Source organism: Alishewanella jeotgali KCTC 22429 (genome assembly GCF_000245735.1).
Classification (GTDB): Bacteria; Pseudomonadota; Gammaproteobacteria; order Enterobacterales; family Alteromonadaceae; genus Alishewanella; species Alishewanella jeotgali.
In genome coordinates this window covers 1-57,284 of record NZ_AHTH01000049.1, presented here as the reverse complement: position 1 = coordinate 57,284, position 57,284 = coordinate 1, and the positions used below count along the sequence as shown (strand labels likewise).

Annotated in this window: 55 protein-coding genes (1 of these 55 running past the window's edge); 33 read left to right on the top strand and 22 right to left on the bottom strand. The window is 52.6% G+C overall.

Features of this window, described 5'->3' with window-relative positions; translation table 11 throughout:
- From AJE_RS15415 to AJE_RS15390, 7 genes are all read left to right on the top strand, one after another.
- On the top strand, positions 1–257 hold the 3' end of the coding sequence (locus AJE_RS15415) for an IS4 family transposase (RefSeq protein WP_083216315.1). 931 nt of this gene lie to the left of the window's left edge; the window shows 257 of its 1,188 coding nt (coding positions 932–1,188); the start codon falls outside the window, past its left edge; the stop codon is at positions 255–257.
- A 1-nt stretch (position 258) separates the two neighbouring features.
- Complete coding sequence (locus AJE_RS18495; RefSeq protein ID WP_237709377.1) at positions 259–423, top strand: hypothetical protein; 165 nt, start codon at positions 259–261, stop codon at positions 421–423.
- Between the two features lie 176 nt (positions 424–599).
- Positions 600–1,313, top strand: a complete 714-nt coding sequence (locus tag AJE_RS15410; protein ID WP_008951620.1) for a thermostable hemolysin — start codon at positions 600–602, stop codon at positions 1,311–1,313.
- Positions 1,306–2,859 (top strand): AMP-binding protein, encoded by a 1,554-nt coding sequence (locus AJE_RS15405; protein WP_008951619.1) that lies wholly within the window; start codon positions 1,306–1,308, stop codon positions 2,857–2,859. Before AJE_RS15410 ends, AJE_RS15405 begins: the two co-directional genes overlap by 8 nt.
- The gene (locus tag AJE_RS15400; protein ID WP_008951618.1) at positions 2,834–3,508 is read left to right on the top strand and encodes an iron-containing redox enzyme family protein; all 675 of its coding nucleotides are present in this window, start codon (positions 2,834–2,836) and stop codon (positions 3,506–3,508) included. Before AJE_RS15405 ends, AJE_RS15400 begins: the two co-directional genes overlap by 26 nt.
- Positions 3,505–4,365, top strand: a complete 861-nt coding sequence (locus AJE_RS15395) for an SDR family oxidoreductase (RefSeq protein WP_008951617.1) — start codon at positions 3,505–3,507, stop codon at positions 4,363–4,365. The genes AJE_RS15400 and AJE_RS15395 overlap by 4 nt, the downstream gene beginning before the upstream one ends.
- Positions 4,362–5,030 (top strand): tetratricopeptide repeat protein, encoded by a 669-nt coding sequence (locus AJE_RS15390; protein WP_008951616.1) that lies wholly within the window; start codon positions 4,362–4,364, stop codon positions 5,028–5,030. The genes AJE_RS15395 and AJE_RS15390 overlap by 4 nt, the downstream gene beginning before the upstream one ends.
- Positions 5,031–5,124: 94 nt before the next feature.
- Here the strand turns inward: AJE_RS15390 and AJE_RS15385 are convergent, their stop codons facing one another.
- Positions 5,125–7,101 carry an LTA synthase family protein gene (locus tag AJE_RS15385; protein ID WP_008951615.1) on the bottom strand — a complete coding sequence of 659 codons (1,977 nt, stop codon included), beginning with the start codon at positions 7,099–7,101 and terminating at the stop codon, positions 5,125–5,127.
- A gap of 117 nt (positions 7,102–7,218) precedes the next feature.
- On the opposite strand from AJE_RS15385, the gene AJE_RS15380 reads away from it, so the two are divergent.
- From AJE_RS15380 to AJE_RS15370, 3 genes are all read left to right on the top strand, one after another.
- Positions 7,219–7,881: a response regulator gene (locus tag AJE_RS15380; RefSeq protein ID WP_008951614.1), complete on the top strand. Its 663-nt coding sequence runs from the start codon at positions 7,219–7,221 to the stop codon at positions 7,879–7,881.
- Positions 7,878–9,290 carry a sensor histidine kinase gene (locus AJE_RS15375; protein ID WP_008951613.1) on the top strand — a complete coding sequence of 471 codons (1,413 nt, stop codon included), beginning with the start codon at positions 7,878–7,880 and terminating at the stop codon, positions 9,288–9,290. The genes AJE_RS15380 and AJE_RS15375 overlap by 4 nt, the downstream gene beginning before the upstream one ends.
- Before the next feature lie 145 nt (positions 9,291–9,435).
- Entirely contained in the window at positions 9,436–11,391 is a 1,956-nt protein-coding gene (locus AJE_RS15370) for a methyl-accepting chemotaxis protein (RefSeq protein ID WP_008951612.1), read from the top strand.
- A gap of 85 nt (positions 11,392–11,476) precedes the next feature.
- Here the strand turns inward: AJE_RS15370 and AJE_RS15365 are convergent, their stop codons facing one another.
- Entirely contained in the window at positions 11,477–12,985 is a 1,509-nt protein-coding gene (locus AJE_RS15365) for an NADP-dependent isocitrate dehydrogenase (RefSeq protein ID WP_008951611.1), read from the bottom strand.
- Between the two features lie 128 nt (positions 12,986–13,113).
- Here AJE_RS15365 and AJE_RS15360 point away from each other — a divergent pair, with 128 nt between their 5' ends.
- Together AJE_RS15360 and AJE_RS15355 are read left to right on the top strand one after the other, a co-directional pair.
- Positions 13,114–14,037, top strand: a complete 924-nt coding sequence (locus AJE_RS15360) for a LysR family transcriptional regulator (RefSeq protein ID WP_008607764.1) — start codon at positions 13,114–13,116, stop codon at positions 14,035–14,037.
- Positions 14,038–14,142: 105 nt separating this feature from the next.
- Positions 14,143–15,027: a hypothetical protein gene (locus tag AJE_RS15355; protein ID WP_008951610.1), complete on the top strand. Its 885-nt coding sequence runs from the start codon at positions 14,143–14,145 to the stop codon at positions 15,025–15,027.
- Here the strand turns inward: AJE_RS15355 and AJE_RS15350 are convergent.
- Complete coding sequence (locus AJE_RS15350) at positions 15,024–15,482, bottom strand: GNAT family N-acetyltransferase (protein ID WP_008607761.1); 459 nt, start codon at positions 15,480–15,482, stop codon at positions 15,024–15,026. The two genes, AJE_RS15355 and AJE_RS15350, sit on opposite strands and share 4 nt — an antisense overlap.
- A gap of 107 nt (positions 15,483–15,589) precedes the next feature.
- On the bottom strand, positions 15,590–17,863 hold the full coding sequence (metE, locus tag AJE_RS15345; protein ID WP_008951609.1) for a 5-methyltetrahydropteroyltriglutamate--homocysteine S-methyltransferase: 2,274 nt from the start codon (positions 17,861–17,863) through the stop codon (positions 15,590–15,592).
- A 106-nt stretch (positions 17,864–17,969) separates the two neighbouring features.
- On the opposite strand from metE, the gene AJE_RS15340 reads away from it, so the two are divergent.
- On the top strand, positions 17,970–18,887 hold the full coding sequence (locus AJE_RS15340) for a LysR family transcriptional regulator (RefSeq protein ID WP_008951608.1): 918 nt from the start codon (positions 17,970–17,972) through the stop codon (positions 18,885–18,887).
- On the opposite strand, the gene AJE_RS15335 is transcribed toward AJE_RS15340, so the two are convergent.
- From AJE_RS15335 to AJE_RS15315, 5 genes are all read right to left on the bottom strand, one after another.
- Positions 18,826–19,923 (bottom strand): winged helix-turn-helix domain-containing protein, encoded by a 1,098-nt coding sequence (locus AJE_RS15335; RefSeq protein WP_008951607.1) that lies wholly within the window; start codon positions 19,921–19,923, stop codon positions 18,826–18,828. The two genes, AJE_RS15340 and AJE_RS15335, sit on opposite strands and share 62 nt — an antisense overlap.
- A 35-nt stretch (positions 19,924–19,958) precedes the next feature.
- Positions 19,959–20,516 carry a hypothetical protein gene (locus AJE_RS15330; protein WP_008951606.1) on the bottom strand — a complete coding sequence of 186 codons (558 nt, stop codon included), beginning with the start codon at positions 20,514–20,516 and terminating at the stop codon, positions 19,959–19,961.
- A 139-nt stretch (positions 20,517–20,655) separates the two neighbouring features.
- The gene (locus AJE_RS15325) at positions 20,656–21,669 is read right to left on the bottom strand and encodes a hypothetical protein (RefSeq protein ID WP_008951605.1); all 1,014 of its coding nucleotides are present in this window, start codon (positions 21,667–21,669) and stop codon (positions 20,656–20,658) included.
- 61 nt (positions 21,670–21,730) lie between these two features.
- Positions 21,731–22,660: an AEC family transporter gene (locus AJE_RS15320; protein WP_008951604.1), complete on the bottom strand. Its 930-nt coding sequence runs from the start codon at positions 22,658–22,660 to the stop codon at positions 21,731–21,733.
- A gap of 293 nt (positions 22,661–22,953) precedes the next feature.
- Positions 22,954–23,970 carry an IS110 family RNA-guided transposase gene (locus AJE_RS15315; protein WP_008951603.1) on the bottom strand — a complete coding sequence of 339 codons (1,017 nt, stop codon included), beginning with the start codon at positions 23,968–23,970 and terminating at the stop codon, positions 22,954–22,956.
- Positions 23,971–24,158: 188 nt separating this feature from the next.
- Here AJE_RS15315 and AJE_RS15310 point away from each other — a divergent pair, with 188 nt between their 5' ends.
- From AJE_RS15310 to AJE_RS15300, 3 genes are all read left to right on the top strand, one after another.
- Positions 24,159–24,980, top strand: coding sequence for a class I SAM-dependent DNA methyltransferase (locus tag AJE_RS15310; RefSeq protein ID WP_008951602.1), 822 nt, complete (start codon positions 24,159–24,161; stop codon positions 24,978–24,980).
- Between the two features lie 253 nt (positions 24,981–25,233).
- The gene (locus AJE_RS15305) at positions 25,234–25,719 is read left to right on the top strand and encodes a fasciclin domain-containing protein (RefSeq protein ID WP_008951601.1); all 486 of its coding nucleotides are present in this window, start codon (positions 25,234–25,236) and stop codon (positions 25,717–25,719) included.
- Positions 25,720–25,896: 177 nt separating this feature from the next.
- Positions 25,897–26,742, top strand: a complete 846-nt coding sequence (locus AJE_RS15300; protein WP_237709376.1) for an alpha/beta fold hydrolase — start codon at positions 25,897–25,899, stop codon at positions 26,740–26,742.
- Positions 26,743–26,748: 6 nt separating this feature from the next.
- On the opposite strand, the gene AJE_RS15295 is transcribed toward AJE_RS15300, so the two are convergent.
- Positions 26,749–27,078, bottom strand: a complete 330-nt coding sequence (locus AJE_RS15295) for an ArsR/SmtB family transcription factor (protein WP_008951599.1) — start codon at positions 27,076–27,078, stop codon at positions 26,749–26,751.
- A gap of 165 nt (positions 27,079–27,243) precedes the next feature.
- Here AJE_RS15295 and AJE_RS15290 point away from each other — a divergent pair, with 165 nt between their 5' ends.
- Positions 27,244–28,158, top strand: coding sequence for a permease (locus AJE_RS15290; RefSeq protein WP_008951598.1), 915 nt, complete (start codon positions 27,244–27,246; stop codon positions 28,156–28,158).
- Positions 28,158–29,522, top strand: coding sequence for a glutathione synthase (locus AJE_RS15285; protein ID WP_008951597.1), 1,365 nt, complete (start codon positions 28,158–28,160; stop codon positions 29,520–29,522). The genes AJE_RS15290 and AJE_RS15285 overlap by 1 nt, the downstream gene beginning before the upstream one ends.
- 9 nt (positions 29,523–29,531) lie before the next feature.
- Here AJE_RS15285 and AJE_RS15280 read toward each other — a convergent pair whose 3' ends face one another.
- The 3 genes from AJE_RS15280 to AJE_RS15270 form a co-directional block, all read right to left on the bottom strand.
- The gene (locus tag AJE_RS15280; RefSeq protein ID WP_008951596.1) at positions 29,532–30,560 is read right to left on the bottom strand and encodes a CNNM domain-containing protein; all 1,029 of its coding nucleotides are present in this window, start codon (positions 30,558–30,560) and stop codon (positions 29,532–29,534) included.
- Between the two features lie 106 nt (positions 30,561–30,666).
- Positions 30,667–33,819 carry an efflux RND transporter permease subunit gene (locus AJE_RS15275; protein ID WP_008951595.1) on the bottom strand — a complete coding sequence of 1,051 codons (3,153 nt, stop codon included), beginning with the start codon at positions 33,817–33,819 and terminating at the stop codon, positions 30,667–30,669.
- Positions 33,819–34,916: an efflux RND transporter periplasmic adaptor subunit gene (locus AJE_RS15270; protein WP_008951594.1), complete on the bottom strand. Its 1,098-nt coding sequence runs from the start codon at positions 34,914–34,916 to the stop codon at positions 33,819–33,821. The genes AJE_RS15275 and AJE_RS15270 overlap by 1 nt, the downstream gene beginning before the upstream one ends.
- A 169-nt stretch (positions 34,917–35,085) precedes the next feature.
- Here AJE_RS15270 and AJE_RS15265 point away from each other — a divergent pair, with 169 nt between their 5' ends.
- From AJE_RS15265 to AJE_RS15240, 6 genes are all read left to right on the top strand, one after another.
- Entirely contained in the window at positions 35,086–35,469 is a 384-nt protein-coding gene (locus AJE_RS15265) for a hypothetical protein (protein WP_008951593.1), read from the top strand.
- 48 nt (positions 35,470–35,517) lie between these two features.
- Positions 35,518–36,126 carry a hypothetical protein gene (locus AJE_RS15260; RefSeq protein ID WP_008951592.1) on the top strand — a complete coding sequence of 203 codons (609 nt, stop codon included), beginning with the start codon at positions 35,518–35,520 and terminating at the stop codon, positions 36,124–36,126.
- A complete protein-coding gene (locus AJE_RS15255; RefSeq protein ID WP_008951591.1) occupies positions 36,126–37,238 on the top strand; it encodes an efflux RND transporter periplasmic adaptor subunit in 1,113 nt (370 codons plus the stop codon). Before AJE_RS15260 ends, AJE_RS15255 begins: the two co-directional genes overlap by 1 nt.
- Positions 37,239–37,250: 12 nt before the next feature.
- Complete coding sequence (locus AJE_RS15250) at positions 37,251–40,349, top strand: efflux RND transporter permease subunit (RefSeq protein ID WP_008951590.1); 3,099 nt, start codon at positions 37,251–37,253, stop codon at positions 40,347–40,349.
- Positions 40,350–40,352: 3 nt separating this feature from the next.
- Positions 40,353–40,748 (top strand): hypothetical protein, encoded by a 396-nt coding sequence (locus AJE_RS15245; protein WP_008951589.1) that lies wholly within the window; start codon positions 40,353–40,355, stop codon positions 40,746–40,748.
- Positions 40,749–41,007: 259 nt separating this feature from the next.
- Positions 41,008–42,807, top strand: a complete 1,800-nt coding sequence (locus tag AJE_RS15240) for a sensor domain-containing diguanylate cyclase (protein ID WP_008951588.1) — start codon at positions 41,008–41,010, stop codon at positions 42,805–42,807.
- A gap of 57 nt (positions 42,808–42,864) precedes the next feature.
- Here AJE_RS15240 and AJE_RS15235 read toward each other — a convergent pair whose 3' ends face one another.
- Entirely contained in the window at positions 42,865–43,185 is a 321-nt protein-coding gene (locus AJE_RS15235; protein WP_008951587.1) for a DMT family transporter, read from the bottom strand.
- Between the two features lie 88 nt (positions 43,186–43,273).
- Here AJE_RS15235 and AJE_RS15230 point away from each other — a divergent pair, with 88 nt between their 5' ends.
- The gene (locus AJE_RS15230; RefSeq protein ID WP_008951586.1) at positions 43,274–44,167 is read left to right on the top strand and encodes a LysR family transcriptional regulator; all 894 of its coding nucleotides are present in this window, start codon (positions 43,274–43,276) and stop codon (positions 44,165–44,167) included.
- Between the two features lie 23 nt (positions 44,168–44,190).
- On the opposite strand, the gene AJE_RS15225 is transcribed toward AJE_RS15230, so the two are convergent.
- The 3 genes from AJE_RS15225 to AJE_RS15215 are packed head-to-tail and all read right to left on the bottom strand — an operon-like array spanning position 44,191 to position 46,265.
- Entirely contained in the window at positions 44,191–44,595 is a 405-nt protein-coding gene (locus AJE_RS15225; RefSeq protein WP_008951585.1) for a VOC family protein, read from the bottom strand.
- Between the two features lie 39 nt (positions 44,596–44,634).
- On the bottom strand, positions 44,635–45,201 hold the full coding sequence (locus AJE_RS15220; protein ID WP_008951584.1) for a GNAT family N-acetyltransferase: 567 nt from the start codon (positions 45,199–45,201) through the stop codon (positions 44,635–44,637).
- A 53-nt stretch (positions 45,202–45,254) separates the two neighbouring features.
- Positions 45,255–46,265, bottom strand: a complete 1,011-nt coding sequence (locus tag AJE_RS15215) for a GlxA family transcriptional regulator (RefSeq protein ID WP_008951583.1) — start codon at positions 46,263–46,265, stop codon at positions 45,255–45,257.
- Positions 46,266–46,377: 112 nt separating this feature from the next.
- Between AJE_RS15215 and AJE_RS15210 the strand changes: the two genes are divergently transcribed.
- Both AJE_RS15210 and AJE_RS15205 read left to right on the top strand, forming a co-directional pair.
- On the top strand, positions 46,378–46,644 hold the full coding sequence (locus AJE_RS15210) for a hypothetical protein (RefSeq protein WP_008951582.1): 267 nt from the start codon (positions 46,378–46,380) through the stop codon (positions 46,642–46,644).
- 126 nt (positions 46,645–46,770) lie between these two features.
- Entirely contained in the window at positions 46,771–47,985 is a 1,215-nt protein-coding gene (locus AJE_RS15205) for a GGDEF domain-containing protein (RefSeq protein ID WP_237709375.1), read from the top strand.
- A 20-nt stretch (positions 47,986–48,005) separates the two neighbouring features.
- Here the strand turns inward: AJE_RS15205 and AJE_RS15200 are convergent, their stop codons facing one another.
- The gene (locus AJE_RS15200; RefSeq protein ID WP_008951580.1) at positions 48,006–48,869 is read right to left on the bottom strand and encodes a LysR family transcriptional regulator; all 864 of its coding nucleotides are present in this window, start codon (positions 48,867–48,869) and stop codon (positions 48,006–48,008) included.
- A 259-nt stretch (positions 48,870–49,128) separates the two neighbouring features.
- On the opposite strand from AJE_RS15200, the gene AJE_RS15195 reads away from it, so the two are divergent.
- The 6 genes from AJE_RS15195 (at position 49,129) to AJE_RS15170 (ending at position 52,828) form a co-directional block, all read left to right on the top strand.
- A complete protein-coding gene (locus tag AJE_RS15195; protein WP_008951579.1) occupies positions 49,129–49,989 on the top strand; it encodes an EamA family transporter in 861 nt (286 codons plus the stop codon).
- A 150-nt stretch (positions 49,990–50,139) separates the two neighbouring features.
- The gene (locus tag AJE_RS15190; protein WP_039928889.1) at positions 50,140–50,559 is read left to right on the top strand and encodes an AtaL-like protein; all 420 of its coding nucleotides are present in this window, start codon (positions 50,140–50,142) and stop codon (positions 50,557–50,559) included.
- Positions 50,560–50,710: 151 nt separating this feature from the next.
- Entirely contained in the window at positions 50,711–51,307 is a 597-nt protein-coding gene (gene wrbA / locus AJE_RS15185; RefSeq protein WP_008951577.1) for an NAD(P)H:quinone oxidoreductase, read from the top strand.
- A gap of 104 nt (positions 51,308–51,411) precedes the next feature.
- Positions 51,412–52,170, top strand: coding sequence for a LiaF domain-containing protein (locus tag AJE_RS15180; protein WP_008951576.1), 759 nt, complete (start codon positions 51,412–51,414; stop codon positions 52,168–52,170).
- Positions 52,171–52,267: 97 nt separating this feature from the next.
- The gene (locus AJE_RS15175; protein WP_008951575.1) at positions 52,268–52,513 is read left to right on the top strand and encodes a type II toxin-antitoxin system Phd/YefM family antitoxin; all 246 of its coding nucleotides are present in this window, start codon (positions 52,268–52,270) and stop codon (positions 52,511–52,513) included.
- Positions 52,514–52,828 (top strand): type II toxin-antitoxin system RelE/ParE family toxin, encoded by a 315-nt coding sequence (locus AJE_RS15170; protein WP_008951574.1) that lies wholly within the window; start codon positions 52,514–52,516, stop codon positions 52,826–52,828.
- Between the two features lie 49 nt (positions 52,829–52,877).
- Here AJE_RS15170 and AJE_RS15165 read toward each other — a convergent pair whose 3' ends face one another.
- The 4 genes from AJE_RS15165 to AJE_RS15150 form a co-directional block, all read right to left on the bottom strand.
- Complete coding sequence (locus AJE_RS15165; RefSeq protein WP_008951573.1) at positions 52,878–54,125, bottom strand: MFS transporter; 1,248 nt, start codon at positions 54,123–54,125, stop codon at positions 52,878–52,880.
- A 285-nt stretch (positions 54,126–54,410) separates the two neighbouring features.
- Complete coding sequence (locus AJE_RS15160) at positions 54,411–55,385, bottom strand: serine hydrolase (RefSeq protein ID WP_008951572.1); 975 nt, start codon at positions 55,383–55,385, stop codon at positions 54,411–54,413.
- Positions 55,386–55,436: 51 nt separating this feature from the next.
- The gene (locus AJE_RS15155; RefSeq protein WP_008951571.1) at positions 55,437–56,702 is read right to left on the bottom strand and encodes a DEAD/DEAH box helicase; all 1,266 of its coding nucleotides are present in this window, start codon (positions 56,700–56,702) and stop codon (positions 55,437–55,439) included.
- Positions 56,703–56,743: 41 nt separating this feature from the next.
- Positions 56,744–57,046 carry a DUF6172 family protein gene (locus AJE_RS15150; protein WP_008951570.1) on the bottom strand — a complete coding sequence of 101 codons (303 nt, stop codon included), beginning with the start codon at positions 57,044–57,046 and terminating at the stop codon, positions 56,744–56,746.
- Between the last annotated feature and the right edge of the window lie 238 nt (positions 57,047–57,284).

Below are 57,284 nucleotides of genomic sequence, written 5' to 3'. Positions count from 1 at the left end.
TGCTCTTGGCAGCCCTGGCTAACTGGTTTCATTACCTGCTTGGCAGTGCGGGTGAGAAGGCTGGCTTACAACGACGTTATCAGGCAAATACCGTTAAGCATAGACGAGTGCTCGCTCTTTGTTCCCTTGGGATACTGCTCTGTAAAGAGCAAAAGCTTAATATAAGTAGGCGATATTATCAGCAAGGGCTAAAGCAAATTTTGCAGTGGATAGCTCAGTGGTGCTGGACACCGGACGATCTGATAGAGTGTGGATAATATGGGGGAGCAATTTGTGGGGATCCCTCAGGCTGTTTACGGTATCACCAGTAATGATGACAATGCCGCCTTCCGCATCTCTGGCGGCGGCCGCGGCACTCAGTTACCGGCGATCGCCGGTGAAGATAGCACCGGCTTATCGCTGGGGATTATCTACCGCTTCTAAGCTCAGTGCGGGTAGTCTGCTACCCGCTTGCTTTGCCGACACAACCTATATCTCGCCACACCTACTCCCCTGATCTTCATCAACACCGAAATAATTTTTCAGCATTTTTGCTGCTTAATGTTTTCTTAAGCTTCGCCACCTAACCTGCCAGCATCGAGGTTAAACCGGAGCGTCTTATGTCTGAACCCTTATTACTGGCACCACCCGCTACCGCTATACCGCTGCTGTGTAGCCTGGGAAATATGACCAGTAAACTGACTTTGCTGGCAAGACAAGCCGATGGCCGCGCTGAAGTAGAAACCCTTATCGCCCGCGAGTTTCAGCGCAAGCATCAGGCCGAAATCCGCTACTTTCTGCCACAATTGCTAAGTTTACGCTGCGCCGGAACCCTGACCGCAGCGGTCGGGGTACAGGCCGCAACGCAGGGCCCGCTGTTTCTGGAGCAATATCTGCCACAGCCGATTGAACAGCTGCTGTCAGAACAATCCGGGCAAGAGGTAAAACGCGGGCAAATTCTGGAAATCGGCAATCTGGTATCGGCACGCGCCGGTAGCAGTTTGTTACTGATGGTTGCCTTAAGTGAACTGATTGCCGCTAGCCGCTTTCGCTGGGTAACCTTTACCGCAACTGATGAAGTGCAATCGCTGTTAAGCAAGCTACATTATCAACCGATACTGTTAGCCGCAGCCAATGCCGATAAGCTGCAGCATCCCCAAGTCTGGGGCGCGTACTACCAAAAACACCCGCAAGTGATGGCAGGTATGGCCTTACCGGCCATTACCAGCGCCCGGCGTTTGCCGCGCTATCAGTTGTTACAGCAGTTATTGGCTCCACAGCTGACTGAGCTGCAACCGCAATTGGCGCGGCTAACGGAGGCTGGTCATGGCTAAGTCAGTACCTTTGGATTTTCCTAGCCTGCGCCAGTTTGCCGACCGCCCGGCGTTAACTGACGGTCAACACAGCCTGAGTTATCAGCAACTCGCTGCACAGGTATCACAACTGGCCAACTGGCTACAACAACTGCCGGCACAGCGCTTTGCCATTAGCGGCCCGAACAGCATCAGCTGGATTATTGCCGATTTAGCGCTGGCCGTGAGCGACAAAATTTGTGTTCCACTACCACGTTTTTTCTCAGCCGCGCAGCAAGCCTATATCCTTGATACCGCCGCGATCGAGATCGTACTGGAGACCGAGCCACTTGCCGGCAGCATAGCCAGCGCAGTGCCGGGTTTATGGTATCGGCAGATGCCGCCAGCAGGCACTCACTCAATACCAAGCTTTCCGTTCTTGAGCGGTAAAGTCACCTTTACCTCTGGCACTACCGGCAGCCCGAAAGGCGTATGTTTAAGCTGGGCACAGCAGGCGGCGACCTTAGCCGGCTTAGTTAAAGCACTAGGCGCAGAATTTAGTGCTGAGGCACAACAGCAACAACTGCGACATTACTCTCTGCTGCCCTTATCTACCCTGTTGGAAAATCAGGCCGGTGTGTATTTACCACTGGCTCTGGGGCAGCAAATTATTGTGCTGAACGAATCGCAAAGCGGTTTGAGCGGAAGTTCAAAGCTCGATTTAGCGCAATTGGCACAAAGCCTGGCGCATTACCAGCCGCACAGCCTGATCCTTACACCACAGTTGCTGCAAGCGCTGCTGTTGATTTGCCAGCAGCAACCGGCACTGGCAGCCAGCTTTCGTTTTATTGCCGTTGGTGGTGCTCATTGCGCTCCGGCATTACTGGCACAGGCCGCACAGCTGGGGCTACCTGTCTATCAGGGCTACGGTTTATCCGAAGCTGGCTCAGTGGTGGCTTTAAACTTACCTGCGGCGAATCAGCCCGGTAGCGTCGGCAAAGCGCTACCTCATATACAACTGCGGATTAACGCGGGCCAGATTGAAGTAAAAGGTCAGCTCTATGCCGGCTATTTAGGCGAAGCCGCACGCGACGCCGACTCTTGGTTAGCGACCGGCGATTTGGGGCAACAGGACGGTGACGGCTATCTGAACATTGACGGGCGCAGCAAACAACTGTTGATCAGCAGCTTTGGCCGAAATATCTCGCCAGAATGGCTGGAAGCTGAGCTACAACTTTGCCCGTCGATCGCTCAGGCCATGGTATGCGGTGATGCCAAGCCCTGGCTAAGTGCACTGATAGTGCCGAGATCGGCCAGGCAGTTGACCGAGCTTAGCGCCCAGCTACAGGCACTTAACGCCCGGCTCCCGGATTATGCGCAAATTCGTACCGTCTTGCTGCTAAATGAACCCTTTAGCAGTCAAAACCAGCAACTTACCGATAACAGCCGGCTGCGCCGCCAACATATTCTGGCGCGGTACCAACAACCTATTGAGCAACTTTACCACCTTACCCCAACAACGGCAGAGCCAGTGCTTGTGCCGCTAAACCAGGAGCATCGCGATGAGCTTTTATCAGCAATTAATTGAGCAAACCCAGGCCGAACGCGAGTATTTGTTAAGTGCACCGCTGATCCAGCGCTGCCTTAAGCAACAAAGCTTTACGCTCGCCGAGTATCAGGCGTTTCTAACGGAAGCTTACCATCATGTTAAGCACACAGTGCCATTGCTGATGGCTGTTGGCAGCAGGCTAAGCAGTGCCCAGGAATATTACCGCGAAGCCATTGCTGAATATATCGAAGAAGAGCTGGGTCATCAGGAATGGGTGCTGAATGATCTTGCAGCGACCGGCGCCGACAAAGAGCAAGTACGCCACGGCACACCGCGCCTTGCTACCGAACTGATGGTTGCCTACGCCTATGACACTGTGCTGCGAGGCAACCCGCTGGCGTTCTTTGGCATGGTGTTGGTACTGGAAGGCACCAGCGTTAACCTCGCCACCGGTGCCGCTGAGATTATTCAGCAGCAGCTACAGTTACCCAACAAAGCCTTTAGTTATTTACGCTCGCACGGCAGTTTGGATATTGAACATCTGAGCTTTTTTGAAAAACTAATGGACACCATTAGCGATGCAACCGATCAGCAAGCGATTGAGCATGCCGCTAAAGTGTTCTATCAGCTGTATGGCAATATCTTCCGCAGTATTGAAGCCGCACCTGCGGCTAAGGTGGCGGCATGAGCGCCGCTGCCCTACAGGGCCAAACACTACTGCTACTCGGTGCCAGTGGCGGTATTGGTGCCGCACTGGCGAAGCAACTCGCGGCACAGGGCGCGAACCTGATTATTAGCGGGCGCAATCTCGTCCCCCTGCAGCGGTTAGCAACGCAACTGGCCACTAAAACCCAGTGTGTGGCCGCCGATCTTAGTGATGCTTCGGGTCGCGAGCATTTACTGCTGGCACTACCCGACAAGCTGGATGGCGTGATCTTCGCTGCAGGTTATAACGATTTTGCGTTGTTTGAACAGCAGGATCCAACAGCGATACACCGGCTATTTGCACTAAACACGCTGCTGCCTATACTACTCACCCGCGCCCTGCTACCCCGGCTGACACCACAGGGGCGCTTAGTTTATGTTGGCTCGACACTGGGTGCTATCGGCTATCCGGGCTATGCCGCCTATGGTGCCAGCAAAGCCGCGCTAAAGCATTTTGTGCAGGCGCTGCGCCGGGAAATGGCCGATACCGCCCTGCAATTTTGCTATATCGCACCCCGGGCTACCCAAACCAGTATGAACACCCTGGCAGCACAGCAGCTGAATCAGGCGCTGGGTAGCAAAACCGATCAGCCTGAGTGGGTTGCATCCCAAATTCTAAACCAGTTAATCGCAAAACAGATGCAGGATCAGAACCTTGGTATGCCGGAGCGACTGTTTATCCGGCTCAATGCGCTGCTGCCAGCCTTACTGGATAAAGCACTACGCAAACAACTGACGACCATCAAACAATTTGCCCGACGGCAAGCCGCAGGGTTAACCCACAATGCGCTGGCTGAAGTGAAAAACGTCCCTGCCAGCGATAAAGGAGCATACAAATGAAAAAAATCTCTTCACTTATTGCCCTAAGTTTACTCAGCGCCAGCTTACTGCTGGGGTCAGTACAGGCCGAAAGCTCGCTCTCCGCGATACCGGGCGAACTAAGTCAGATTCAACAACAATGGGCGACCGTTAAATATCAGCAAAGCGGTAAAACCCAGGAACAGGCTTTCGCCGAACTGGTTAGCGCCGCCCAAGCTGCCGTAAAAGCTCACCCGGAGGATGCCCGCTACCTGATTTGGGAAGGTATTATCCGCGCCACCTATGCCGGCAGTGTCGGCGGTTTGGATGCGCTTAGCGAAGTTAAAACCGCGAAAAAGCTGTTTGAACAGGCGCTAAAGCAGGATGAGAAAGCGCTGGATGGCTCGGCCTATACCAGCCTGGGTTCGCTGTATTATCAGGTACCAGGTTGGCCTGTCGGCTTTGGTAGCGATAAAAAAGCCCGCGAATATTTGCTAAAAGGCCTGGAGGTTAACCCTGACGGTATCGACAGTAACTATTTTTACGGTGATTTTTTACTGCAACAAAAAGAATATAAGGCCGCCGTGGCGGTACTGGAAAAAGCCTTACTGGCGCCACCACGCCCTGGCCGTGAGGATGCCGATGCCGGACGCCGGCAGGAGATTGAGCAAGCGCTGACTAAAGCGCGTAGCAAAATTAAAAGTTAACTCCATGCAGACGCAATCTTCGTAGTAAAGATCAGCTTTAGTATAAAACGTAAAATGCCGGTTTAGCCGGCATTTTTATTTGGGTTCATCACCATCACTCTGCTACTGAGCGATAGCGCTGCTCCCGATATAACCAGGACGGTAGTAACACCTGCGCCAGTGCCCGGCGCTGTGCTGCCGGCTCGGCAGCAGCATCTGTTAGCACCAGTTGTTTATCATTCAGCAAATAGCGCGCGACAACACTGCTACCATCTGGTTTTAATATCGTCACTGCCGCTTCGCGGGTGTTTTGCTGCTCTAACAGGGCAAAGTACTGATCAAACTGCAGCAGCGCCCGCCCCGGCGACTCAGCATCACGGCTAAAATCCCGCCCCAGTAGCGGCGTTTGTGCACTGATGCCCATTAAAGATAAGATCGTAGGTGCTAAATCAATCTGGCTGGCCAGGCTGCTAATAGTTTTTGGCTTCAGATCCGCACCTAACATCAGCGCCGGGATCTGAAATTTATGTACCGGTACCAAACTATTACCATACACCCGGTTATCGTGGTCGGCGACGATAACAAACAGCGTATTGTGCCAGTACAGTTGCTGTTTCGCCTGTGCAATAAATTTACCCAGCGCATAATCGGCGTACTTAACTGCATTATTTACCGTCGCCTTTTCACTGTCGTACAGCGCGATTTTACTGTCAGGAAACTCAAAGGGCTCGTGATTGGACGAGGTAAAAATCAAACTAAAAAATGGCTTTTGCTGAGCGGACATTTCCGCTAAATGTTTAGCCGCCGCGTTAAATAAATCTTCATCACTGGCGCCCCAGCTGCCAACAAACTCCGGCTTCGTCATTTTCGGTAAATCGATCACTTCGCTAAAACCATTACCGGTAAAAAAGCCGCGCATATTGTCAAAATGCGCTTCGCCACCATAGACAAAGCTGGTATGAAAGCCTTGCTGCTGCAGGGTGCTGGCCAGAGTATAGAAGCCTTGCTGCGCGCCGGAGAGTTTTACCACACTTTGCGCCGGCGTCGGCGGAAAACCAGACACCACAGCTTCAATACCACGCACCGAACGGGTGCCGGTGGCATACATATTTTCAAACCACCAGCCTTCGTTTTTGAGCTGTTCCAGCTCCGGCGTTACCGGCAAGCCACCCAGACTTTTCACAAAGGTTGCGCCCAGGCTTTCTTCCAGAATAATCACCAGGTTAAGCGGCTGCACACGTTCCTTTGCCGGCTGGCGCAGTGCCAGAGTAGGTAATTGTGGATCATCAAATTCCAGGTGTTTTAACCACGGCCAATCCAGCGCCAACTCAAGCATGTCCTGCTGCGGCAACGTGCCATAGATCTCACTGGAGCGAGCTTCATGTTTCAGGCTATAGATGGCGTATAGCACTGAGTATGGCGAGTTGATAATCAGCGAGTTCACCATCGCATCGCCGGTAATGGCAAACAGCGCCGGATTGGCTGGGCGGTGCTCCGTGGTGGAGCGAATAGCTGCAAAGGCAAGCAATACCAAAAGCGGCCAGCTAATTAGCAAAGTACGATAACGGGCAAAAGGTCGAGTTTGCGCCAGTACCTGCCGCAGCGCTAGATTGCCCAGCCACAATAACGCTATCGAGGCCAGCACACCGCCAAGCAGCATACCGCGATAACCTTGCCATAGGGTACCAAACACCTCTTTCGGATACTTTAAATATTCGATATAGAGCCGGTTCGGTCTGACATCGTATTGCAAAATAAATTGCGGCGTCGAGACTTCCAGTAAAATCACCAGCGCCAGCCCCAGTAACAACCAGAGATGATTTAGCTGTAGCCAGACCTTAAAACTACTCTGTCGCGCCAGTAAGGGGGCAAGTAATAAAGGTATTGCCAGCCACAGGCCAATAAAAATCAGATCGGCTCTTACCCCCTGTAGCAGCAGAATGCCAATATCAGCTGCAGCCGTTACCCGGTCGAATTGCCAAAGTACTAAGCCAAGCCGGCTAGCGCTTAACAGCAGTAGCGTCACCACACAAAAAACCAATAACGGCAAATAAGGGCCGGCGCGTTTTATCGGCTGCAGTACGCTAGTCATAATCTAAGCTCCACCAAGAAGTTGGCGCTAGCTTAGGGTGAAAAACTTAAGATTTTCTTAAGTAAATGAGGTTAATCTGGTTATAGTTAACAGACTGACCGTAAACGGATAAATGGCATGCGGATCTTACTGGTAGAAGACGATAACTTACTGGCACAGGGCATAGTTACAGCCTTGGCGCGGGCCAGTTATCAAACCGAACATTGCCGCACTGGTAAGCAAGCACTGCAGGCGCTGGATAATGCGGAGTTTGATTTAATGATCCTGGATTTAGGCCTACCCGATGGCTTTGCCGGTAAAATCTTACAACAGCTGCGCGCGCAGCAACATCAACTGCCGGTACTGGTACTGACGGCGCTGGATCAAATTGAAACCAAGCTCCAACTGTTAAACGATGGTGCTGATGACTATATGGTAAAGCCCTTTGATGTGCGCGAGCTGGAAGCGCGCATTCGGGTACTGCTACGCCGTAAAGCCGAGCGGCGGCATGATGTGCTACAGCATGGTGAACTGCTGCTCGATTTAGTGAAACATAGCTGCGAATATGCCGGGAAAACGGTGAATTTAACCCGGCGCGAATTTTTACTGTTAAAAGACTTTCTGCAGCATAAAGATAAGATTTTAAGCCGCCAGCATCTGGAAGAGCTAAGTGTTGGCTGGGATGGCGATACCGAAAGTAATGCTATTGAAGTGCATATTCATAACCTGCGCAGAAAACTACACCCGGATCTGATTAAAACCGTGCGCGGTATCGGCTACCTGTTACCGGGGCAAGTATGAAGCCACTCAGTATTCAAAGCCGCTTAGTACTATTACTGAATTTACTGGTGATAGCCGTCCTGAGTTTGACCGGTTATATCAGCTATCAGCAAAGCCTGCATGAAATAGACGAAGTATTTGATGCGCAGTTGGCGCAAAGCGCCCGCTTAACCGCAGGAGTACTAAAGGCTAATCCGACATTATTACAGCAGGAAACACCAGTGCTGATACCAGTGGCGCATCTGGACGAGCTGGTTAAAGGCCAGGCTGAACTAAGTGAGCGTTTTCTTACCGGCTACAAATATGAGAGCAATATCGCGATCCAGATCTGGCGTGACGAGCAGCAGTTGATTCTGCATACCGCTAATCTGCAACAGCCAATGCGGCCGGTTCGTAAAACCGGTTTTAGCGAATATCACACTGAGAACGGTGATCTATGGATCAACTTTACCCTGCGTCTGGATGAGCTGGGGGTACAAATCGTTAGCAGTCAGCGCGAAGCGGTGCGCGAGGAGCTGAGCTATAGCATCGCCCTAACCCAGATCCGGCCGGTTCTGTTTTTAATCTTACCACTGAGTCTGCTAACCCTTTACCTGGTCCGGCGCGGTTTAAAGCCGCTAAAACAACTGCAACAGCAACTCACTCATACCAAACCTGAGCAACTAAAACCTATCGTCAGTCCAATGCCGGCTGAACTGACTCAGGTTGTCACTGCTATTAATCAGTTGTTAGAGGCGATTGAGCAACACATGCAGCGCGAGAAACGTTTTATTGCTGATGCCTCGCATGAACTGCGCACGCCCCTGAGTATTATCAGTTTGCATGCCCAAAATCTGGCACAAACAGCACTTAATGCGGAACAGGATGCGGCGGTGACCGCCATTAAACAAGGCAGTGAACGGATGAGCCATCTGACCAATCAACTGCTGGCGCTGGCGCGATTAGAACACCCGAAACTGGCGTTACGTTCACAACCGCTGGCGGATTTACTGGAAGCCAGCCTGCACCAGGTTGCACCTGCCCTGCTGCAAAAAGTGATCTGGCAATTAGCCGACCTTGATGCTTGCCGGGCTGCGGGTTATCAGGTGCAGGCTGACACGACACTGTTACAGGTAGCGCTGCGTAACCTGTTTGAAAATGCGGCCAAGTATGCGCCAGCAGATACAGAGGTAGTCCTGCGCCTTGAGCCGGGTTTAAATAATAAGATTGTACTGACAATACAGAATCAATGCTTAGTCGCAGTGGATAATGATGTCCTGGGACAACGCTTTTACCGCGCTCCCGTGCATCAGGATCTGACAGGCTCAGGTTTGGGTCTGTCAATCGTAAAACGCATTACGGAGCTACATCATCTGGGGTTTAACTGCGCCTTTTCAGGGCATACGTTTAGGGCACAGATCATTATCACGCTTGCCAACAACCAGAGTTAAATATCATTTAGCGATATCGTTTTCCCGCGACATCTGGCTGCGCACCTTCCTGCTTTAAAAATTAAATTTTTATGCATCATTGTTATTTTAAAGAAACAATGCTTTATTCTTCTGGTATCTAAAACGTATCATCAGGGAGTTGAAAATGGGTTTTAGTCAGAAGATAAAGATCATCAGTCTAAGTATCGTCCTGTTACCCCTACTCGTTGCCACTACCGTGATTACCCTGCTGGGTCGCACTGAACTGTTTCGCGAAGCGGAATCGCGTTTAGTCGCAGTGCGGGAAATTAAAGAGCAAAATATCGCTGCCATGCTGCATGATTTTCGTGCCGGATTAGAAGTTGCGGCCAGTGCAGTGGCCGAGTTACCGCAGTTGGAGCAAACTGAGAGTCTAACGCCATTTTTTAGCGCTATTAATCAGCAGCTTGGATTTTATGATCTGTTTGTCATAAACAATGCTGGTGACATTATTTACACTGTGGCGCGAGAGTCCGATCTGCACACCAATCTGCAACATGGGCCCTACCGCGACTCTGGTCTTGGCCGGTTGTTTCAGCAACTGCGGGCTCGGGATAATCAGGTGCTGATGGAAGATTTCTCGCCCTATGCCCCCTCGAATAATGAAGCCGCTGCCTTTCTCGGCAAAGCCATTACGCTTAATCAGGAGCGGGTTTATGTTGCCGCTCAGCTGTCGATCGATAAGATTAATAGCGTGATGCAAATCCGCGCCGGTATGGGTGATAGTGGCGAAACCTATCTGGTTGGCAGCGATTTCAGAATGCGCTCAGATTCCTATCTCGATCCGCAACAACGCAATATTCAGGCCTCATTTCGTGGTACCGTCGCCGCAAACGGCGTGGATACCAAGGCGGTACGAGAGGCGCTAGCCGGGCAGAATGGCGTTATGCAAGTTATCGATTACAACAACAATGCCGTGTTATCGGCCTTTGCCCCGCTGAATGTGTTCGGTGTACGCTGGGCGCTGCTGGCGGAAATTGACGTGGCCGAAATCGCAGCACCAGCCCGCCGCATGCTATTTACCGGCATTGGTATTAGCCTGGCCGCTTTACTGCTGGAGATTCTGGCCGCCGAGCTGGTGTGTCGTTTAGTGATCAGGCCGCTTGGCGGTGAGCCGGAGCAAATGTGCCAGCTTACCAGTGTCATCGCGTCCGGTGACTTTACCACTGAGTTAATGGTACCCGAACAACCCGGCCATGTGATGGGTTGGCTGGCAAAAATGCAACATACGCTTAAAGGTTTGATTTCGCAGCTGCTAGGTATCAGCCGGGAGCTGGAAAATACTGCGACCCAAAATTCAGCAGCCATTACCCAGGCGGATGGCAGTATCCAACTGCAGGCCCGCGAGACTGATATGCTGGCCACAGCAGTTGAAGAAATGAGCTATGCCGCCGCCGAAATCGGTAAAAATACGGCCTATGCCGCCGATGAAGTAAAAGGCTGCAACAATTCCAGCCTACAGCTTACCGCCGCCCTCAACGCTACCAGTGAAAGTTTACAACAAACCTTAGCCCGCTTTGCCCACATTCATCACGAAGTCGGTGAGCTGGACCAGGATAGTCGCAAAATTGGTCAGGTGTTTAGCGTCATCAACAGCATCGCCGAACAAACCAATTTGCTGGCATTAAATGCGGCTATTGAAGCGGCGCGTGCCGGCGAACATGGTCGAGGTTTTGCCGTCGTGGCTGATGAAGTCAGGCAGCTGGCCTTTCGGGTGCAGGAAGCGATTAAAGAGATATCTTCAGTACTCAACGGCATAACTGGTAAAGCGGCGTCTCTGGCGACACATAGTGGCTTTTGCAGCGAAGCCGCTCAACAAACACTACAACAATCTCAGGCGATGGCAAAGGCCGTAAATGACATTTATCAGCGTCTGGCCGTGCTAAAAGATTTAATGACCCAAACCGCAACAGCGGCGGAAGAACAAACTACGGTATCCGCTACTCTGGCAAATAGCATCTCCAGACTTAGCGCCGCCGCCGAGGAAAACAGTACCGCCATTTCCCAGGTCGCCAGTAGTACCCGCCAGTTACTTGGTATGGCACAGAGTTTGGGGCAGTCGGCCGGACAATTCAGAGTCTAGTGAGGGTGTGGCAAAGCATTACTGATTAAAGCCTGCGGCAACGCAGGCTTTAACATCTTGCCCCGGATTAACCATCTTACCGTGGCTACTGCCCCTGTCCCAGTGCGAAACCGCGCTCACCATTAAAACTATACAGGTTCTCGGTTTTCATCACATCCAGCCCGGCCTGGGTTAATGTTTGCAGCAGTTGCACAATATCCTGCTGTTTAACCTCCTGTGGCAGTTGCGTGAATTGTGTCGATTGGGCCGGCATAAAACGGCAGCGCCAGTGGTCGGTACAGAAGGTTTCCGGAAAGCCTTCCGGCCACACCTTAACACCACGATTAGTGATCATCTGTAGATGCAAGATACCTTTAGTCAGTGCCAGTAAACGACTGGCCAGCTGCTCCGGTGTAAAGTTACGTTCATGCAAAAAGATGTCGACACCCAATAGTACCTTATGCGCTGGTGTCGCCCGCTTATACAGGTTCTTTACTGCCGGCTGACGCGGTTGACTCTGATACTGCACCGGCGTAAAGCGCTGCGGCAAGCGCCCCAGCCGGGCAATGACGGCCTCTGCAAAGCCTGCTGTGCTAACAACTTGCTGGCTTTGCTCACCCTGCAGATCGGCGGTATGGATCCCTTCCTCAAGGGTTGCCAGCCAGGCATTATGCACGCGCGCTGCCACCTCGGCCTGACCAATATGCACCAGCATCATTACCGCTGCCAGTAATAAGCCACTGGGGTTTGCCACGCCCTGCCCGGCGATATCCGGCGCACTGCCATGAATAGCTTCAAACATGGCAATTTGTTCACCAATATTGGCGCTGGGGGCCAGGCCGACACTGCCGGTCATCTCGGCTGCGATATCACTTAAAATATCGCCATATAAATTGGGCGTCACGATCACATCAAAACGTTGCGGCTGGGTCGCCAACCGGGCTGCGCCGATATCAATAATATAGCGTTCGGTCGCAATATCAGGATACTCTACGGCTATCTCCTGAAACACCTTATAAAACAGGCCATCTGTCATCTTCATAATATTATCTTTGACCATGCAGGTGACTTTTTTCCGGCCATGGCTGCGGGCATAGTCAAAGGCATAGCGTACAATCTTTTCACAGCCCGGGCGGCTAATCAGCTTCAGGCACTGAAAAACCTCATCAGATTGACGATGTTCGATACCCGCGTACAGATCTTCTTCATTCTCCCGCACTATGACGATATCTAATTTAGGATGCAGGGTTGCGACAAAGGGGGCATAACTGACACAGGGCCTTACATTCGCGTACAAACCCAGGGTTTTACGGATGGTCACATTCAGGCTTTTGTAGCCATCGCCGGCTGGCGTTGTCACAGGCCCTTTTAGAAAGACTTTGTTGCGGCGCAACGATTCCCAGGCATCTGGCGCGATTCCTGAACTGTGACCAGATAGATAAAGCTTCTCACCAATATCAATATATTCAGGGGCAATTCTGGCGCCGGCAGCGGCCAGAATATCCAGCGTGGCCCGGGTGATTTCTGGCCCTATCCCATCGCCCAGTGCGACGGTTACCGCTACCTTTTCGCACTGCTCTGTTGCCTCTGAGTTTAGGTGTTGCTTAGCTTGCATCTGAACTACTCCGACTGTGGTTGCTATGCCGGCACTGTAGAGCAGTTAAATCATTAAGAAAAATATTTAGTTTTAATCTTATCCATAGCTTAAAATCTATATATCAGCCAACCAGAGCCAACTTAGCGATGCCAGCCAGTACCCTCGCCCGTTTTCAACGTATTACCCCGCAACAACTGCGCGCCTTTGAAGCCAGTGCCCGCTTGTTATCGGTAACCCAGGCTGCGCGTGAGCTCTTTGTCAGTCAGCCTACGGTGTCGGTACAACTGAAAGAGCTGGCAGAAACCTTGGGCGAGTCCTTATTTGAGCAAAGTGGCCGCCAAATTCGTTTAACGCAGGCCGGCGAACTACTGTATCAAACGGTACGCGAGCTTGCTAGCTGCTGGCAGCGGCTGGAATCCGAGCTGGCGGCAATTCATGGTTTGGTGCGCGGCAAGCTAAAAATTGCCGCGGTTACCACCGCCGAATACTTTGTCCCGGATCTGCTGGGCCCTTTCGCGCGTGCCTATCCAGGTATTGAAATTGAGCTCAGTGTCGAAAACCGCGATCGTATTGTGCAGCGACTAAGCCAGGGGCTGGACGATCTGACGGTAATGATGCTACCGCCAGCCGAGCTGGATTTGGACAGCCAGGCCTTTCAAACCAACAACTTGATTGTCATAGCCCCGGCGAACCATCCGCTAAGCAATAAAAAGTTGCGCCTAAACGAACTTAGCGGCGAACGCTGGTTAATGCGGGAAGCCGGTAGCGGTACCCGTAAAGTTACGGAGCAATTTTTTGCCAAGCAACAATTTCAGCCAAATATTATGATGAGCCTGGGCAGTAACGAGGCGATTAAACATGCGGTAGCGGCCGGGCTTGGTATTGCGGTGCTGTCCGATTTGGCGGTCAATCAACCGGCCTGGTCAAGCACCACAAATGGACTAAGGATACTGGATGTCGCCGACTTTCCAATAGTCCGACAATGGTACCTAGTCTGGCGCCGGGATACCCCGCAAAGCGCGACGGCGCGGGGATTTATTGCTTATTTACAACAGCAGGCATCGGGCTGAATGTACTAGCGCTGGCGAAAAGTTCAGCGCCGTGCTAGAGTGCGCGCGATCCGGTTCCGGCTCAATTCAACCCCAATCCCAACACCATTCAGGTACCCAAAAACTATGTTCACTTATGTCGTAAACAAGTGCGCAGCCGTGCGCCTAAGCTTGTTGTTATTAGCGGCGTTATTATTAAGCGCCTGCGTCGCGCCAGCCTTGTTACTATCACCACAGGGCCAGCTGATGTGGGCCATTATGAAGCCAATGGTTGGCCTCGATCCCAAGGAAGTGAATTTATTTGAGCAACCGCTGATTAAAAAGCGGCTGGAACCCTTACTGGGCGAGCATTACCAAACGGCAGTATCTTTGCTGAACACGGCAGATGAGATCAAACAGCAAGGGCCGCTGTTTTATGTTGCGTCCAACTATACGCCGCTACCGCAGCTTGCTGAAAAAGCGGGCTTTGTCTGGAATGCCGAAACCAACCAGATGGCGGTATTAATCAGTAAAGGCGGTGTTACAGAGATTTTCGCCGAAGCGGTAGAGAAAAAGGCGAAGGCCGTGCTACCAGTGTGGCCGGATGAGCTGGTAGATTACGCCAAAATGGCCAGCAATCCGGAAAAGTTACTGCAACAGCAACTGGAACAGCAAAAACAACAATTACTTGAACAGCCGCAACAACAGCTGCAGCAAGCTGTTGAGGCACAAAAACAGCAGCTAATTGATGCGCCCAAACAACAACTTGAGCAGGCGATAGATGCGCAAAAGCAGCAATTAATTGAAGCGCCCAAGCAGCAACTTGAGCAAGCCATTGATGCGCAAAAACAGCAGCTAATCGAAGCGCCCAAGCAGCAACTTGAGCAAGCCATTGATGCGCAAAAACAGCAGCTAATTGATGCACCCAAGCAACAACTGCAGCAGGCTACCGACGCACAGCAGCAACCGTTAAGCGAGCAGCCTGATCTGCAGCTGAAAAAGCTGGCAGCACCAGTGCCAAAGCAGGATTAAAGGGCTTTTTGCATAAAAACGCTAAGCGGGTCCGGTTGATAATCGGCAAAGGGCCCGCACTGCAGATAGCCATGCTGTTGATACAGCTGCCGCGCCGGCGCAAAATAAGGTTCGGCGCCGGTTTCCAGATACAAGGCAGTTACGCCTTCGGCTTTGGCGAACTGCTCTAAGTGCGCCAGTAGCGCCTTCGCCACCCCTTTACCGCGGGCAACACGAGCAGTACGCATCGACTTAATTTCTGCTATAGCGGCAGCATGGCGCTTCAGTGCAATACACCCCAGCAACTGCCCGTCCTGCCAGGCACTCCAGAACACAATATCCGGCGCTTTTAACCGTTCCAGATCCAGAGCATGTACGCTTTCCGGCGGCGAGGTCGCATACATATCAGCCAGATGCTCATTAAGCAGATCCTGAATGGCCTGGCTGGTAAGGGGATCACGGATAATATTAATCATGACATACTCAGTACACTAAAAGCTGATCACAGCCGGCAGCATAACCTTGTGTCCGGCATAAAAAAAGAGGCCACAGCCTCTTTTCAGTAACTCAGGATAACCGCAACTTAGTTCTGACGTAACTGCTGTGCGGCTGCCACCATATTTTTCAGGGCTGGCAATACCTCACTCCACTGCCGGGTTTTCAAACCACAGTCCGGATTGACCCACAACCGCTGTGCCGGGATCTGCTGCGCCGCCTTTTGCATCAGCTTAACCATCTGCGCTGTGGTGGGGGTATTGGGCGAGTGAATATCATAAACACCGGGCCCAATTTGATTCGGATAGTCAAAGTGCTCAAAGGCGCGCAGTAACTCCATATCGGAACGTGACGTTTCTATTGTAATTACATCGGCATCCAGTGCCGCGATCTCAGCGATAATGTCGTTAAACTCGGAGTAACACATATGGGTATGGATTTGCGTACTGTCAGCCACACCGTTGGCACAGAGTTTAAAGGCAAACACCGCCCAGTCCAGATACTGTTGCCACTCGCTTTGCCGTAGTGGCAAACCTTCACGCAGTGCGGCTTCATCAATCTGGATGATCCCGACACCAGCAGCTTCCAGATCCTGAACTTCCTGCCGGATCGCCAGCGCTAACTGCAGGCAGGTTTGCTGCCGCGGCTGATCATCGCGCACAAAAGACCAGTTCAACATGGTAACAGGCCCGGTTAACATCCCTTTCATCGGTTTAGTGGTCAGCGACTGGGCATATTGGGTCCAGGCCACCGTCATCGGCTGGGGCCGGCTGATATCGCCGTAAATAATAGGGGGTTTGACACAGCGCGAACCGTAGGATTGCACCCAGCCATGCTGGCTAAAGGCAAAGCCCGATAACTGCTCACCAAAGTACTCCACCATATCGTTGCGCTCTGCCTCGCCATGCACCAGCACGTCCAGCCCCAGTTGTTCCTGCTGCGCCACCGCATGAGCAATTTCCGTTTGCATCTGATCCCGATATTGCGCCGCCGAGATAGTGCCTTTTTTCAGTGCCAGCCGCGCCTGACGAATGGCCGTCGTTTGCGGGAAAGAACCAATAGTCGTTGTAGGGTACAGTGGCAGGGCAAAACGTGCCGCTTGCTGTTGCGCCCTTACCGGATAAGGACTTTGCCGCTGTGCCTGCTCAGGCCGGATCTGCTGTAGCGCCTGCTGCACCGCCGGATTATGCACCAGCGCAGACTGACGGCGACTGGCGATCGCCGCCGCATTGTCAATTAACGCTTCTGCCACCAGCAACCGCCCTTGGTTAAGCGCCAGCCCCAGGATCTGCAACTCCTGCAACTTCTGTTTGGCAAAGGCTAACCAGTTTTTCAGCTCTGGTAGCAGTTTCTGCTCGCTGTCCAGATCTACCGGTACATGCAACAAAGAACAGGAAGGCGCCAGCCACAACCGATCCCCCAGCAAAGCCGCAATCGGCTCCAGCCAGTCGAGTACTGCTGTCAGATCGGTTTTCCAGATATTACGGCCATCGATCACGCCCAGTGATAACACCTGTTGCGGCGCCAACCCCTGTAACACCTGCTGCACCTCAGCGCGGCCCCGCACTGCATCCAGATGGATGCCGGCAACAGGTAACGCCTGCAATAAGGGTAAATTGGCTCCCAGCTGGCCAAAATAGCTGGCCAGCAGCAGCTTAACCGGCACCTCTGCCAGCAGACTATAGGCGCTAACAAAAGCCAGTTGCCACGGCTCACTAAGCTCTGTTGCCAGTATCGGCTCATCCAGCTGGATCCATTCGGCCCCGGCTTGCTGCAGTGTCTGCAATAACTGCTGATATACCGGCAGTAGCCGTGGCAGCAGCGCCAGGGGCTCAGACTGATCTTTGGCCTTACATAGCCACAGATAGGTTAAGGGGCCAATCAACACCGGTTTGGCCTGAACGCCCTGAGCCTTCGCTTCGCGAAATTGCTGTAACAGCCGGCTGCTTTGTAACGAAAACTCGGTCTGGGCGGTCACTTCCGGCACGATATAGTGATAGTTGGTATCAAACCACTTGGTCATTTCGCCGGCATGAATACAGCTGCACGCACTGTCCTGTGCCGAGCGGCCGCGTGCCAGCCGGAAATAATTGTCCAGCTCACTGCCGGCTAAGTGCTGCAGCCGGGCCGGGATATTACCAAGCGTAAAACTTAAATCCAGCACCTGATCATACAGCGAAAAATCGCCAACCGGCAGCCAGTCCAGACCTTGTTGCAGTTGCCAGTTTTGCGCTCTTAGCTGTGCTGCGGTCTGCTCCAGCTCACTCTCGCTGCTCTGGCCCTGCCAGTACGCTTCCAGCGCCTTTTTTAATTCCCGTTTGCGGCCAATCCGCGGAAAACCCAGGTTGTGTAATATTGCCATCGTGCCCTCCTTTTATATCCATCTGGATGGCTAAACATTAACAACTTTATTTAATGAACAAAAATGGTATATTTTCATAAACCAATGAAATTAGATCATAAATATCATGATAGAACGGATCCATCTGGCAATTCTGCGCGAATTAGCCCGCCAGGGCTCGGTGACAGCCGCCGCCACGGCACTGCATCTGACGCAATCGGCACTGAGCCACAGCATTAAAAAACTGGAACAGCAGGCGGGTACCGCGCTGTGGGATAAGGATGGTCGTTCGGTGCGGCTAACTCAGGCCGGCAGCTATCTGCTAAGCCAGGCCGAACGTTTACTGCCACAGTTTGAACGGCTAGAGCAAAAGCTGCAGCAGTTTGCCAGCAATGAGGCCGGTACCCTGCATATCGGCATGGAGTGCCATCCCTGCTACCAGTGGTTGCTGCAGGTTGTAAAACCCTTTCTGGCGGCAGCGCCGGGGATGGATATCGATGTGAGGCAACAGTTTCAATTCGGTGGCATGGCAGCGTTGTTTAATCAGGAGATCGATCTGTTAATCACCCCGGATCCGATCCGCAAAGCGGCTATCGAGTTTGAAGCCGTATTCCCTTATGAGTTAGTGCTGGTGGTCAGCAAGCAGCATCCGCTTAGCCAGCAACAGCAGGTGAGCGCAGCGCAGCTTAGCAAGGAGCGGCTGTTAACCTATCCGGTAGAGCTAAGCCGGCTGGATATTTTTCAGCAGTTTTTACTGCCGGCACAATGTCTGCCCAGACAGCATAAAACTCTGGAAGATACTGATATTATTCTGCAAATGGTGGCAGCCGATCGCGGTGTCACCGCCCTGCCCGACTGGCTGGCCCGTCAGTACGCCAGCAAACTGCCACTGAGTTTACTCAGATTGGGCGAGCGCGGTATCCAAAAACATATCTATGTCGGCTGTCGCCAGCAAGAACGGCAAAACACGCCCATTGCTACCTTTATTCAACTGGCGAAAGGCGCTGTTGCGCCCGTTGCAACCCCAGTGCCAGACCCGCGCTAAAGAGCCCGGCTTCGAGCATGGCGCTAAGATGGAGCCAGCCGTTGCCAAGGCCGATGCGGGCAAAACCCTCTGGCAGTAAGATTTTACCCAGCGTTGCCTGAGGAAATTCCGCCGCCAGTTGCGCCAGACTGCCGGCCAGTAAGACGCCGCCGCTAAGGCTAATCAACAGTCCGGCCAGCATACCGGGCAGCAGCGCAAAACCTAAACGGTAAAAGTGTGGTTGTCGACGCAGCAACAGCACAGTTGTTGCCACAGCAAGGCCAATCAGCAAACCTTCGGTAGCTCCGGTCAACTGCGCCGGGCTGCGGCCAAAAAACAGGATCAGCATATCTTTGAGTAGCACACTGACAAAGGCGCCAACCAACAAACCTGCCAGCGACCCGGCCAACAGGGTCCAGAGCGGTTGCTGCGACCGCCATAGCTGTGCGGCGCTGATAGCGGCGGCAATCGCAGCGCCGGCCACTAACGCCAGCAAGGTCGTAACACTTAACAGCACCAGCAAAAATGACATGGCCTGACTGCCGCTGTTCAGGGCTTGCAGCGCCGCCAGCAAACCATACAGCATGCCACCGGTTAAGCCGGCCACAGCTGCACCGGCCACACCATAACCGATACTGAACCAGAGGTGTTGTCGCTGCCGCTCGCGCTGAGTTTCGTTAGCAACCGGCCCTGCCGTCGGGGTTAAGCTTGCGCCAACGCCTACTTGCGAATTGCCATCCTCCCGGCTGACCGCCGCAATAAAGCGGTAACCATGTTTGGGAACCGTTTCAATAAAGCGCGGCGCAGTGGCATTGTCGCCCAGTACCCGGCGCAAAGTCCGGATACACTGTGTCAGGGCCTCATCACTTACCACCAGTCCCGGCCAGACTTGCTCGAAGAACTGCTGTTTGCTAACCAGTTCGCCGGCATGGTGCAGCAACAGCAGCAAGGCATCCAGATAGCGACTGTTTAGCTCCTGTCGCTGCCCGTGATAATACAGCTGCCGCTGTGCCGGGTTCAGCTGAAAACCTGCAAAAGAATAACACTCTGCCGCCATAGGGCTGACTCACTCCATACTTTCAACCAAGGGTATTATGCCTCAGAACCCGGCCGCTCCGGGTCAGAATTTCGTAGTAATCCCGCCGCCAGTAACCAGAGTAAAGCAAAAGCCGTATTGATCACTGGTGCCGCCCCTAAATCCGCCACTTGAATCACCAGCTCAACACCCAGCTGCAGCGCAGCACTAAGGTATAACACCTTGCTCATACCCCGTGCTCGAAACCTGACCCACAGTGCGCCCAGCGCTGTCACGGCCAACACCACCAGATACAATAAGTTCGCCGGGTTATCTTCACTGCCAATAATGCCGACAGCCAGATTAATCCAGATCAGCAGTAAAGAGGTGAGCACGACTAAAGCCCAACCGGCACGCCCGGCCAGATTGTTGCCCACCCGACAGCCCAGCTCAATCAGCAAGGCGGTGCCTCCAAGCAGTACGCCGGCAACCACGAAGTCGGAGCCGGTCCAGTTCACTTCGCTGCTAAACTGCATGGCGAGCAGCGGCAGTAACAATAATCCCAGCACGCTACTCCATAGTGCCAGACGCCAGGGATTAAACCAGAATAACGAGGGTTTCTTTAACCTTTGCATCAGATGCTCCTTGATTAATTAGCGCGCCTATCATCAGGCTAAGGCGCGCTAAAAACATGAGCAAAGGATGAGGAAGGGCTGATGTTTTGCGGTATCAGTTAAATCAGTCCGCTGCGAGCGATGCAGCGGGCACTGGCACCTAGCCGGCCGAGACTAACTGCTGGCGGCTTTGTTCCAGACGTTCGAGTCTCGACAGGTATTGCGCACAGGGTACCTTGGAAGCGCGGTTCAACATCTTACCTACCGGGTTATACGCCCAGTGATACCAAGGAGCAATAGCTTGTTGCCCGCCGGCTTCACAGCTTAGCAGCAGTGCCCGCTCATTACTGCTGGCCTGCGCTTGATAAAGCGGTTTAAGTAGCGTTACGCCTAAGCGTTGCAACAGCTTTAATTCGCTGCTTTCATTTAACCCTTTTGCAATTAGCTGCTCAGACAGCTGCCACTCGCCGGCCAGGGCCAGCTCCAGGCTCAGTTCAGCCGGACTAAAGGGTTGCTGCCAGATCGCAGGTCGCGGACGCTCGCCATCAGTCAGAGATTGGTTGATCGCGCTGGCAAATAGAAAATGCTGCTCAATGGCGGCGACGCTGATCATCTTTGATACCAGATAACGATTTTGTGGTAACAACTTGCGCCAGAATTGCAGATCGGCCGCCAGTAACTGCTGTGCCAGCTCGCTATCCCCCTGGCGTGCTGCCAGATACGCCTGTAGCAACTGCAACCGCTGGCCATTTAATAACGGTTGATAGGCAGGTAAGTCAGTACTAACCAGCAGCGGTTCCTGCCAATGCTCGGTGGCAAGCCACTGTTGATAGGCCGCTAACAGCTGTTGCTGTTGCGCCAACAGTTGCTGCAACGTTTCCGTTTCCGCCTGAAGTAGCGACTGACATCCGGCTTGATAGCAATCACTAAATAATTGCTGCAACTCGGGGATAGCGGCGGAGCCCAACTGCGCCAGCTGTGTAGTATAAAGCTGATAGCCATTGTTGCTAACCGGCTTTAGCGTCAACTGGCGTTTCAGATCCAGCGCGCGTTCTGACGCTGCCTCATCCTGCCAGTTGACCGTCAATAACAGCAGGTAGCAGGTCACAGCAACTGCCACCAAGCCGCCCAGACATTTGCCAAGGAATTTCGCTAACGTGGTAACTAATGACATCCGTATCTCCTTAATTATTTTTATTTTTCTACCTTAAAGTAAAGAGCTTTATATTACCAGTTTAGTGCGGATAAATTTTAAACAACAGTAACAACCACAGCGGCAGACTAATGCAGCCGAGCATAGTGGACTGGGCGATAAGGGTCGCCACCGGTTGGCGCTCAGCACCATACACCGAGGCCAGCACATGCGCCGCTGAGGCTGTTGGTAAGGCCGCAAATAATACCAGTACCAGTGCCGGGCCGGCTGGTACTGCTGCCAGATAACAGATCAGCAGCATCAGCGCCGGCATCAACAATAGCTTAATCGTATTTAAAGCCAGCTGAAAACGGTCAAGCCGCCATAATGCTTGCCATTGCATAGCGGCACCTATAGACAACAGCGCCAATGGCAGCGCGGCCTGCGCCAGTTTCTGCAATGCCAGCAGCAGCTGTTCAGGCAGGGAAACCGCCAATACTGAACATAGCAAACCGGCCAGACTAGCCAATAAAAAAGGATTGCTGACCACCAGCTTCAAAGTTTTTACCAGCCCCATGCCCTGCCCGCGCGATAGCGCAGACACCGCTAGGATATTTGCAACCGGTACTGCCAGACCTATCGCAATCGACATCAGTGCCCGATACTCAACTGGCAGCGCCTGGACCATCACCATCGCCAGCGCCGTATTAAAGCGCCAGGCGGTTTGCCACAATGCAGCAAAACCCAGGAACCGGGCCGGCCCCCAGGCGCGCACCAGCCAGCCGAGCAGACAGGCAAACAACATAATACCCCAGATCCCGGGAGCCAGAATCATTAAATCCCGGCTAGCAGGAGGGGCACCAAGGGCACTGATGAAAATCAGCGCCGGAAACAACAAATAGAAATTCAGGGTATCCAACGCCTGCCAGCCGGCCGGCGGTAACACCTTACGCAATGCCGTGCCACCCAGTAGCAATAAAAAATCCGGCAACAAGGCCAACAACACCATCCCCACCTCACTTATCCACAGCACTATATGAACGCCTCCTTTGCAAGGGTTTTTAACGTGTGCTGAGTTTGGATGGGCTGCGGCACTATATCCGGTCTTATTAATGCGGGGCGCGCCCCCGCTGACCCTAATGATTTCCGCGACTTTAGTCCTTACACTCCGGACGGTATTTAAACCCTTGCTGTGCCCAGGTTACTAAAGTATGGTCTTACCAATTTTCATCACACGTCAGGCGCCCTGACAAATCGTTGCGAACGTTTTCGCGCTAAACAGTTTTACATCATTTATCGTTAATCATTATGGTTAACCGGCTTCGATTAACTCACCTGTGAATACAGGTTCTCGTCGTACTCGACGTCTTTGCTTAACAATGCCCAAACAACTCTGGCTGTTTTATTGGCTAACGCCAGAAGTACCACATTCTTTGGCCTACGAATAAGGAGCCCCTGCAACCACTCACTTGGGTGTTTATTATGTGTGATGGCCGAGCGGGCGCCGTGTACCAATAAGGTCCGCACATAGGTATCGCCCCGTTTGCTAATGCCATGAAGCTTTACTTTGCCGCCTGAGCCCGTTTGTTTCGGGACTAAGCCCAACCAGGCGGAGAGCTCACGTCCTGATTTAAACTGGCTGACATCACCTACGGTGGCAACAATAGCCGTCGCACTTAATACGCCAATACCCGGCACCTTACCCAGCCGCTGACATTGCGGACAACGCTTAAAGTAAGCCGTAATGTGCTGCTCTAACCCGGCAATATCCTCATCCAGTTTGTTGATATAGGCCAGGCGCTCATATAACCGGTCAACGAATTCCTTGGGAACACTTTGTGATAACGTCTCCAGGCAGCCGGCTATCTCACGTTTAAAAGCCGCTCTGCCTTTCGCTATGACCAGTCCAAACTCAGCCAAAAAGCCTCTTACTGCATTGATGCTACCCGTACGGGTTTTTATCAGATACTCGCGCATCCGGTGTGCCGCGAGTGCTGCTTGCTGCTCAACACTTTTTACTGCCACAAAACGCATCTGGGGTTGCTGTACTGCGGTCCAAATCGCCTGAGCATCGACCATGTCATTCTTATTGCCAATAACAAAGGGTTTGACTTTATGGGCAGCAATTAACCGTACCTGGTGCCCCATCTGCTGAAAACAGCGGCCCCAGTGATGCGCACCACTGCAGGCTTCCATGGCAATCAGTGATGACGTCTTATTGCTGAACCACTCCAAAAAGTGCTGTCGTTTCACCTTCTCTGAGCGCGCTTTGCCTGCTTTGTCTACCCAGTGGATTTGAAAAACATCTTTTGCAATATCAACGCCGAATACATTAAGCTTCATCTCGGATACCCCTGCTGTCTGTCGTTAATAACGACCATTTTGGCACACGATGCCGTGACCAGGGGTATCCATCTTTTCAGATAACCGCCCCTGACGCTTTAGTGGAGGCGTTCATATTATTCTCCGGTACCGGTCTGACCACTTTTTCCACAGCACTCCGGTACCGGTACGACCAGTTTGGTCGAACCATGCAGAGTTTTATTTCGCAGTTGCGTAAAACTGCTATAAAATGCGCCACCTTTTGCTGCCCGATGCTCAAAATGCAGGCTACTAACGCACTTTACACCGATCTGTCGGGCTATTATGACCTGATGTGCTGCGATATTAACTATTTGCAGCAAAGCCAGGGCATCATCCGCCTACAACAACTGTTTGGCAATGCCGGCTTGCAGCATCTGGATCTGGCCTGTGGTACCGGGCCGCATATCCGGCATTTCATTGATGCGGGTTTTCAGTCTCAAGGATTAGACTTAAATCAACCGATGCTGACGCTGGCCAGAACGCGCTGTCCCGAGGCGAAGTTCCTGTTAGGTGATATGTGCCGGTTTGAACTTGCGCAACCTGTTGATTTAATAACCTGCTTTTTGTATTCCATTCACTATACCGGTACTCTGGAACTGCTGGCTGACTGCATTGCGCGGGTTTATCGGGCATTAACACCGGGTGGCGTCTTCTGCTTTAACGCCGTAGACAAAACTAAGATCTGTAATCTCAGCGCGGTAAGTCATAGCACTTATTATCAAAACGCCCGTTTTGATTTTGCCTCTGCCTGGTACTACAGTGGTTCGGGTGAGCAACAAGCGCTGAAACTTAAGATCAGCAAAACCACAAAGCTGGAGCAGGAATACTGGCAGGATGAACATCCAATGGTTGCAGTAAGCTTTACCGAGCTCGCCGAACTTCTCGCCCCCTACTTCGACATTCAGATCCTTGCACACGACTATCAGCGGATCCAAGCCTGGGATCAGCACGCCGGCAATGCGCTTTTTGTCTGCATTAAGCGGGATTAAGCACTGCATACTGGTCAGACAGGTACTGGATCGCTGTAAAAAATAGGCGTTGAACCTACATCATTTTGCTTTGAGTGAAGTGATCGTATTTAAGCGCTGCCTGCTTACGCGCATGCTTTTCATCCAGTTTACATGTTCCGAAAAAATATAAATCTGATCCTTTTGTAAACAACTGGCGTTTTATCACAGGAACCAGGCGCGAGTATTAGTGTTGTCGCGCCCTACCCCAACCTAAGTTGAAAAAGGAAACACTATGAAACTGTCACAATTGTTCGCTTATTCATTGCTTGCTGGCTCTTTGCTGTTTACTGCTGAAGCTTATGCTAAGAAAAAAGCGGACATCGTTGATACCGCGGTTGCCGCTGGCAGCTTTACCACCTTGGTTACAGCTGTTCAGGCCGCTGACTTAGTCGACACCCTGAAAGGCAAAGGCCCCTTCACCGTGTTCGCACCTAATGATGACGCCTTTGCCAAGATCCCGGCGGCTGATTTGAACGCGCTGGTGGCGGACAAAGCTGCACTGACCAATGTTCTGACTTACCATGTGGTAGCCGGTAAAGTGATGGCCGCTGACGTGGTTAATCTGACATCAGCCAAGACCGTACAGGGGCAGGATCTTAACATTGAAGTGAAAGACGGCAATGTCTTTGTTAACGGCGCCAAAGTTATCGCCACCGACATAGAGACCAGTAATGGTGTGATCCATGTGTTAGATACCGTGGTAATGCCATCTAACTAATTCTGCATCCTCTACCGCCGGGCTAACCGGCGGTACTTCAACGCTTTACCTCTGGCGACTGACCGGCTAAAGTGGGTTTTCATCCGTTAGACACCTGGCAGAAAAATGGACTTTAGTCACAGCACGACATCATCAGCCAGCCCTTGCTGCAGCCGTCGGGCCCAATTCGGTTTATGGTTGTACCAACAAAGCATGGCTGCCGAAGCCTACTGTTATGGCCTGCGCCGCAGGCAGGCTAATATCGGCGAGCTGACCATCAGCTATTATTGGTATGCTAACCCCGGTAAACCAACACTGGTATTGCTACATGGCTTTAGCGCCGATAAAAGTATCTGGCTGCGTTTTGCCCGTCAGCTGCGGCGTCACTATCAGTTACTGATCCCAGACTTACCTGGTCATGGTGAAACACCCTTTGCCGCTGATGCCAATCATAGTATGCCCAGACAAGCAGAGCGACTGGCATTATTGTTGGCGACGCTGCACCTGCCACAGGTGCATCTGATTGGGAATTCGATGGGCGGTTTTTTAGCCACCGTCTTTGCCAGCCGCTATCCGGAGCAGGTGCTCTCGCTGGCACTACAAGATCCAGCCGGTCTTAGCTCTGCTACCCCTAGCCAGTTAGAGCAGCAGGTACGCCAGGGCTTAAACCCGTTTTTACAGCTGAATTATGCCGACTTTAAGCGATTTTACGCCCTATCGATGGCCCGGCCCCCTTATATTCCACAGCTGATGCTAAAAGGCATTGCCTGCCGCTACCAGCGACAGCGGCCACTACTAGCCGCTATTTTTGCCGATTTTTTCGATGCCCGCTTAACAGCGGCAGAGCTGGCGCAGATTAAAGTACCGGTTTTATTATGTTGGGGCGAACAAGACAGAATTATCGATATCAGTGCTGCGGCGTTTTGGCAGCAACAGCTACCCCAACTCCAACTGCAGGTTTTTGAAGGGATTGGCCATTTACCGATGCTGGAGATCCCAAAGCAAAGTGCTTCTGTCTATCGTCACTTTTTACAGCAGTGCTAGCCAGTATTAGTCACAACAACTGCTTTGCGGGACTGTAGCCGAGGGCAAACCGAGGCAACACTCATCATATAAAAATGCTAACAAGGTCTCGACGTTATTAAAGAGCAAACTACAATATAAGGTGCGGCCATCCCGGCGTTGCGCCATTAAACCGACTTTGGTCATCCGGCTTAAATGATGTGACAGCGTTGAATTAGGGATATCCAAAGCTTGCTGGATCTCGCCAACCGCGACGCCCTGATGACCAGCGCGAACCAAAATCCGAAAAATGCCTAATCGGGTCGGATGCCCTAGTTCTGCCAGCTGTGCTGCAGCCTGCTCCAATTCCAGACTCATCTTTACTCCACTTCCTGAGTTGCTAACAGCGCCAGTGTAACGCCCCCCCAGAGAAACTTCCACAAACTTAGAAATATCATTTGACACTTCCATATTTGTCGAAATATTATATTTCTATGATCACGGAAATATATATCAGTGTGCTTACTAACCTGTGGAGGTTTTATGTCAGATGCGTTTTATGCCAGTGTGCAATTTTTTATCGGTACCCTTAGCGAGCTGCTGATACTTTTTGTCGTAATCAGTATGCTGGTGTACCAGCTGCAGGATCGCTTTCCGGCGCAGCGGATCCAGGCCTTATTGGCCGGTGGCAAAGGTTATTTTACCGCCGCAGCCCTAGGCGCTATTACACCCTTTTGCAGCTGCTCCACTCTGCCGATGTTAGTCGGTATGTTGCGTGCCAATGCAGCCTTTGGCCCGGTGATGACGTTCTTACTGACCTCTCCGTTGCTTAATCCAATCCTGGTTGCCCTGCTGTTTTCCGTGTTTGGCGCCAAACTCACTCTGCTATACGCAACGGGCGTGCTTAGCATCGCGGTCTTGTCTGGCCTGCTGTTATCACAACTGGGCTTTTCCCGTTACGTTAGGCTACCAGCAGCAGAGCGGCCTTGCTGCAACAGCGCTGGCGCAACAGTAGCGATAAAGTATTGGTCATGGCAGTACTGGAGCCGCTTATGGCTGCGGGCAGTTAAAGATACCCGCAGCTTTCTGCCACATTTAATGCTTGGTGTACTGGCGGGTGCGGTGATCCATGGCTATGTACCAGCCGAATTCTTTGCCAGTTTAAGTAGTAGCAATAGCCTGTACCTGATCCCGCTGGCCGCTGTGATTGGCATTCCGCTGTATGTTCGTGCCAGTTCGATGATCCCGCTGGCACTAAGTTTAGTGGGTAAAGGCATGAGCTATGGCAGCGTTATGGCGCTAACAATCGGCGGTGCCGGTGCCAGTTTGCCCGAGCTGATTATCCTGAAAAAGATCTTTCAATGGCCGCTGCTGTTGGCATTTATTGGTGTGGTGCTTGTTACTGCCTGCAGTACCGGTATTGCCATTGATCTGCTGTTACCGGTAGGGAGTCTGTGATGGCACAGTCGCTGCGAACAATCGCCACACCTCAGCAACTGGCTACTACACTGCAACCGTTGCTGATTAACGCCCGCCTGGGTTTGCAACAGAGCAGCGGTTTTGTACCGGTGCCGGTGTCACTGACGCCCTGGCAACTCAGTACCTCGCAGTGGCAACAGGCAAGGACGGCGGCTACGCTACTTGGACGTTTACTGGAACGGATCGCTGGTGATCCTTATTGGTTACTGCAACAAACCCGGGCACTAAAGGACTCGGCATCAGTGCCCGGCGAAATCTGGCGAACCTTGTCTGCGATAGAGCCGGCTCACTTAACCAGCCGGAATCTCAACTTAAGCCGGCATGATTTGCTGTTAACCGCAGGCGGATGGCGTTGGGTCGAATCTAATCCGATTGCCGCCGGTATGGGCCCCCTTAGTGCACGCTATCAACAACTATTGGCGCCCTTATTGCCACTGCCTTATGTCGATAATCCGGCATTGGCCGCTCAGGCGAAGCTGTTAGCAGAAGCCGCTATTGCCAACGCTGCCGGACAGCCCGCGTTATTGGTTATGGTCATCGCGGAACAGGAGCAAAATATCTTTGATCAGCAATTGCTCACTGAAGCCATCCGCCAGCACGGCGTGGCGACCGAACGGCTGACCCTAAACCAGTTACAACAAGGCCAGGCGCGGGGAGACAAAGGTTTCTATCTGACAGATGGACGGCGGGTAAGCGTATTGTACTGGCGCACCGGCTATAACCCACTGCCACAGGCAGCTGATTACTGGGCATTTCGGGCGAGTCTTGAGCATACGAATCTGCTGCAATGCCCTAATCTGGCAGGACAGTTAAGCGGCAGCAAATGGTTACAGCATCAACTGGGACTATTACTGCAGCAACCAAGCGGGCGGCAACAGCTCGCTCAGCGCTTTGGATTTAGCCCGGCACAATTACAGCTGCTGCAGCAGCTAATGGTGCCCAGCTTTGCCGTTGCCGACTTAACAGCGGAGGCAGTCCGCGCCAAACTAGCCGCCGGCTACTGGTACAAGACTCAACAAGAGGGCGGTGGCAATGTGGCACGCTATGCGCAAGGCTGGCAACGCTATCAGCACTATGACAGCGCCGATCTGCTGATGGTGCCGATTCACGCCAACATTCGCCGTGAAAATTTCTTTAGCCTAAAACATGGCGAACTGCTGCAGAATAACAGCGCTGGCCGCATCAGCGAGTTGGGTATTTTTACCCTGGGCTCGGCCGCCAGCTATGGTGGATATCTTTGTCGTAGCAAAGCCAGCAGCAGCCTGGAGGGTGGGATCAGTCATGGTGCTGCGACTTTGGATTTGATTAGCCTGAAACCTTGTTGCTGCTCAGGCTTTGTCTGAGCAGCAAGATCAGGATTTTACATCTTCCAGTTGTTTCTGCTTATGCTCCCAGCGGCGCTTGGCAAAGCGGCGCATATTGGGGATATCATCCGTCTCATCCATAATCGGCTGGCCGATAATGGCTTCAATCACATCCTCCATGGTCACCAAGCCCATCCAACTACCGTATTCATCGTATACCAAAGCCAGATGCTGGCGCTCGCGGATCAACTGCGACATCAGTTGTTCCACACTGAGTTTATCCGGAATAATTTTTACCGGCTTCATAATATCAGCTGCGGTTTGCCCCTCTGCAAACTCCAACATATCGTAACGAAACACGATCCCCAACGGCGCTTCGTCATCATCCAGTACCGGATAACGTGAATACTGATCTTTCTTAACCCGTTCCAGCAGTTCAGCCAGCGGCTCATCCGGCTTAGCATACTCACAAACGGTGCGGGGCGTCATAATGTCTCGCACTTTAATCTCATGCAGATCCAGAATATTGCCAATCACCCGCTGTTCATCTTCGTCGAGTTTATTCAGCTCACGGCCTAAAATCGTCAGGGCTTTTATCTCCTGACGTAAATCATGATCGTGCTGGCCGCCACCGAATAGCTTCATAATTTGGTCTGACATCCAGATAAAGGGCTTTAGCAGCAATATCATGGTGTTCAACATGGCAGGCAATACCGGCACCAGACTAGGCCAGTAGCGGGCACCAATGGTTTTTGGCAGAATTTCTGACAAGACCAAAATCAATAACGTCATCACCGCTGACGCGATACCCAGATAGCCGTCACCAAAGACGATAGTGACCTGCGCACCAACACCGGTGGCACCCACGGTATGGGCCACAGTATTCAGGGTCAGGATAGCCGCCAGCGGCTGGTCAATTTTCTCTTTCAGCTGTTTTAATTTTTCGTAGCGCTTAGGCTGCACCAGCTTTTGCTGGGCGATATAGCTGGGGGTGATGGATAACAGGGTTGCTTCCAAAATGGAGCAGATAAAAGATACCGCAATGGATAACACCACAAAAGCGATTAATAAAGTCATACAGGTTGGTTACAACACTCCGTTTTGCCTCGACCCGCGCAGTATATCAAGGCCAAGGCTAAAAGCGAGGGCGCTACAGCCCCAGCCCGACAAAAATAGTTGCAAGTTAACGGGCGAACCGCTGACGCAGCTGTAACACCGATACTAACAATGCCGGCAAGAAAGTTAAGCTAATCAGCGTTGAAAAGATTAAACCGCATAATACGATAATCCCAACTCCACGATACAGTTCGGTGCCCTCGCCTGGCAGCAATACCAGAGGCGCCAGACCAAACACCGTGGTTGTGGTTGACATTAAAATCGGCTTTAAGCGGGTCGCTACCGCTTGCAGCACCGCCTCAGTAACAGACACGCCGGGGAGCTGTAAATTATGCCGGCTTTGATCGACAATCAGGATCGGGTTATTCACCACTGTACCCAGCAGGATCAGGAAGCCCAGCATGGTAATCATATCAAAAGGCTGATAAAAACCGCCCAGGCCGATAGTTGAGAGCAGACCGCTGATGCCATTAATCCCAACCAGCCCGACCAAAGCCCCCGCTAACCCGAGTGGCACTGTCGCCAGGATGAACAGCGGATAACCCCAGTGGCTGAAAATTGCCACCAGCAGTAAATAAATCAGCACCACGGCAATCAGGAAATTACTGCTTAATGCGGCTTTGGTTTCATCCAGTTGATCCGACGCACCGGAAATATCCAGCATTACGCCGGGCGCGATAGCCCCCTGCTGCTGTAATGCCGGTACTAACTGTTGTCGCACCCTGTCCACTGCGGTTTCTAACGCCACCGAGCGCGGCGGGATAATATACAACGTCACCGTACGACGGCCATCTACCCGCCGCAACGTATCGCTATCCGCCACTTCAACCAGTTCCGCCAGGCTACTTAGCGGTAACACCGCCCCCGAGGGGGTTAACACCGGCGTTTGCGCCAGTTGCGCCAGGCTCTGCCCGGCACCGGCCTGACTGAATAAAAAGATATCCACCTTATCATCGGCTAAAAAGAACTCATCGACAAAGGCGCCATCACTCAATGCCGACACCGCGTAGCCAAAGTCGGCGGCACTAAAATTCAGCTCAGCCAGGCGCTGCCAATTCGGCCGGATTTCTATCAGCGGCTGATCCAGTGACAACGAAGCCGGCTCCGAGTTAAGTTGTGGCCGGTCAAATAAGTCGCCGGCGGCAACATAGGCCGCATCGGCAGTGGCATATAAACTCGCTAAATCCGGCCCGGAAATATCCAGCGCAACCGCCCGGGTACCACCGTCATTGCTACTGATAATCGACCCACGTGATGAAAACGCCCGCATCCCCGGATACTGGCGGAATAATGCCGTCATCGCATCCATCATCGGTGTAATATCCTGTGGTCGTACCGGCTCACTTAACACCCGGATCCGACCAACAGAGACACTTAATGAATAGTACTTTAGCGGCGGCATCGCCGTGTCACCCCGGTCAAAGGCAGCCGGATCGGCATTAACCTGAGCGGTTAAGATGGCTTTTAGCTCCTCCGCAATCTGTGCCATTTCCGATAAGTTATAACCGGGCGGTGCAATCATTGACGAAAAGGCTTTCGGTTCCTCACCTTCAGGCAGATATTCGGCAGGTGGCATAAATAGCCAGGCCGCACCCAGTGTCAGAATGACCGTCAGGCTCAGCACTAACCGCCGTGCCAGCGTTGAATACAATAATTTCGCCACCAGCGGCAGAATCACGCCTGTTACTACTGGCGAGCCTGTAACCCCCTCCGGAGCGGTGTTAACACCATTGCCACGAAACCCTAAACGGGCAATCGCCGGCGGTACCACAAAGACCGCCACCAGCATAGAAGCAGTAATCGCCGCCGCGATAGCAATGGCGATATCCGAATACAGCTGACCGGCTTCCTGCTCAATAAACAAAATGGGCATAAAAACCAGCACCGTAGTCAAAGTGGAGGCCAGCACCGCCGGCCAGACATCACGCACGCCGCGGATCGCGGCCTCGATCCGGTCTAAACCACGCTGCTTCGCCTGCTCGATACTCTCCAGCACCACGATGGTGTTATCCAGCGTCATACCTATCGCGAAGGCAATACCGGCCAGTGAAATCACGTTAATGGTGCGGCCAAAGGCGAGCAAACCAATAAAGGCGGCAATAGTACAGATTGGCACGCCAATCACGCCAACCAGGGTTGCGCTGCCCGAGCGTAAAAACAGATACATCACCCCGGTAGCCAGCGCGGCCCCCAGCGCCAGGTTAACCCAAACATTGCGAATAGAGTCTTCGACATAGCGCACATCATCGCTGATTAGCATCAGTTGCAAACCATTGCTGGCCAGCATATCGCGGTTAATCTGTGCCACGACCTGCAACATCGCCTCTTTGATGGCAATGACATTTGAGCCGGGTTCGCGCCGCACCGACAAGCCGAGTGTTTGCTCACCATCGGCAAACGACAACTCCCGCACTTCAAAGTGATCCAGCACCAAAGTCGCCACATCTTTCAGACGTACCTGATTATCGCCCTGCTGTGTCAGGATCAGATTTTCCAGCTCAGACAGTTGTTCAAAACGCCCGACTACCCGCAACAAATAGCGCCTTTTACCGCTATCAATATCCCCCGCTGAGCTGTCACGGTTGCGGGCACGGATCATATCGCGCACCTGGGTTAAACTAATGCCACGCTGCGCCAGTCGCGCCGGATCGACCAAGACCTGGATTTGCCGCTCGGCCCCCCCACTTACCCCGACTTCCGATACCCCGGGCACGCGCTCCATCTGCGGCCGGACAAAATCCTCCGCATAGTCGCGCAGCATATCCATATCAAGGTTCAGTGGATTACCGGCCAGTGGCATTAGTCGGAAGTACATAAAGGCGTTATTGGAAAAAGAACTGCTGAACAGCCGCGGCTGATCGACATTCTCCGGATAGGACGAAACCTGACTCAAGGCATTGCTGACCCGGATCAGCGCTTCATTAACATCGACGCCAAACGGGAATTCCAGCTCAATTTGCGCCGAGCCGGTACTGGCGCGTGACACCATGCGTTTCAGATTTGGCAGGGTGCGTAAATACCGCTCCTGCTCAATCAGGATCTCTTTTTCGACATCCTGCGGCGTCGCCCCGGGCCAACCGGTTACCACACTGATAGTGCGTACTTCCAGATCAGGGATCATTTGCACCGGTATACGCAGCGCTGCCACTATCCCCAGTACACACACCATTAATACGGCTACCGTCAGGATGGTACCGCGACGAATACCTGCATCCAGCATCAGTTTGCTCCCTGACGATTGGCGCCAGCTGGCGTAGGATTCAGGATCCGTACCTGCTGGCCAGCGCGCAAGGTCTCATTACCCCGCACCACCACCGGTAAACCGGCAGGTAAGCCTGATAAGATTTCCACACCGCGCTCACTGCTGCGGCCAAGCTGCACATTAAAGCGTTCAGCCTGATTGTTGCGGATCGCAAAAACGCTGAAGTTACCATCCGGATGACGTAACAGTGCATCGGGTGGCACCACCAGCACCTGGCTGTCTTCACGTTCAAAATATAAGGTCGCCCGGGCTGAGGTGCCGGGTAGTAACGGAGTATCGGCAGTGGTGACCTCAAGGCGGGCCAGAAAACTACGGGCATTGCTGTCGCCCACCGGCACTGTGGCCAGTAACCGGCCGCTCAGCACCTGCTGCGGCGCCAGATCCGAGCGCACCTCGATGCGGCGCAAATTAGCAAGATTGGCAAAATATTCTTGCGGCACCTGAATATCCAGTAACAACGGCGATAAACTGACCAGTTGAAACACCGGTGCGCCTAATGCCAGCCACTCGCCCAGATCAGTATCGCGCCGTGCGATCACACCGGCAAAAGGTGCGGTTAAGGTATGCCGGCTGATAATTTCCCGTTGCTGCGCTAAGCGGGCATTGGCTTGTTGCAGCAAGGCTTCGGCCTCAGCCAATTGGGCGCGCCGAATTGCCAATTCAGTTTGCGGAAACAGTTGTTGCGTGGTCAGTTGTTCTGCTTCAGCCACCAGACGTTGGCGCTCGGCTAGCATAACCCGGGCCGCATTAACCGCGGCAAGCTGTTGTGCCAATTCATGCTCAGCCAGCGCCGGATCTAACTTTAACAGCGGCTGCCCGGCCTTGACCTCAGTGCCGGCATCCACCAGCAATTCAGCCACCAGGCCGGCAGTGCGGCTCGACAACTGGGCATTTTGCTGCGCTGTCAGGCTGCCGCTTAACTGCAGCTGCTCGGCGAGCCCTTGTTGTCGCGGTTGTGCAACCTGCACCGGTACCGCTTCATCGGCAACAGCCGGTACCACTAAGCCGGTTATCGTTAGCGCCAGCCAATACAGATAGATGCCACGGCTAATCATGCTGCCATTTCCTTTTAATTTTTTGATTATAAGCGTGTTATTTGCAGTATGAACCAAGTTAGCCATCAGATCACGGTAAACGGCAGGGTGTCGTCAGCCAGCGATAGATTGTGTCAGTAAAATGGCCATGCTAAAGTAATCGCCTTATCGCTTATCACCGGGTTAGTTAATGCTTCGCCAGGCGTTGGTTTGTCTGTTATTGCTAAGCTTATTTGTTCAGCTGTCTGGACGACACTGGCTATTGCATAACGATAACGCCGGTATCGCCGTTGAGCATCAACACCAGACCAGCGCGGCTTTATCCTGGCATGACCTGCTGCATTTTCTTGGTAAGGCGCACCTGCACCACGCTGATGCCGAGCAAATTAGTCTGGAAAACTCTGCCGAAGCCCGCTGGCATGTGTTTGCCGATCTCTGTCACAGCGCGCAGTTACTGTGGCAAACAGTGCCCGAGGTAGCGCTTGATTTGCGTCCGGATCTGGTACTGATAACCTTCTCCGGCTGGTGGCCGCGTTCACCGCAAAACCTTCTATGGCGGCCTCCCCGCCCCTGACTCTGCTGATTAAATTTTTACTTCACTGTATTTAGCAGAGGATTTGTTATGTTTAGCTTTAAACTACAGCAGCTGACTGTCGGCTTGCTGTTAAGCGTGCTGCTCGCTGTTTTGCCTGCGTTATCCGCACCCGGGGCACATGGCCCCAATGGCGAACACCTTGCCGGGCCCGTTGTCACTAATACCCAGCTGGCGCCGCGTTTTGAAACCTTTAGCGAGCAGTTTGAACTGCTGGCCGAACTCTACGACGATCGCCTGGTGTTACATTTGCACCACTATGCCAGCAATCAGCCCGTCGCTGATGCCAGCCTGGAGCTGGAAAGTGCTGGTTTAACTGCTCAAGCCCGCTATGACAGTGAGGCAGGTAACTATGAAATAACCGAGCCGGCACTGTTACAGCTGCTACAGCAACCGCAGCAGCATGAGCTGGTGTTGACCGTTTTGACCGCGGAACACGCTGATCTGCTGCTGGCCAGTTTTCAGCCATCCCAAGCAGCCACTCCGCATGCCTCTGAGCATGAGCATGATCATCAACATGAGCATGACCATCATAAACATAGCCACTATGGTCGCTGGTTAGCGGCCCTGGTTCTGCTGGCGCTGGCCGCTGGCAGCGGCTACTGGCTTGGTCTAACCCGTGCGGCGCGGAGGTTATAATGCAAAGGCTTAATCGATTTTATCTCAGCATGTTGTTCGCAGCAGGGCTACAGGCCGCCGCTGCCAGTGCCGCCCCGGGGGCGCATGGTCCTGATGGCGAGCATTTAACCACTTCGCCCGAAACTCATTCGCCGCTGGGCCGACAGGCGGATGGCAGTGTGGTGTTAACGATGGCACAGCAACGCTTGTTTGAGATCCGCACTCAGTTGGGTGTTAGCAGTACCGCCGCACCAACCCGGCAATTGCATGCTGTAGTGCAAAGTCATCCAGCTGGCCGGGGCCTGGTGCAAGCCAACAGTGCCGGCCGTTTAGCGCCGCCGGCAAATGGCCTGCCCGTTGCCGGACAGCGCGTTCAGGCCGGGCAAATTCTTGGCTACTTATATTACCAGGATACGGCTTACGAGCAGGCCAGCCAGTTAGCAGAGTTAACCGCGCTGCGCCTCAGTGCCAGCCAGACCGAGCGTGATGTGAAGCGTCTGCAGCAGTTGTCTGATTTAGTGGCGCAACAACAGCTGGAACAGCTGCAGTTGCAGCTGAACAGCCTGCGGCAACAAATCCGGCAGTTAGAAGGTGGTCTGGAGCAACCGGAGGTACTTAGCGCCCCGCTAAGTGGCATTATTCAGCCGCATCAACTGAGTAGCGGCCAGTGGCTGGCTGCCGGGCAACCGCTGTTTGAAATCCTTGATCCGGCTTTGTTACTGCTGGATGCCCGCACCACTGAGCCCGCGCTGCTCAATCAAATCGGGCACGCCTATCTGCAAGGCTGGCCGCAAGCGACGCTGGAATATATCGGCAGCACCGGACAGTACCAGCAGGGTAGCCTCAGTTTGCAGTTTAAGCTAACCCAGGCACCGCTGGCTGTCGGCCAACCCGTGACGCTGGTCGTAGAACAAGCCGGGCAGCTCAGCGGTATTCGCCTGCCCGCCAGCGCTGTGGTCAGCAGCAGTCAGAATCTGCCGCAGGTTTGGATCAAACTGAGTGCCGAGCGCTTTTTACCGCAAATTGTGCGTTATATGCCGCTGAATGACACAGAGGTGCTGATTACCGCCGGTTTGGGAGCGGACAATCGCGTGGTGGTACAAGGTGCCAACCTGCTGAATCAGATCCGCTAAGCGGGAGGAACCATGTTTGACATTATTGTACGCCGCAGCCTGGAGCAGCGGCTGTTGGTGCTGCTGGCTGCCCTGCTGCTATTAATTTACGGCCTGTTCAGCGCCAAATCGCTGCCGGTCGATGTGTTCCCGGATCTGAATAAGCCGGTTATCACTATCCTGACGGAAGCCGGAGGTATGGCACCGGAAGAAGTGGAACAGTTGGTCAGTTTTCCACTGGAAAACCTGCTGAGCGGTGTCACCGGCGTCAGCCGGATCCGTTCCACCTCCGGTATCGGACTTTCGCTGTTATATGTCGAATTTGACTGGGATACCGATATCTACCGTAACCGGCAACTGGTGGCGGAGCGCCTGACCCTGGCACAGCAACAACTGCCGCGACAGCTTACGCCGGTCATGGGGCCGGTATCCTCTATTATGGGCGAGATCATGTTGCTGGCATTGCCGCTTAAAGCCGACGTAGCAGAAGGCCCGATGCAGGCCCGCGAATATGCCGACTTTGTGCTGCGCCCGCGCCTGCAGGCTATTCCGGGTGTATCTCAGGTGATCCCGATTGGTGGCGAAGTGCGTCAGTACCGGGTGATGCCGGATCTGCCGAGAATGGCTGCCGCCGGCGTCAGCTTAGCCGATCTCAAAGCTGCGCTGCAGGGCTTTGCCCGTAATGCCGGCGGCGGTTTTCTGGAGCTAAATCAACGCGAATATTTGTTACGCCATCAGGCGCTGACCACTGAGCTCTCGGATCTGCAATTACTGGCTGTTGGCTGGCATGCCGGGCAGCCCATCTTGTTACAGCAACTGGCAGAGGTCAGCTATGCCGCCGCGGTAAAACGTGGTGATGCCGGCTTTAATGGCCAAAGCGCCGTGATCCTCAGCATCCAAAAACAACCTGATGCCGATACCGTTGCGGTAACCGCCGCCATCGAGCAGGCACTGGCCGGCCTACAAAATGGTTTACCTGCCGGACTGGCAGCGCCACAAGTGCTGTTCCGCCAGGCCGACTTTATCAGTGCCGCGGTGCGTAATGTCACCGAAGCGCTGCGTGATGCCGCCATTATGGTGCTGATCGTGTTGTTTGTGTTTTTACTGTCCAGCCGCACCACCTTTATTTCACTGCTGGCGATCCCGCTGTCTTTTGCCGTTACCATTCTGGTGTTCCGTTGGTTCGGCATGACCATCAACGTGATGACGCTTGGCGGTTTGGCCATCGCTGTCGGTGAGCTGGTCGATGATGCGGTGGTCGGGGTTGAGAATACGCTGCGCCGACTGAAACAGCGAGCCGCAGACAGTAAAGAAGCGGTATTAGACGTGATTTGGCGCGCCAGCATGGAGGTACGCTCCGGTATTCTGTACGCCACGCTGATCGTAGTGCTGGTGTTTCTGCCGCTGTTTGCGCTGCCGGGTATTGAAGGCCGGTTATTTAGCCCGCTGGGTGTGGCCTATATTGTCGCCATCCTGGCTTCGATGCTGGTCTCCATCACCGTTACGCCTGTGCTTTGCTATTACCTGCTGCCGGGCCGGCCAGAGCTGCAGCGCCAGGATAGCTGGCTGATCCAGCAACTGAAACAGTGGCAGCAGCGTTGGCTACGTTGGGCCTTTACGCGCGCGAAAGGCCTGCTCGCCGTGACAGCTGGTGCAGTACTGATTGCACTGGCGTCCCTGACACTGATGCCAAGAGCATTTTTACCCGCCTTTAACGAAGGCTCCTTGGTGCTGGGGGTAATATATCAGCCCGGTACTGCCTTGTCGGAAGCTAACCGGCTGGGCTTACTGGCCGAGCGCTTGCTATTAGAAATCCCGGAGGTCAGCCAGGTTGGCCGCCGTACCGGTCGCGCAGAGCTGGATGAACATGCCGAAGGCGTGCATTCCAGTGAAATCGATATCGACTTAACACCTTCCGCCCGCAGTCGCGACGCCGTACTCGCAGAGATCCGGGATAAGCTCGCGGTGCTGCCCGCTCAGGTTGCGATCGGCCAACCGATATCCCACCGCCTGGATCACCTATTATCCGGTGTCCGGGCGCAGCTGGCGGTAAAAATCTTTGGTGATGATTTAGCCGAGCTGCGCCTGACGGCTGAGCAACTGCGTCAGCGTCTGGCTGAGATCCCCGGGCTGGTTGATATTAACGTGGAACAGCAGGTGCTGATCCCGCAACTGTCGGTACAACTTAACCAGCGCAGCGCTGCCCAACACGGCTTAACGCCCGGGGCGGCGATCGAGCAGCTACAACTACTGACTGACGGCGAGGTCGTAGCGGAAATTATCGACGGGGTAAGACGTTTTGATGTAGTACTACGCCTGGCTGACACTGAACGTAGCCCGGAAGCGCTGCGCCGGGCGTTGCTGGATACCCCTGCCGGCCCGGTGCCGCTGGCAGCAGTGGCAGAAGTCAGTGCCAGTGACGGCCCGAATCAGATCCTGCGGGAAAATGGCCGCCGTCGGATTGTGGTGTACGCCAACGCCGACAGCACTGATGTTAAAACCTTACTGGCCGAGATCCGGCAACAAGTGGCTAGCCTTAGCCTGCCTACGGGCAGCTTTATCAGCCTCGAAGGTCAGTTTTTAGCGCAGGAGCAATCCATGCAGCTGGTGGCGGTTTTAGCCTTAGTCTCCTTCCTGCTGATTGCACTGGTACTGTATCTGCGCTATCAGTCCTGGATCTTGGCTGCCATCGTGTTTTGCACCATGCCAATGGCACTGCTGGGTAGTGTGCTGGGGATTTGGCTAAGCGGCTTATCACTGTCCGTGGCATCGGTTGTTGGCTTTATTACGCTAACCGGCATCGCGGCACGCAACGCTATTCTGAAGATCAGTCACTATATTTACCTGTGCCGGCATGAACAGCAGCATTTTAGTCAGGAAATGATTATCCGGGGTTCCGCCGAGCGTTTGGCGCCCGTCATAATGACGTCGCTGGTAACGGCTTTTGCGTTATTGCCACTGCTGTTATCGGCCGGAGCTCCCGGCAAGGAAATTCTGTATCCGGTGGCCGTGGTAATTTTCAGCGGCTTACTCAGCTCTACGCTGCTGGATATTTTACTGACCCCCCTGCTGTACTGGCTGTATGGCCGGTCGGCAACCGAACAACTGTTACAACAGCACACTGAGGTATAACTGATGAGATTAACGTTATTGAAAAAAACGGGCAGCATTCTGAGCATGACAATGGTCGTGGCTATGGTCACCCTGTTACCGGCAACACCTGCTTTTAGCCACGGCGAAGCCAAAGCACAACATGGTGGTCAGATCCAAAGCCGGCATGATTTGGCAGTGGAGCTGGTCCGGCACAGCGAGAGCATAGAATTACATCTAACAGATCACGGCGATGCGATTGACCCAACAGGCTGGCAGGGAAAAATTACAGTCCTTGCCGCCGGTCAAAAACAGGACATACCGCTGGTTGTAACAGCGCCGACACTCAGTGCCGGGCTGAGCCTGCCCGATGGCGCCAAGGTCGTGGTAAGCCTGACTAACCCGCAGCAGCAGCGCTTTTCGTTTCGCTATAGTTTTTAATACCCCGGCGTCGGTCAGTTGTCGCAACAGACATAAAACGATCTTAGCGACAATTGGCGACTAACTTCATTAAAAGAAACTGACCTAAGCCAGCCTCGCTTTGGTCAGCTTTCTCACCCATGTTCTTTAAGCTTATAAAGCTGTGTACTCACATCCGATAAAGCCGCCAATACAATAACTGCAGATTTCTCTTGACCAAAATAGTGGCGGACTCTAAGTTGATATCGCATATCAGGAGTCGCTTTTCAGGAAAGGTTAGATGTCGTTTCAACTGGCTGTTCGTCGGTTTCTGCAAGCTCCATCATCAGTTATCCAGATAAATCACTTTGTTGTTCTTGCACTAAGTTATGCCATGCTGGGCTATGTCGGCATTCAACTGGCAAATCTCTCTTATGGCATTAGCCTGATCTGGCCCCCAATTGGCGTTGCTATAGCTTTATTGCTGCGTTGGGGGCTTTATTTATGGCCTGCTATTGTTATTGGTGGGCTCGGACTGCAATTGTTAGTGTCAGACTTTTCACTGCTACAGGCTTTTACTCTAGCCCTTGGCAGTGCCCTTATTATTGTTCTGCACTGCGCCTGGCTGCAAAAAACTGGCTTTGACCGCCGCCTTGAGCAGGTTGCCGATATGCTGCGTTTTGTCGCCATTGCCATTATCTCTTGCTCTGCCGTTTTGGCGTTATTTGGCATTAGCCTGCTGATCTGGATCGGCAGGGTTCCGGCAGCCGACTTAGTCACCGCCTGGAGTAGCTGGTTTTTGGGCGATGTAACTGGCGTGCTGATCTTCGGTCTGGCCCTGCTCATCTTTGAGCGCCAAAAGCTCGCCGTACTATTCCAGCCTAAAAATTTGCTGGCCCTTGGCCTGATGCTGTTATTAAGTGCAGAGATCTTTATCTTTAACCAGACTGGCCTTGGTGTAGCCTTAACCTTACTGCCGATGATTTGCCTGCTCTGGATCGCCATGCGCACCAACCTGGTCGTCACATCCTGGGTTGTACTGTGCTTTTCATCGCTGGCTATTTATAGTGTCTATCTGAATGCTGGCATTTTTGCTACTTTAGCCAACCCGACTATGGGTACCTGGCTTTATATGGCCAGCCTTGGCTTAGTGTCTTTGATCCTATCCGTCAGTGCTGCCGAAGCCCGTTTAAATGCCGAGCTAATGCGTCATGCCATCGCCGCGACCAAAACCGGTATCTGGGATCTGCGGCTGGACGATAAGATGTTATTTCTAAATGCCCATCTACTGCAAAATCTTGGTCATGGCGCTTACCCGCGCAAACAACCGCTGCCTGAGTTCAACTCTCTGATATACGTTGATGATCGAGTCAGGCTACAACAGGAAGTACAGGCTTATCTGCTGGGCGAAAAACCGCAGTTAAAACTGATCGTGCGCTTACAACATCAGGATGGGAGCTGGCGTGACCAGCAATTAGAGGGGGCTATTACCGAACGCGATCTGAACGGTGAGCCAAAGCGCCTAAGTGGCACAGTAGTCGATGTCACAGAGCAGCAGCAATTGCAGGCCAAACTTAACAGCCAGGCAATGACCGACGAGTTAACCGGTGTCGCTAACCGCCGGGCCTTTATGCAGCACCTCACGCTATGTTGGCGTCAGTATCAGCGCGACCACCGGCTTGCCTTCTATCTGATCCTGATTGATCTTGATTATTTTAAAAAAATTAACGACCAATATGGTCACGATGCTGGCGATAAGGTACTGCAAGGCTTTAGTCAGTTGATTAGTGGCCGGCTGCGGCAAACCGATTATTTCGCCAGATTGGGCGGTGAAGAGTTTGTGATCCTGGCCAGGGCGGAAAACAAGGCCGACATTCTGGCACTGGCTGAGCAACTACGGCAGGCTGTTAGCACACTCAGTTTTAATGTGCTGACGCAGCCTGAGTTTAACATCAGTGCCAGCTTTGGTATCGCCGGCTGTGCTGTTAACGTCCAGACTGCCGAAGAGTTACTGCAGCAAGCCGATCAAGCTTTATATCAGGCTAAAGCTCAGGGACGCAATCAGGTCGTCTACTTTACACCTGAGGAACGTTCATCTTAGCCCCGTACCGGGCGTTATCATCTCCGCCTGGTACCATATCAAACGCCGGTTCTGACCTTAACTGGCTAACTTTAATACCACTACCCCACTGATAATCAGCAGCACCCCAAGATAGCGCAGTAACGAGCTGGCATCCCCAAAAAACCAGACACCAATCAAAAAGGTGCCAGCCGCGCCGATACCGGTCCATACTGCATAGGCAGTGCCAAGCGGAATAGTGCGCTGCGCCAGGAATAACAAGGTACCACTTAGCGCCATAAAGGCGACCGCAATCGCAATGCCGGTAAATTTATATTGCCCTTGTTGTGCCAGTTTTAGCCCAACTGGCCAGCCAATTTCAGTAACCCCGGCCAGCAGTAGATAAAGCCAACTTAACATGCCCTCGCCTCCGTTTGTTTTAGTTGAGCCCGGCAATACTATCAGTTAATCTGCAAGAACAAAGTTAGATACCATCGATTATTTTCATATGTTTAGTTTGGAACAATTACGGATCTTTGTTTGTGCGGCCGATGAGGGTTCCTTTTCTGCCTGCGCCAGAAAACTGGGCAAGGTGCAATCCGCAATAAGTCACAGTATCAGCACGCTGGAGCTGGATTTAAATGTTGAACTGTTTGACCGCTCCAGCCGCCACCCCAGACTCACGCCCGCCGGTGAACATCTATTGCGCTCAGCCCGCGGTTTACTGGTGCAGGCGAACGAGTTGGAAAATACTGCCAAGTCGATATATCAGCAACAGGAAACCCGTCTGACCGTTGCCGCTGACGATGGCTTGTTGCTACCTCAGGTATTTGATACGCTCAAGCAGGTAGAGTTGCAGTTTCCCAGTGTCGAGCTGGAGCTGCTGTCGCTGCCTTCGACCGATATTGCGCTGGAGGTTGCCGCGGGCAAGCTTGATTTGGGCGTGATGTTTTCCGAGATTGAGGCTATTAAGCCTATCGACTTCTGTTATGTCGGACACATCGACTATATTGCGGTCTGTCATCCGGAACATGCTCTTGCGGCGTTAAACCGCATTTCCCTGACAGATCTGCTGCCACACCGGCAGATTGCTGTGCGTGGCAGAGCACAGCGTGAATCGCAGCTGTTGCTGAGTATTGCCAGTAAAACCTGGTGGTGTTCCAGCTATAGCAAGGTATTGGCGCTGGTTAACCGTAATGTTGGTTGGGCTTATCTGCCACGCTTTATGGTGGCGGCACAACTGACTAACGGCCAGCTGCAAACCCTGCCGGTGAGTTTTGACCATGTTAGCTGGTCAGTCCCGGTTGATCTGGTCTTCCGTCGCGGCGCCCAGCATGGCCCTGTAGTCAGTTATCTGATCCAGCAGTTACAAACTGTATTCGCCACTCCCAAGATTAACTGAGAGCCCAAGGCCCTCAGAGCTGGCTAAGTCGGTTTTAACTGCAACAGATCCCATTTATTGCCATACAGATCAGAGAACACCGCCACAGTGCCATAGGCTTCTTCGCGCGGGGCTTCGTGAAAATGCACACCCTTTGCCTGCATTTGCCGATAATCACGCCAAAAATCCTTGGTTTGTAAAAACAGAAATACCCGGCCCGCGGCCTGATCACCCACCTGCTGCAACTGTGCCGGCGTACTCGCCCTGGCGAGCAGCAAGGCCGTACCGGCAGTGCCTGGTGCAACCCGTACCCAACGCTTATCGCCACCAAGAGGGGTATCCTCGAGCAAGCTAAAGCCGAGTTTTTGCGTATAGAACGCGATAGCCTCATCATAGTCGGCAACCAATAAGGCAATACTGGCGATCTGCTGCTGGAATTCCGCTGTCATTCACACCTCCTGAAAATACGTTAAAGATGAAACCGAGGGCTAGCAACTTAGCTGCGGCAACGCCGAACGATGGACACGATAGAGCACCGCATCCACGTCACCAAGGGCATCACGATGCAAAAAGGTTTTGATAAACTGCATGCCAAGCTTTTTCATCACACCGATAGAGCCGGCATTATCCGGCATTGCAATAGCAGAAAGATAGTGGATTTGCGGCTTATCCGCTAACACAGCCCGGGCAATGGCTAACGCGGCTTCGCTGGCATAACCTTGCCCCCAATAAGGCCGTTGTAACCGCCAGCCGATCTCCAACGTATCTAAACTGGGCGTTTCGGTGTTAAACCCCATGGGCCGGATCAAGACCCAACCAAGATAGGCCTGATCGTCCAGACGCCGGATTTGCCAGATCCCAAATCCTGCTGCCGGACTGTGATATAACGCCAGTCGCGGCAGCATCACCGCAACGATGGTTTGCATAGTGCTGCGCTTACCGCCATTAATATAACGCATGACCTCCTCATCCTGATCGACCTGATATAGCAGATCCGCATCAGCTAAGGTTATTAAGGCAAAACTCAGGCGGCCTGAGTCAGGTACAACCAACATAGTGCTTACTCCAAAAAAAATAGCGGTTTTTTGATGCGCTGCGCTCGGCGTATTCAGCTAACCGGACAGCAATTGAAATGGCCTTCCTGGCTAAATTTCTGCCGGTACTGCCCCGGCGTAAACTCGGTATAGCTGACAAAGAGCTTCCGAAATGAGCTGACATCCTCATAACCCACCTGGGCAACAATTTGCTCGATAGCCTGATCGGTCGTTTCAAGCAAACGCTTGGCATGTTCGACCCGTAGCCGCTGCAAATAATTAAGCGGGGTGTCGTTTAATGCCAGTTTAAACCGCCGCAGCAAAGTACGTTTGGTTAAATAAAACTGCTGCGCCAGCAGATCCAGTGAGAAGGGTTCAGCAAGTTGCTTGCTAAGCTGGGCCTGTATTTGCTTAACCACCTGATCGTTATGTGGCTGGCCTATTGAGAGATCCATATAGGGAATTTGCGAGTTGCGATTAGGATCGGTCAGCATGACCTTGGCAATTTGCCGGGCAAAGTGTTCTCCCACCAGTCGCTCGGTAATAGCGAGACACAGGTTTATATTTGACGTCGTGGCACCGGCCGTAAGCAGGTTATCGTCCTGCACCAACAATTTATTCAGTTGCAAATGCACATCCGGATACAGGCTTTGAAAAGCGTCTTTGAAAAACCAGCTGGTCGTGGCCCTTTTATGCGCCAGCAAACCGCTTGCAGCAAGAATAAAGGTGCCGGTGCAATTCGCCGCAATCAACTTGCCGCTTTGCGCCACGTCAAGCAAGCCTGCTAAATAAGGGCGTGACGGCTCGGCAATGGCTGTCAGTTGCGCACGGTTATAGGCATAAGCCGGTGGCAGGATAATGGCATCAGCCTCTTGCCAGCGATGCGGTTGTACCGGCAGGCTAACCCCTTGTTTCAGTTGCAGTGGCGTGCCGTCCGGTGACACCAGGTAGCAATGCAGCAAAGGCGTTGCCTGGTGTTGCTGTTGATATTGCCACAGCACATTACAGTACTCAAAAAAGTCCAGCACACCAAAGAGATCGCTGCTGATACTGTTATTGGTTGCTAATACGGCGATTTGTTTCATACCGACCCCGCTTTGGCACTATTCACCTTATTTTTATCAATAGTGACACTGTGGCCCCCCTTTGGCAAGGCGTAAACTGCAAACCACAGACACAACAACGGACGGAAACAAGATGAAGACTAAATTTGCAACGGCTTTCACTGTGCTGGCCTGGCTTGGTAATTGGTGGCTGATTTTGTGGATCAACTTTGCTGCTGAGCTGTCTCTGCTGATGCATCTGGTGGCGATACCGGTTTTATTACTCAGTACGGCGTTTGGCGTCGGCAAGTTGCTGGAGCAGCGTCAAACTCGCCCCCGTCGAACGTTACGTGTTAAGTCGCAGGCACAGCCAACCCCAGCCAGAGTGCAGTTAAATACTCGCGCGCGCCTTCAGCACTAAAGGCGCTGGATGCCGGGTGGCAAACTACAACGGGCTGCACTATAGTCTTTAGATACTAACTCCGGCAATGCTGTATAGGCCGGCACCGCCGGTGCTGACAGCAGCGGGTGACAGGCAAAAATGGATATGGCTTGGTATCAGGTTGTGCATATTGCTGGCAGTGCCTTGTATCTACTGCTGCTATTGCTATTTCTGATTTGCTCACGGGTACCGCGCACCAATCCGGGAGCGGGGTTCTGGGCCCTGGCGCTGGCCGCTATGTGTCTGGCCCGACTTCAATTGTTGCTTAACTTACCGGCGTTGCTTTTTATCGACACCTTTGTTTGGTATGCCGGCTTTATTATTCTGGAAAAAATATTTTTAATTCATGGCCTGAAGCGTTTTTTGCAGTTACCGCTACCAACTATTGTTTTTCTAGGCCCCGCCAGCCTGCTATTTGGCCTGTTAGTCCTGTACAGCCTGTTACAACGACCGCAATTAGGTCCGATGATCGTCTTTGCGCTGTTTAATCTGGGCTGTTTAAGCTACGTTGCCTACAGCTGCTTTCAACACCGCCAGGCAGTCCCTAAACAAGCCCTGCTTTTTACCTCGGGTATCGCCTTGGTACTGGCACTGCATTGGGCGACTTTTCCCTTTGTGTTAACACTGTCCTGGTGGCGGGTATTAGGCTTTGTGCTTGGCACCATTCTGACGATGGCGTTATATCTGAGCTTGCTACTGGCAGTATTTGCACTGTTTTATCAGCGTTTATCTGATGCCGAAAGCCAGGCGTTGGAGCTGGCCTATCAGGATCCGCTAACCGGACTCAATAATAAGCGTTATATGGATATGCTGTTTGATAAGGCTCTGCTGCTGGCCACCCGGCCGCACCAGTTTGTAGCGATTTACTATATCGATCTGGATAACTTTAAACCGATCAATGACCTGTATGGCCATCAAACCGGCGATAAGGTACTACTGGAGGTAGCTAACCGGTTAAGGCGCTCGGTGCGCAGCACCGATATCTGCGCCCGGATCGGTGGTGATGAGTTTGTGGTGATTGCTACCCAGTTGGATCAGTCAGAGCAGCTCCATAAGCTAGCCGATAAACTACTGACTATCTTAAAACAGCCAGTTGAGCTGGGTAACAAGGTATATCAGCTTGGAGCCAGTATTGGTGTCAGTATCTGCCCGGCGCAAGGCACCAGTTTAGCCGAATTGCTAGCCCATGCCGATCAGGCAATGTATCAGGTGAAGCAGCAGGGGAAGAGTGGCTATAGCGTATACACTGTCACCAAACAAACTGAGAATGCTACTGCTGCCAATGGTGATGCCGCAGTGTCAATGAAAACAGAGTTATAGAAACCCTCAGCCACAGCGTTTCAACGCAGCGCTGATACCAGATAATCAACAAAAGCCATAGCGGCGGTCGTTTTAGCTTTACTATTGGCATACAGCACATGCACCGGCGTCTGGCTGGCCGGATAATCCGGCAATAAGCTGAACAGTTGCCCTGTGGCAAGATATTCCGCCACCACAAAATCAGGTAACAACCCTATCCCTTGCCCAGCCAGCACTAACTGACAGGCGTTAGACATATTGCCGGCTGCAATCTGCCAATTTACGCTGACCGAAATATTATTCTCAAACTGCCATTTATCCAGTGCGGCAGACAATACCACACATTGCTGCCGTCTTAGATCGTCCGGAGTGACCAGCGTTTCCGATTTAGCAAGATAAGCGGGGGCAGCACAGAGGATCCGTCTGACAGTACCAATTTTACGGCACAACAATTCAGAGTCAGCCAACTCCCCCATTCTGATGGTGAGATCGAGCCCATCCTGCACAACGTGGCTGCGTTGCTCACTTAGCTTTAATTCAATCCGGACCCTGGGATACGCAGTAAGAAAGCCCGGTAGCAGAGGCGTAATCCGATGCTGGCAGTAGCCAGTGGTGGCTCCAATCCGGATCAGGCCAGCAGGCTCGGCATGTTGCTGCAGCAAGCTCTGCTCTGCCAGCTCAAATTCGTCAATTAAGCTGACAACGCTGGCATAGTATTCCTGCCCCAAATCGGTTAGCGACAACGCCCGGGTGGAGCGGTTTAGTAGCCGGTTGCCAAGTCGCTGCTCCAAAGCTGATAATTGCCGGCTTAGGGTTGCCTTTGGCAAATTCAGTACCCTGGCTGCGGCAGAGATACTGCCCATTTGCACAATCTTTACGAAATACCGGGTCGCATTTAAATCCATGACTAGCTCATCTTCAGGTTGGCAAAACGTGCCCGACAGCGGGCATTACCGTTACACAGCATAGTTCAGCTTAGATCTTAAACCCAGCTATAACGCTAACTATTCTGGCTCGCCGTTTAACTTGCCGTTCCACGGCGGAGCAGGCCACGACGGTAATGGATAGCGTGTAAAAACGAAACAGCGCCCGGCCAATTTTAGTACTAGTGACACAGCAGACAACAGGATAATCTGAGCGCAATAATAGGCACAGGACTAACTAATGAACCGTGAAAGCAACGCCCGTGACGTGCTGATCACAGGCCTGGCACCAGTGATCTGGGGCAGCACTTATTTGATCACCACCGAGATGTTGCCACAGGGCTACCCGCTTACCACGTCAATGCTAAGGGCCTTACCGGCCGGTATCCTGCTGTTACTGTTGGTGCGGCAACTTCCCGACAGACACTGGCTGGGCCGGATTTTTCTGCTCGGCGCCCTGAATTTCTCAGTGTTCTGGTGGTTATTATTTATCGCGGCGTACCGCTTGCCCGGAGGCGTGGCTGCAACCCTGGGGGCAATGCAGTTTTTGTTTGTTATCGTCTTATCCAGAGGATTACTGGGCACCAAGATTCACACCAGTGCACTAATCGCTGCCGTGGCCGGCATGCTCGGGGTCGCGTTACTGATTCTGACACCGGCGGCTAAACTTGATCCTGTGGGCATTGCAGCCGGGATCGGCAGTGCCGTTGCCATGGCATTGGGCACTGTCTTGAGCCGGCGCTGGCAACCGGCGGTCAGCACCCTGACCTTTACCAGCTGGCAACTTACGGCTGGAGGCATTCTGTTAGTCCCTGCGGCATGGTTTTTCGAGCCAGCTCTGCCGCCCCTGACACTGGTCAATATTGCCGGTTTTTTATATCTGGGGCTGCTGGGTGCCGCCTTTACCTACATTATCTGGTTTCGTGGTATTGCCCGGCTAAGCCCCAATCTGGTGGCACCTTTGGGTTTTTTAAGCCCGCTAAGTGCCGTAATGCTGGGTTGGCTGATCCTGGGGCAAGCCCTGTCGGTACTGCAAATCCTTGGTATTGTGGTGGTACTGGGCAGTGTCTGGTTCAGTCAACAGCGTAAAACCAGCTCCTAAACTTCGTACAGCAGGGTTTGCCGCGAACGCCCGGGCAAACGCCCTATCCTATAGCTAGCTATTTTGAAACGCAGCTGTTTCAGATCTCGCGCTAGTGCACGGCGGTCACACCCTCTAAGCTTAGTAGCAGAACCAACAGTGGAGGCCGCTATGCCATTAGTGAACTATCGGGTAAAGGTGCATGCAAGTGCGAATAAACTCTGGGACATGATGCTAGATAAAATGCGGCGTCCTGACAAATACGTACCCGGGATAGTCCGAGTCGCAATACTACGGGAACACAGTGCCAATTGCATTGAACGGGAAATGGAGACGGCACAGGGCAAAGTGATCAGAGAGCTGATTGTGGCCGAACCGCTAACCCTGACGGTGATTTTTAAATCTTATCAGGATGAGGTGTATAGCGGCTTTGTCACTAATACCATCTTTGAAGAAGACGACGGCGTTTATCTTGATTACACCCTGAATTGGACGCTGAAACCGGGTAAACCAGCAGCGCAGCCCGACAGTTTTTGGCAAGAGACCATTAAAAATGCCGTGTTGCATGCCAAACAACTGGCGGAGTCATAAGGCAAGCGGCGGCTATTGCAGCTAAGCTTATTGCTGTCAGCGCACCTGCCCAGACTGTCGCCGGCACTGCTCCGGGCGCCAAAGGCGTGATAACAGCGGCCTGTGGCAGAACCTTAAACTGCTTGATGCCATTAATACTTATGAGGACCTTATGAAAAAACTACTGGTGCTGTACTACTCATCATACGGCCATGTCGAGACCATGGCGAATGCGGTTGCCGAAGGCGCCCGACAAGTTAGTGGCGTGCAGGTGGATATTAAGCGGGTGCCGGAACTGATGCCCCCCGAAGTGGCGAAATCTGCCGGTGTAAAGCTGGATCAGGCAGCCGCAATAGCTAAGCCTGCTGAGCTGGCCGATTACGATGCGATCATCTTCGGTACCCCAACCCGCTTTGGCAATATGGCCTCACAAATGCGCAATTTTCTTGATCAAACCGGTGGGCTTTGGGCGCAAGGTAAACTGATTGGCAAAATTGGCAGCGTTTTTACCTCTACCGGCACCGGTGGTGGCAACGAAACCACAGTGCAGTCCTTTCATACCACGCTATTGCACCATGGCATGATTATCGTTGGCTTGCCTTACAGCTGTGCGGAATTGGCCGATATTTCAGAGCTTAAAGGGGGTTCACCACTGGGTGCAGCCTGTATAGCCGGGGCAGATGGGAAACGCGCGCCCTCGCCAAAAGAACTGAATATGGCGCGCTTTCAGGGGCAGCATGTTGCAACGCTGGCACTAAAGCTTACCTGACAGGCGCGAACTACCCGGTAATAGACCACAGCCAGAAGGCCGATGTTTTCTGGCTGTTAAAATCGCTTACAATTTTCTCCTGTTCGAACGGCTAAAATTGGGCCATGCTGATAGCTATTCAATCAGTACTGTGTGCCGGCTCCGGCGACAACCAGCAAGAGGATAGCGAGATGGCAATTGATACCACAGGCGTAAAACTGCAAGACCGGCCTGTTGCTCAAATCAGGGAAGAGGTGATTGACCAACTGATTATGAACTACAGCCATGGTGTTATTTCCGAGCAAGCCTTTGAACGGCGGCTGGACATTGCCACCAATTCTGATGATCACCTGCTCTTGGCCGAACAGGTTGCTGACCTCACCTTATTACCCGATGCCAAATACCGCGCCATGTGGGCGCAAAATTTTAACTCGCCGGGTCGCCATAATCAGGCGCACCAGCAAAGCGCGCCGACTGACTGTGATCGCCTGGTTTCGGTATTAAGCAGTGATGAGCGCAGTGGCCCATGGCGGGTACCACAACATCTGACCATCATTAACGCGCTATCCTCGGTTGAGCTGGATTTTTCCGAAGCGCAGTTTGACCATACGCAACTAACGATAAAAGTGCAAAACTGGCTGGGCAGCGTAACGATCAAGGTACCTGAACACGTTGCGGTAATTAGCGATGTGAACAATATCGCGTCTTCCAGCAGCAATAACGTCAGCAGCGGCGGCCCGGGGCAAGCCAAAACGCACTTTATCCGGGTTGAGGGTGTCTCAGTACTGGGCTCGGTCAGTATCAGTGTAAAACGCACCTTACAGGAACGCTTTACCGAATTTGCCAACTCAATCCGCTCAGCACTGGGATTAACCAAAAGTTGATAATGCCGCGCATACCACAGTATCAATAAAAATTGGCAAGAGCTTTTGCAAAGCGTATCATCTGAACCGTTCGAAACGAACGTTTTGAGAGGTAAGGATGGAACGCTTAACTGCAGACAACGCTAAAAAGCATTTTGGCGAGCTATTGCTTAAAGCTCAACGTGAGCCAGTTCAGATCAGTCGTAATGGTAAAGCTGTCGCGGTGGTAATCTCTATGGCTGAATACGACGCTATTGATAAGATTAAACTGGAATTACTCAGACTCAGAGCGGCAGAGGCTGAACAAGCTACTGAGCTGGCAGATGTGGATACTGTCTTTGCTGAGCTGTTGCAGGATCTTTAGTTGGCCGCCGCAAAAGCAAAATTTACGCTATCTGCCAGGGCTGATTTAGCCGAAATCAAGTGCTACTCTCTGGAGCAGTGGGGACCTTTACAGGCAAAAAGCTATTTACACACTATCAAGCAGGCAACAGAACTACTGGCGGAGCAACCGCGTCTCGGCAAAGCGAGGCCAGATATCAAAATTAACGCATACAGCTTCCCGGTAAAAAGTCATGTTATTTATTATCTGGCTTACCCAGAATACATTACCGTTTTTGCCGTGTTAGGAGAATCCATGCTGCCAAAGCCTCATTTGGAAACGCGCCTGACAAACTAGCAAAACTTCCCCGTCAGCAACAAGGTTACCAGCGATATAAAACTATCTTTCAGTGACGAGTCGCCCGTGGGATCCTGGGTAACCAAAACGCCAGCATCCCCAGTAGCGGAAACCAGGCACAAAGCTTAAAGATGGTGCTGATACTGCTGGCATCGGCCAGCATGCCGAGCAAGGCGGCGGCAATGCCACTGATACCAAACATCATGCCGTAGAATACACCGGAAATCATGCCGATTTTGGCAGGCATCAACTCCTGGGCAAAGACAATAATAGCCGAAAAGGCTGACGACATAATCAGGCCAATCAATACCGTTAAGATAGCAACACCCGCTAAATTGCTGTACGGCAGCAGTAAGGCCAGCGGTGCGGCACCCAAAATCGATACCCAAATCACCGGCTTGCGACCAATTTTATCGCCGATCGGCCCGCCCAGTACCGTACCTACTGCCACCGCTGCCAAAAACAGAAATAAATACAACTGCGATGTGGCGACCGATACCGCAAAGGTTTCGATCAGATAAAAGGTATAGAAATTACTCAGGCAGGTCATATACACATATTTAGAAAATACCAGCAGCGCCAGAACCAGCAGCGCGCGCCGGGTTTGCCGCGTCGTTAAGCCATTACCCATTGTCGCCGCCGCGCGCAGTTGCAGGCGGGCATTAGAGCTGACCACCCAACGGCTCACCCGCAGCAATACCATAATTCCGACGATGGCAAACAAGCAAAACCAGCCAATACTACCCTGCCCCCGCGGCATAATAATAATTGCCGCCAGCAGCGGCCCCAGCGCAGAGCCGGCATTACCACCAACCTGAAACAGCCCCTGCGCGAAGCCATACCGCCCGCCCGAGGCCATCCTGGCTACCCGTGATGCTTCCGGGTGAAAGGTTGACGACCCCAAGCCAATCATCGCAGAAGCCAGTAATAACAGTGGAAAACTGCCGACCACACTAAGCAGTACCAAACCCAGCAACGTAAACAGCATCCCCAGCGGCAGTAAAAAAGGTTTGGGATGCTTATCGGTGTAAAGTCCAACCGCCGGCTGCAGTAACGACGCCGTAAGCTGAAAAATCAGCGTGATTAAACCAATTTGGGTAAAACTCAGCGCATAGTCCTGCTTTAGCATCGGATAAATGGCTGGCAGGATGGCCTGGATCAGATCATTCAGCAGATGGACAAAACTGACCGCCCCCACCACTGGCAATACCAGTAAGGCTGGCGATGCGGCCGGGCTGATACTGGCCGCTGTATTTACAGTTAAAGACGAAAAAGTAGTAGTCTTTTCGATACTCATATTTTCCGGTCATCCACGGATAAACAGTGTTACTACAGCTGATACTGGCGGTTTCTTAGTCCATTTCGGAAACAATACCAGACTCATGTCGACAACCATTGGCAACCTAGTTGGGCAAAGCTGCCAGTACCTTGCCTACCAGTTGGTTTAGCTCGTCGCCATTGCCAATCCAGCGTGCTACCATCAACAAGTCGTGTTGCTGATCAATGTATATAATATTGCGCCCGGCACCTTGAAAGGTAATGGCTGTCTCTGGGGCATTTGGTAGCGCTTCGCGTCCCGGGTTTAAAAACCAGTTAGCAAAGCCATATTCCGGGTTGGCAGTCCCACCGGTGCGGGCCAGTTTAATCCAGTCGCGACTAACCAGTTGCTGCCCCTGCCACTGGCCATCACGCAAGAACAAATAGCCAAAACGCGCCAGATCCCAGGCATTGATAAAAATGCCTCCCCCCAATGTCCGCCCCCGGAAACCGATTGCACACGCTGACCGTCCAGCTCAATCCAGCTATTTTCATAGCCGTACCAGCGCCAGGTTGCAGAGGCGCCAATAGGTTGCATCAGCTGTTCGTTCAATACTTGCGGTAAGGGTTTACGCCAGACATACAGGGTAGACAGCGCCAGTAGATTAATTCTGACATCATTGTATTTGTAGAAAGTACCTGGCGTACGCAGTGGCCGATTTGGCCAATCAGCCGGTGTTTGCCCTTCGGGCCGGTCAGCCCAATCGGGCTTCCCCCAGAGCGTGCCTTGCCAATCACTGGTTTGTCGCAGCAGATGGTCCCAGCGGATCTGGCTATTATGTTCGCCCTGATACAAATCCACACCGTGCGGCATATAAGGGCCAACCCGATCTTGCAGATCGCGGATCAACCCCTGCTGCCAAGCTAACCCGGTTACAGTGGTTAAAAAGGTTTTCGCGATACTATGTGTCATATCAACACTATCGACATCGCCCCACTGTGCAATCAGTTTACCGCGGTAAATAATCACGCCATTGGCCGCCGCCCGCACACCCATTGGCCCAATAATCTGATCATAGGGTTCTTTGGCACCGAAGGTTGTCGCCTGTACTATGGCCTGATCCCGGGATGCCGGATTTTCGCTGGCTATAGCGTAGGCTACTGCCTCAGCCAGTTTTTGCTCATCCACCTTTAACGACGCCGGTGTTGCAGTTGCCCACTGCCCCGGCGGCGGAAAATAAGGCTTAGCGGCGACAGGCAGTGCCAGTAGTAACAGGCTTAACACAGCAATAATTCGCATCCTAAACTCCTTACGGGGCAAGCTCAGCAACTGAGCGATACAATCGACAAGTTAACGCGCTTTTTTAACTTTGGCTTTAGGCTTGGCTGCCGGCTTACTGATCTCAATACTGGTGGCAGTAGCCTTGTTCGAGCGGCTGCCCAGCACCTTACGTGAGATATTTTTTAGTAAGCTGGCGCGGTTACTGACTTCAAAGCCGGGTTTGACCACACGGGGAATAGTACTGCCAATCAGCTTTTGAATACGCTCTAAGTTTTGCTCTTCTTCGCGACTGACAAAGGAAATGGCCTGCCCCTTAGCGCCGGCGCGGCCGGTACGACCAATGCGATGGACATAATCTTCCGGTAAATACGGCAGATTAAAATTCACCACATAGTCCAGCCCCTGAATATCCAGACCGCGCGCCGCGACCTCAGTGGCAATCAGCACCTGCAGCTTGGCCGATTTAAAATCGGCAATAGCGCGCCTTCTGCTACCCTGGCTTTTATCGGCATGACACACCGCGGCGTTGATCTTGGCTTTTTGCAAATCCGCCAACAGACGGTCAGCCTGCTCTTTGGTACTGGTAAATACCAGCACCTGGAACCAGTTTTGTTCGGCCAGCAGCTGTTCAAACAGCTCGATTTTCCGGCTTTCTTCTACCGGATACACGACGTGCTCAACAGTATCGGCAGTGCTGTTGGTTTTGGCCACCCGGATCTGCTGGTGGTTTTTCAGGATCTTATGCGATAGCTCATTTACCGCCGGCGAGGTGGTGGCGGAGAACAACAGGGTTTGCCGGGCGGCCGAGGTCATCTGTAATAACTTCAGCACATCGGTACTAAAGCCCATATCCAGCATGCGGTCGGCTTCGTCCAGTACCACAAACTCGACATCACTTAAGATGGCATTACCCAGCGCCATATGCTCAATTAAACGCCCCGGGGTGCTGACCAGAATATCAAGGCCGGCCTGTAATTTACTGGCCTGGCCGCCCATTTTTGCCCCACCGTAAATGGCGGTAACTTTTAAAGGCAAAAATTGCGCATAGCTGCTGATCGCATTGGCGATCTGCTCTGCTAATTCCCGGGTCGGCGTTAAAATTAAGGCTCGCGGCCTGCATGCAAGCGCGGGTTTAGCGGCATCAAGCAAGCGTTGTAATAATGGAATAGCAAAGGCAGCGGTTTTACCGGTACCGGTTTGCGCGGTAACCTGTAAATCCTTACCCCGTCGCGCCGGCACTATGGCTTGCGCCTGCACAGGCGTTAGCTCGCTAAAGCCGCACGCCGTTAAACCACGCAGTAAGTCTGGTGCCAAATTTAAAGCTGAAAATTGCATAGAGGTTCCTCTGCAGCCTGGCTGCAGTTTAAAAGTGAAGCTTACTCAAGCTCGCTATCCGGGCGCGGCTTGTGATTACAGGCACGAGCCAGAATTTCAATATAAAACTGTGGCCACTGCTGCGCAGCCGCGGCATCGATATGTTGGTTGATTTCTGAGGTGAACATTGGCTTTGCTTCCGCTTCTGAGGCGCCAAAGCGACAATCAAAGGTCCAATAATCTTTATCAGCAGGTACCGCTTTGCGCCGCTCACGCGCCAGATATTTGCGAATTTCGTGTTTAATGGCGTCAACTAAACGTGCTGGTTGCAGCTTGGGGTGGGTTAACGCAAAGGTTTTTTTCATAACAGATCCTACAGGTGGGCGCTGAACAAAGACGGCAGACGCGCAAATAAAGGCGTATTCTACCTGTAAGTGTAGAAGATAGCCGCCAAAACCTGAGATAAATAACTTATCTCAGGTTTGCTGTGCAAAATCAGTACTGTTTTAACCCGGTTTTATTGCGGTAGCGCCGTCAACACCTTAGGGCATGTTGACGTTTGTGGCTTGTTTTTGCAGCTGTTTGGCTGGTGTTTATACAAGG

Coding starts and splice junctions, on each gene's coding strand:
- AJE_RS15305 (WP_008951601.1), top strand. CDS start 25,234: ATGAAACTGTCACAATTGTTCGCTTATTCATTGCTTGCTGGCTCTTTG.
- AJE_RS15175 (WP_008951575.1), top strand. CDS start 52,268: ATGGAACGCTTAACTGCAGACAACGCTAAAAAGCATTTTGGCGAGCTA.
- AJE_RS15380 (WP_008951614.1), top strand. CDS start 7,219: ATGCGGATCTTACTGGTAGAAGACGATAACTTACTGGCACAGGGCATA.
- AJE_RS15200 (WP_008951580.1), bottom strand. CDS start 48,869: ATGGATTTAAATGCGACCCGGTATTTCGTAAAGATTGTGCAAATGGGC.
- AJE_RS15365 (WP_008951611.1), bottom strand. CDS start 12,985: ATGCAAGCTAAGCAACACCTAAACTCAGAGGCAACAGAGCAGTGCGAA.
- AJE_RS15250 (WP_008951590.1), top strand. CDS start 37,251: ATGTTTGACATTATTGTACGCCGCAGCCTGGAGCAGCGGCTGTTGGTG.
- AJE_RS15280 (WP_008951596.1), bottom strand. CDS start 30,560: ATGACTTTATTAATCGCTTTTGTGGTGTTATCCATTGCGGTATCTTTT.
- AJE_RS15245 (WP_008951589.1), top strand. CDS start 40,353: ATGAGATTAACGTTATTGAAAAAAACGGGCAGCATTCTGAGCATGACA.
- AJE_RS15390 (WP_008951616.1), top strand. CDS start 4,362: ATGAAAAAAATCTCTTCACTTATTGCCCTAAGTTTACTCAGCGCCAGC.
- AJE_RS15235 (WP_008951587.1), bottom strand. CDS start 43,185: ATGTTAAGTTGGCTTTATCTACTGCTGGCCGGGGTTACTGAAATTGGC.
- AJE_RS15220 (WP_008951584.1), bottom strand. CDS start 45,201: ATGTTGGTTGTACCTGACTCAGGCCGCCTGAGTTTTGCCTTAATAACC.
- AJE_RS15215 (WP_008951583.1), bottom strand. CDS start 46,265: ATGAAACAAATCGCCGTATTAGCAACCAATAACAGTATCAGCAGCGAT.
- AJE_RS15350 (WP_008607761.1), bottom strand. CDS start 15,482: ATGATTAATATTATCCGTGATCCCCTTACCAGCCAGGCCATTCAGGAT.
- AJE_RS15355 (WP_008951610.1), top strand. CDS start 14,143: ATGTTCACTTATGTCGTAAACAAGTGCGCAGCCGTGCGCCTAAGCTTG.
- AJE_RS15210 (WP_008951582.1), top strand. CDS start 46,378: ATGAAGACTAAATTTGCAACGGCTTTCACTGTGCTGGCCTGGCTTGGT.
- AJE_RS15195 (WP_008951579.1), top strand. CDS start 49,129: ATGAACCGTGAAAGCAACGCCCGTGACGTGCTGATCACAGGCCTGGCA.
- AJE_RS15315 (WP_008951603.1), bottom strand. CDS start 23,970: ATGAAGCTTAATGTATTCGGCGTTGATATTGCAAAAGATGTTTTTCAA.
- AJE_RS15225 (WP_008951585.1), bottom strand. CDS start 44,595: ATGACAGCGGAATTCCAGCAGCAGATCGCCAGTATTGCCTTATTGGTT.
- AJE_RS15260 (WP_008951592.1), top strand. CDS start 35,518: ATGTTTAGCTTTAAACTACAGCAGCTGACTGTCGGCTTGCTGTTAAGC.
- AJE_RS15310 (WP_008951602.1), top strand. CDS start 24,159: ATGCAGAGTTTTATTTCGCAGTTGCGTAAAACTGCTATAAAATGCGCC.
- AJE_RS15360 (WP_008607764.1), top strand. CDS start 13,114: ATGCCAGCCAGTACCCTCGCCCGTTTTCAACGTATTACCCCGCAACAA.
- AJE_RS15165 (WP_008951573.1), bottom strand. CDS start 54,125: ATGAGTATCGAAAAGACTACTACTTTTTCGTCTTTAACTGTAAATACA.
- AJE_RS15335 (WP_008951607.1), bottom strand. CDS start 19,923: ATGGCGGCAGAGTGTTATTCTTTTGCAGGTTTTCAGCTGAACCCGGCA.
- AJE_RS15405 (WP_008951619.1), top strand. CDS start 1,306: ATGGCTAAGTCAGTACCTTTGGATTTTCCTAGCCTGCGCCAGTTTGCC.
- AJE_RS15385 (WP_008951615.1), bottom strand. CDS start 7,101: ATGACTAGCGTACTGCAGCCGATAAAACGCGCCGGCCCTTATTTGCCG.
- AJE_RS15375 (WP_008951613.1), top strand. CDS start 7,878: ATGAAGCCACTCAGTATTCAAAGCCGCTTAGTACTATTACTGAATTTA.
- wrbA (WP_008951577.1), top strand. CDS start 50,711: ATGAAAAAACTACTGGTGCTGTACTACTCATCATACGGCCATGTCGAG.
- AJE_RS15330 (WP_008951606.1), bottom strand. CDS start 20,516: ATGCAAAGGTTAAAGAAACCCTCGTTATTCTGGTTTAATCCCTGGCGT.
- metE (WP_008951609.1), bottom strand. CDS start 17,863: ATGGCAATATTACACAACCTGGGTTTTCCGCGGATTGGCCGCAAACGG.
- AJE_RS15155 (WP_008951571.1), bottom strand. CDS start 56,702: ATGCAATTTTCAGCTTTAAATTTGGCACCAGACTTACTGCGTGGTTTA.
- AJE_RS15255 (WP_008951591.1), top strand. CDS start 36,126: ATGCAAAGGCTTAATCGATTTTATCTCAGCATGTTGTTCGCAGCAGGG.
- AJE_RS15230 (WP_008951586.1), top strand. CDS start 43,274: ATGTTTAGTTTGGAACAATTACGGATCTTTGTTTGTGCGGCCGATGAG.
- AJE_RS15370 (WP_008951612.1), top strand. CDS start 9,436: ATGGGTTTTAGTCAGAAGATAAAGATCATCAGTCTAAGTATCGTCCTG.
- AJE_RS15395 (WP_008951617.1), top strand. CDS start 3,505: ATGAGCGCCGCTGCCCTACAGGGCCAAACACTACTGCTACTCGGTGCC.
- AJE_RS15265 (WP_008951593.1), top strand. CDS start 35,086: ATGCTTCGCCAGGCGTTGGTTTGTCTGTTATTGCTAAGCTTATTTGTT.
- AJE_RS18495 (WP_237709377.1), top strand. CDS start 259: ATGGGGGAGCAATTTGTGGGGATCCCTCAGGCTGTTTACGGTATCACC.
- AJE_RS15275 (WP_008951595.1), bottom strand. CDS start 33,819: ATGCTGGATGCAGGTATTCGTCGCGGTACCATCCTGACGGTAGCCGTA.
- AJE_RS15295 (WP_008951599.1), bottom strand. CDS start 27,078: ATGAGTCTGGAATTGGAGCAGGCTGCAGCACAGCTGGCAGAACTAGGG.
- AJE_RS15290 (WP_008951598.1), top strand. CDS start 27,244: ATGTCAGATGCGTTTTATGCCAGTGTGCAATTTTTTATCGGTACCCTT.
- AJE_RS15160 (WP_008951572.1), bottom strand. CDS start 55,385: ATGCGAATTATTGCTGTGTTAAGCCTGTTACTACTGGCACTGCCTGTC.
- AJE_RS15240 (WP_008951588.1), top strand. CDS start 41,008: ATGTCGTTTCAACTGGCTGTTCGTCGGTTTCTGCAAGCTCCATCATCA.
- AJE_RS15340 (WP_008951608.1), top strand. CDS start 17,970: ATGATAGAACGGATCCATCTGGCAATTCTGCGCGAATTAGCCCGCCAG.
- AJE_RS15180 (WP_008951576.1), top strand. CDS start 51,412: ATGCTGATAGCTATTCAATCAGTACTGTGTGCCGGCTCCGGCGACAAC.
- AJE_RS15270 (WP_008951594.1), bottom strand. CDS start 34,916: ATGATTAGCCGTGGCATCTATCTGTATTGGCTGGCGCTAACGATAACC.
- AJE_RS15150 (WP_008951570.1), bottom strand. CDS start 57,046: ATGAAAAAAACCTTTGCGTTAACCCACCCCAAGCTGCAACCAGCACGT.
- AJE_RS15325 (WP_008951605.1), bottom strand. CDS start 21,669: ATGTCATTAGTTACCACGTTAGCGAAATTCCTTGGCAAATGTCTGGGC.
- AJE_RS15190 (WP_039928889.1), top strand. CDS start 50,140: ATGCCATTAGTGAACTATCGGGTAAAGGTGCATGCAAGTGCGAATAAA.
- AJE_RS15205 (WP_237709375.1), top strand. CDS start 46,771: ATGGCTTGGTATCAGGTTGTGCATATTGCTGGCAGTGCCTTGTATCTA.
- AJE_RS15410 (WP_008951620.1), top strand. CDS start 600: ATGTCTGAACCCTTATTACTGGCACCACCCGCTACCGCTATACCGCTG.
- AJE_RS15400 (WP_008951618.1), top strand. CDS start 2,834: ATGAGCTTTTATCAGCAATTAATTGAGCAAACCCAGGCCGAACGCGAG.
- AJE_RS15285 (WP_008951597.1), top strand. CDS start 28,158: ATGGCACAGTCGCTGCGAACAATCGCCACACCTCAGCAACTGGCTACT.